Source organism: Bradyrhizobium sp. CCBAU 45384 (assembly GCF_028128665.1).
GTDB classification, from domain to species: domain Bacteria; phylum Pseudomonadota; class Alphaproteobacteria; order Rhizobiales; family Xanthobacteraceae; genus Bradyrhizobium; species Bradyrhizobium manausense.
Genome location: NZ_LBIZ01000082.1, coordinates 1 through 44,570, shown reverse-complemented (window position 1 = coordinate 44,570; position 44,570 = coordinate 1). Strand labels below are relative to the sequence as shown.

Below are 44,570 nucleotides of genomic sequence, written 5' to 3'. Positions count from 1 at the left end.
CTTGAGCTTGCGCCACAATCGATGGCAAGCCCGAGGAGGGCTACCCTAGCGATTCTTTGACGCGGGCTTTACGTATAGACCAGAGAGAGAGTTCCGTATCATTGTCCTTACTGAGGGCGTGCGGCTTTCAAAAGCCCACCAAAAGACTGCGGAAACGGCCAAGCAACTCGCGATGACAACAAGAAATGACGCGAGACTCCTCCAGCTCGGCGAGACCGGATGGATCTGTCCCAGCAGCGACAGCACAAAAACGGCCACCGGAAGATGGGTGGCATAAAGCGAAAAGCTTATTTCCGACGTCGCTTGAGCAAAGCCAAAGTCCGCGACATAAGCCACGTCCCTCACCTCGAGCACTTTCAGAACGCAAACGAACGCGCATCCCAGCATAAGGTCGCTGGCCAGCCACAACTCCTGTCTGCGCAGATAAAGCCAAAAGCAGGTGGAAAGCGCAGACGCCAGGGCAAGCAGCCTTAACGACGGCTTGTCCAAACAAAACAATAGAGCGCCTGAGGTCCAGACAAGGAAGTAAACCAGATAGCTTACGGCGGTGTACTCGGAGATCTGCGTACGAGCCAATGAACAAACGACAATCAAAGCGACGATCGTCGGAATGGCCAAGAATATCCGCTGTCGAATACCAACGACCAGTCCGAACCAGGCGAAATAGTAAAGTCCCTCATTGGAGATGCTCCATAACGACAGATTGGAGCCGTATTGCTTGCACCACAACATCTGGAGAAAGGCCGCGTTGCACACGGCTTCGCGAAGCCTGAGAAACGACCATAGATTTTCGCGATCGGGAAAAAATGAGGCCCGCGCGTCTATGACGGAATGACCATTCAGCCAAGCCAACGAACTTCCATCGAGGATTGCCGTCAACAAGAGAGCCGGAATCAGGACAACAAACATCCTCGATACTCTTGCAATAAGGTACTCGGCCAATACCATCTTGTCTTGCAAGACACGAATGAGAAATGGTCCTCCGACCAGATAGCCGCTTAAGACAAAGAAAATAATCACCGCCTCGTGCCCCCATTTGGCAGCAAATCGAAGGGCTGCGCAGACGACGCCAAATAGCACGCCAGTACTCTCGACTGCAGAGGTGGTGAAGACCAAGGCGAACGCGTGAAACATCAGAACCGCGAGCGCAGCGAGTCCGCGTAGCAGGTTCAGCCACATAGAAAGCCGAGGGGCGATGCGCGTGTCTTGCCGTAACGTCAACATGTGCCCCTCTCGTCGATCTCGACCGGCCCAACCAACTCACGTCGAGATATACCCCTTCTCTCGCTCTCACTTCTCGCTCTCACTCGCGGTCTTGATCTACGAACCCGCGGGCGCGAGGCTTTCATTCACCCCGATCGCTCCTCAATCTAGACGGCGAGAATTTGGATTTCTGTGAAACGCATTTCCATCCGACCCACCTTGGGCTTCGACCAATCGCAAGCAGGCGGTTAATCTGAGCCGCCTAGATATACCTGCTCGCGAGGCGGCTGTAGGTCGAGCGGCCATTTCTTATCCAATCCGAAAGGCGCGCTTCGTCGGAATGCACGAAGTACTTCTTGTAGGAATAGGATTCCCAAAGATGATGGCAGACTGCATTGTCGAAACTATGGTTCTCTTCGAACATGAGTTTCATGCTCTGATCGTCCCAGCTCGGCCAGTGAAAACGATCATGAGGCTGCACGTTAATCGACCAGACACCACTCCGCCACATGACGTAAGGAAGCTGTACTGAAAACTGATCCCAAGTCTTATCTGAAAATCGCTCGTACGAATCCAACCAGTCGACGAGAAACCCATCGTTCGGAGCGGCCAACATTACGGCATTGCAAAGTCCATCGACCTTATGCCCGATCTGCAGACCGATCGAAAACGAGCTGTCCAGCATATCATCGAACGGCCTTACCGTTATCGTGTCGAGATCGAGATAGATACCGCCCATCTCCTTCAATATGCCCATTCTCGTGATATCTGCCTTGTGGGCGAAGTGGTTCAGCTTACGTCCCTTGAATTCGTGCGGGATAACGATCTTGTTCATCGAGAGCAGACCTTCGACGTCCCTGAAGCTGGGCGATTCAGGTTTGTAATGGTGATGAAAAAAGACCTCTTCCGGCTTGATCTTCTCGATGGCAGACCTGACTGCAATTTTATGCATGACGTTGAATGGCTTTCCGCCGAAATCAGGCGACAAGCCAAAGACGAAATGAATGATCTTGGGGACCTTATTCTTCACGATTGCCGGGAAGGATCTATCTGAGGCTAACTCGTCAGCCATACGTTCCCGAATCGGATCGGGAACGTACCGCCGCACCTTGGCTTTAGACTGATTGCCTATAAGGGCCTTCACCCGGTGGCAAAAGTCTCTATTGGCATCCCGACACTCCTCCAACGCCTTGTCATGGATCTCGGATTCAGAAAATGCAGCAGTCCAGCAGTCCGCCTGCGCTATTGGCACTTGGTGCTTGAGCGTGAGCATCTTGCTGCCGCCACCGATTGCGACCACGGGCTTCTTCGCGAGCGTGCCAAGGTATGCCGCATGATATGAATTGGTAACGATGCGACGAGCGGAACAGATCGCTTCAACAAATGCCTGGCTGCTACAATCGTTAAACACGATCCTCGCGTCGTCTGATGATTGCGACACGATGGACGATATCATTTCTTTGTCCGACCGAAGGTCGCGATGAAGCAGGAAAAGCGTTCCGAAACTCGAATTGCCCGGTTCATCGAGTTGCGGGTTCATGCAGCTTGGGCACGGAACCCACGTAAATCCAGCGTTGTAATCGCGAATTCCGACCAAGTTGAACTGCCGCAACTGGCCATACTCCTCAAACCCCGGCTGCCGTTTGTCAACCGCGTAGACATCGTGACTGTTGTGACCGGCGCCCCACAAGATTGTCGGTATCTGACCGCGAGTCCAAGACGAAATGTCCGCGTCAAAAAATGGCTGCCCGATCAACCCCCCGCCTCCTACGACGACGGCTTTGGCGTTTTCCCTCGTTAGCTTTCGCAAGGCACGACGAGGCAGGCTTGCACCGGCATGGACTTCCTGGCGAACTGCCCAGTTGAATTCAGAACCGAAATAGTTGAGCGGACTGGACATCATATCTCCGATGTTGCCATCGCTCAGTCTGCTTACAAAGATTACTGGTCGCCGCACTTGAACCTCTTTTCCTGGTCTTGATCAAACTTCCAAGCAGCGTTCGCCGGTCCTAAACCGGAGCCGCCGGAGTTTTCCTAACTGATCGATCATCCTGCGCTCCGCGCCGGCGGGCGCTCCACACGCGATCCAAAGAAGTGAGTGGCTTATTACGTATATGCTCGCTCCCAGGACAATCTTCCCGGCGAGTATCGCAGTGAGCGCCAGGGGACCGACATACCCGAAATGAGAGTTCGGTAAGAGCATCAATGTAGCGTACATGATTGTCACTGACGTGATGCTGCGCCAACTCGCCGTAATCGGATCCAGCATCCTGCTGTGCGTGATCCTGGCGGCCAGATGCAAGCCATATAAGATGAAAAAGGAGCCCGTTATCACCCTTCCGATGACAATTCCCATCAAGCCTCCCAAATGGAAACCCGCAACCAAGACCGAAACTCGGAAAATAAAGAAAACTGCCGCGCGAACGAAAAGGTCTCGCCCCCTATCCATCGACAAGGCAACTGTTTCGATTCCGGCGAGCATCGTCTGCAGGGCGATCAGGGGAGCAATGCAAACCACGACGTTTACAGAGATCTCCCACTGCGGACCGACAAACAGATAAACGGCATCTCTCGCCACCGCAGACATGCCAAAGCCAATCGGCAGCGCCATGGCTAGAATAACCGACTGCGCTTCTCGGTACGCCTTTCGAAGTCGTTCCACGTCGCTCGACATCAGAGAGAATGCCGGAAACAGAGCGCGACTGAGGGGCGCTACGCAATCTCCAGTCGTCATCACCGTAATCTGTTGACCGATATGATAGGCTCCAAGAGTTTCGCTACCAAAACGTCTTCCGATGAGCAGATAGTCTACCCTGCCGTTCAGGTAATCCAGAGCGCCGATCAATATCATCCAAACCCCGAACGAAACTATTTCCTTGGTCTTGGAAAGGTCCAGCCGAGGCCGCCAGGGGATATTGTAGTATGACAAGAACAGCATGGATGTGCTCGACGCAATCGAGCCAAGGACGATCGCCCAATAGTTACGCAGCATGAACGCCGCTGTTATGCCTGCCGCCGCCCCAATGACGATCGATACGATCTGCCTCCTGCTTTCCCTAGCGAAGTCGAGTCTCTTCGAATAAACGCTCAAGAGCGGGTTATTGAGACAGGCCAGCAGGGATGGAATGGCCATGACGCACAGGACGTCTTTCAGACGCTCGTCGCCTAGCAAATGCGCCACGAGGCCTGAGGAAAGAACCAGCAGAATTCCTGTTATCAACCCGCGTATGAGGCTAATCGTAAACGCTGTATCCAGATGAGCTCTCGTCAAGCTCTGCGACTTGATGATGGCACCAGACACCTGAAAATCCGACAAGATATTGATAAACCCGACTGCTGCTGTAGCGAGTGCAATGATGCCGTAATCGTCCGGCGTGAGCATGCGGGCGAGGATGGCCGTCGAAATCAGTTGCGCAGCTCGCGAAAATGCGGTTGTCGCCCACAGGACTGCGGCGCTATTCACCAGCCGCCCACCGACTTCGTGCCGATTCTCGTCCACCAGAAAGTCTATTTCGCGTTGCATTCAATTGCCCTTTTTGAATGGTGCCACCCGTATCAGCCCGCACCACACAGGCCTTCCAAGGATCAATACGACGCGAGGTGTTTCCGTGAGGCGCGTGCGACGTCAGTGAGGCCGAACGCGCAGCATCGCGAGACGACACGATCGCGCCTTAACCGGCTGACTTACATGCGTGCTGCACGTAACAGGGCTTGCCAATACCTCTTTCGTGCCATTTTCGGCGATTGTTTCTGCCACCAGCCTTGCGACCAAGACATAGTCGCCGGAGCGCTGGATAGCGGGCATTGAAACCTCTATCACGCGAACGCCGTCGGCGTTCGTCGTCAGGGTGCTTACGTCCAGCTTACTGGAGGTCGTGGACACGACCGCTCCTGTTGCCCCATCCGCCACCGAAACCTGGAGCAACCTGTTGGCGGGATAGTTTTCCGGAATATTGAGCGGAATTTCGAAACGCAATTGGTCGGTGGGACTCAAGGACAACGACCCGCTGCCGGATTGCCCTGCGACCGTCGCCGTCTCGGCACCTAGAAACGCGGGCTTCGGCATGTCGTTGAGCGCTGCCGTATATCCAAATTCATTCGGATCCGGCGTCACGTCGCTCGGGCCGCATTTTCGGCTTCCCCGCTCAGAGGACGTGAACTGGCAGACGCGAACGTAGTCGATCTTGAACGTCTGCGGAAAAGCCGCGTCATCGATCCCGTGCCGGCCGGCCCAGGCTGCTCCGCCGATGGCGAAATTGAGATCGATGTGCGCCGGCGGACCCAGTTGGCCGTCCTTCCTGAGCCACTGGTACATGCGCGTGTAGACGAGGCGGCCGTCCCAGAAGAACGAAATGCGGTCAGGAGCCCAAACGAAGCCGGCAATATGCCAGTCCTTGTTCAGATCCTCCTTGCTGACCATGTCCTGAAACCTGAGCACGAAGGAGTTGTCCACATACGTGTAGGACTGCGGCGTCCACTTATCTTTACTCATGGCATTCGAGTGCAGCATGTTCGGCTTGTCTTCCACGCCATTGATGACGTACTCGAAAATGTCGATCTCCGGCGGATGCCAGAACTTTCCATCGATGTCGTAATCGGCTTCGAGCCAGAATGCCGGCCACGATCCCCGCGCATTCGGAAGAAAGACCCGCGCTTCGTAGTAGCCGTAGTAGAATGTCTGATGGCTCCGGATCATCGCGGACTCGAACGTGTCCGCCTCCTCATTCTTTTTTGCGGTCAGGGTCAGCGCGCCTTCGGACACCACGTGGTTGTCGCGGTAGCGCTGCTTTTCATCGTTGAAACGATCCATCGTTTCGTTGTTGTAGATGTATCGGGTGGCCCATTTGGTTCGATCAAGCTTGTCGCCGTTGAACTCATCCGAAAAAACCAGTTCCCAGCCAGCGCACCAGGCCGGCGCTGCTGATCCGAGTGCAACGACTATCGAGGCGACACAAAGGACTTGCCTGCGCACGGCTGCGATCATAACGAGACCCTTTCGGTTCGGTTGTTAGCCCGGCTGGGAGACGCTGTGCCGGCCCAATACGCAAAGACGATGGCAACGGTGACACTGCCTCGTCGCAAGCCGGCACAATCAAGCGCACGGCTCTGCGGCTTTTTCCCGAATAGACAGTCAACTTGCGATCGTTTTGGGGCGGTGACTTGTCGAACAATCAAGAACATTTGACTGTCCCTCTATTAGGTTCCCTCCTTGAGTGCCGTCGAGCGCTTGATTGATCGGCCGGACTGCCGGTTTCGCTTGCGAGGCCCAGTCGAGCCGTTTTCGAATCTGTCCCGTCACCTTCACTTCAAGGACGCGATGGCTGATCGTTGCAACGATAAGCGACGGCGGAAGCGAGACCAGGAGGAAAAACAGTTGCGATCCGCTCCCCAATGCATCGACCATGCCCGTTCGATACATGATCAGCTTGACCCCGGCCATGACGATCGGCGGCCAGAGATAAAAACTGAAGCTGACCGTTCCCAGCCACTGCATCACCTGCCAACGCAACATTCTTCCGAACAGACCGTTTCCTCGGGACATGCCTAGCAGGAAAATAGTCCCGAAGACGCCACCAAGAACAACAAATGGAAAAGCAGAGATCCAGTCATGGAATGACAAATATGCTGGCGTGACAAAGCCAACGTAGTCCGTTGCGCTGGCAAGTTCTAGGCCTCTCCAGACCGTCAGGAACAGCACGAAGAAGATCGCCGGGTACTTCGCCAGGGATTGCAACAAGGTCGACGATAGGTACTTCTCCGCGATGAGCACGCCACCAATCATCAGGAGCGCACGGGGATAGTACACGAGCAAGATCAACGAACTGACAGCTACCGCCAGCGCCAGCGGACGACTGACACCGCCGATCACGAAAACGACGGCACACACTCCATAGAACAGGAATTCGTATCCGAGCGACCACGCGGCGGGATTGATCTGGATGATGTCAATAAATGGAGGCGGCGCCATTAGATTTGCACCAACCAACAGCAGACTTGGACCATTTCCTGAAAGCCAGCCAAAAATCGCAATCGCGATCACGGTCGCCCAGAGCACAGGAAGAATCCTCGCATAGCGATCCAAAATAAAGGTCACGACCGAGGATGCCCGATACAAGCTTGGCAGAATCACGATTCCGCTGATCCCGAAGAAGAACTCGACACCGAATTTTCCGGTCTGCAGCGCTTCTCCCAACAGCCCCCTGGCAAACAGATCGAACGTGGGTAGTCCGGAATGAACGACGTGATAGACAAATACCATGAGGCAAAACAAGCCTCTGGCACCATGAACGTAAGGGTTAAATCTTGCGCTCGCGTCGTGTTCCATGTGGGAAGTCGCTACAGGCTCTTGTATAGAGGGTGAACAGCCTCATGAGAGAGACCAAGGTCGATCGCGATCGTTGTCCTGTGTCCAGACGCACCCACCCACCGAGGCGCCAAGAAACAGTAATCGACGAGTCCCAAGATGGTGAGCCTCGACACATTCCCAGCCAGAGCCTCGTCTAACAAGCGGGCTGCAGCAGCGTCAAGCGACGAGACCAACAGCGTCATTTTCGCGCATATTGCCTTCATTCTGTGCATTTGCATGCAGCGCTTCGGACTGCTTATCGGAACCGGACAGATCTTCTTTTCGCTGTTCGGATTCCTCGCGCTCGTCGCGTGGGGATGGCGGGTTGGTCTGGTGAGCATTCGCGGGCCACAGACTCTCGCATTCGGGCTCGTCGTCGTCTGGTTTCTCTTCAGCGCGGTCGCCGCAGCCGAATCTCCCGATCGCGGTGTCGAGATGAGCCCGGCATCACTTGCGATGGTTCTTGTCACGAATTCGATCTTCCTGTTCGGACCTTCGACGAGATTCTCGAACGAGGCGGTCCTTCCCGTCTTCCTGTTCTATGTTCGCCTGTGTGCCGTTCTGGCAATCGTCCAGATTGCTCTTCAATTCGGCGGAATACGCCTCTTCTCGTTCAAGGATGCAATCCCGTCGCTCGATCCGGTCCTCGTCGAGTCGGCCTACAACCAAAATGCGGTGGAATTTTATGGGTCTTTGAATCGGCGCGCGAACGGGTTTTTCCCGATGGAGCCGGGAGCGCTGTCTCAGTTGCTCGCTATAGGTGTGGTCGTCGATGTGTTCATTTTGCGGCGACTTGCCTATCTTCCGTTGTACGCCATCTCATACGTGCTCACTCGGTCGGGATCGGGCCTCCTGGTACTCGTCGTGTCCCTCGGTGCCTATCCCCTGATTGCTCCGCTCAAATCACTGCGGGTTATCGCCATCGGGGCGGCCGTTGCCGTGCTCATCGGCACAACGTATCTCGTTGCACCGGAACCTTTCGATCCGATCGTCAGCAGGCTTAATGAATTCAGTTCAACCAAGTCGAGCGGCTATGCCCGCTACGTCGCGCAACTACAGACCTGGGACTATCTCTTTCAGACCGACAGAGTGCTTATCGGCTCCGGGCCCGGCGGGTTGGAACGCTCGCCCGCCTACTTTGGCGGCAGCGGAAATCCCGTTCTCAAGCTCGTCGCGGATTACGGAATTATCGGGCTACTGATTTTCCTGTTCTATCTCGTCCTCTCGATATTCAGGAAAGACAACTCGATGCTCGCATTGACAATGCTGGCCTGCTATCAGCTCGGCGGCGGCAACCTCGCGATGGCTCCATTCCTGATCATGATGGCAATGCTGTGCGTATGGTCGCAGCCGCCAGGCGGCGCCGGCCTGAGGTCGATCCGTCCCAAAGCTGCGTCTGACCGAAGTGTCCCAGCCCTGCCCTGATCATCGAATGATCCGGAGTCGGCCGAGCAACGCGCGCAACCATTTCGGCCGCTGGGCGGGCACGTAGCGCAAACTCACCAGGGCACGACGGAAGTACTGCGGACTGATCAGGATGCAGAAGATCCAAGCCAGCAGCGATAGGCGCTGCGATCTTGAGAAACCTTGCGGCGACGCAGCCGCTCCAAGCGCATCGACAGCGATGCTCAATGAACTATCCGCCGCGATTGGATGAAGGTCCGGCCGCAGCTTGTACGACGCTATCCGCAAACAAAGAAATATCAAATTGCTCTTGAGCGCATCGGGCGCAACCGGCAGCTTCTCCGTGCGCGCGATCTCGGAAAAGAACTTGTACCGCCTCCGCGTGAGGTCGATCTCTCTCGCAAAGCGGGTATCGTCGAGTTGAAGGAAAGCCCCGTGATTGAGGCCGTGCACGCGATAGTCCGCCAACGGTTTGGTGATCGTCACGATCTCGCCACACGCAGGAGCGGCCGCCAAAAGATAACTGTCCGGAGCTCGATCAATGAAGTCGGACTCAAAGCCGAAGACACGCTCGACAAACCATTTCGGGTAGGCATTTCCTGACCCGGGCGGCGTCGGATAAGCGCCGGTTGTTGCCATCCATTTGCGGACGTCCTCCGAGGACGGACAGGAGAAGTACTGCGGCAGGACATTTCCGGTCGGCTTCCCCTCGGCATCGATCACGCGCATCTGAAACTGATATTTGCTCGCGGCTTTGGACCAGACGGATACGATCTCCGTCATCACATCAGGATGCAGGGCATCGTCCGAGTCGAGAAATATGATGATATCGCCGGACGACCTGCGAAAGCCGTTCACACAGGACATCATCTGCCCGGCGTTCGCCTGGCTGATGATTGTGACTTCGTCTGCAAACTCGTTGATGACGTCGAGTGAATGGTCCGTCGACCCGTCATCGACGACGATCACTTCGATGTTTGGCCATCGTATGTCCAGCGCGCTGCGGATCGTGGATCCCACGTAAGCTGCGTAATTGTGGTTCGGAATGATGACCGAGAGGCGCGGCAGGGTCGCCAGTTCGACTTCCGGCAACTCAGCATGTCCTGGTATCTTCTTCAACATTCGCCGCTCAGAATACTCGCGTTGTAAGTACGTCGCATGACCGCCGACAGAACATCACCGTCGACGGACGTCAGACACCCAATCCAGGAAGGTGCAGCCTCTAGCACGTGTTTTCAAGCGCAAGGAAGAGGCACGATTGCTCCTGCAATCCGGGAACCATTTTGCCTGTCATTCTGTTGCCGCAACTGCAAATCTATCCTGCCGCCGACAATCGCGGCTTCTTTCGGGAAGCTGGTCCCAACTCATGGATGTGCAGAGCAGTGAAGATACATGATAACCGATCTAGGCGCTCAGACGGTTATGCGGCGATATGTGTAGCTATCGCTTCATCGCTTCTCGCAACGATGGCAAATGCTCAAATTTCCGGCTTCGGTCGCACATCTCCTCCGATGTATGGCGGCTCCGGCATTTCCACTCGGCCTTCGAGTTCGATTCGACCTATGGAAGGTACTTTCGCTCCAAATCACACGACAGCGGACGGAAAGCTTTGCATATCGGTCAATCCGTTGACGCACCCCCAAGCCAACAATCCCAAGATCATCGAGCAGATCGTGCTGGTTCAAAACATTTGCGGTCAGTCGATCAGGGTTCGGGTTTGCTACGCGGGAAGTTCCGACTGCATTGTCGTTCCGCTCGAAGGCTACCAGAAACTGCAGAGACTATTGGGGATTGCGGCCGGATCGACGAACTTTCAATTTGAGTATCGCGAGCTCTATTGAGTCGTCGATTCAGACATAACCCCTGGTTGCACGCCCAAGAAATGTGCGCCTCGCCGCTTGAACCAACGCCACCGCATTCGGGATCGCCAAATGGAACTGAAGTTTCCGCGTTCACACGCGCTGCCTGTAACGATCTTGTTATCGCCGCATCAAAAGCGCACGACTAACCAATTGCTGCCCCGATTTGCTCGCTTCATTGATATCCAGCAGCGAAAGCGCTCGCGGTCGCGAGCGGGCGTGCTGCGTGTCAAGCGATCCTGGACTGTGCAGGCACAACTCTTGCAACGGCGGTCGTGCAGTTTTCCGATGCGCGCGCTCCATCCTCAGCAAGCCTTGAACCGAAGTTCGTCGCAGTTGATTCAGCACATTCACTCACGTTGACCTCGCGCACATGTCCCATCCCACCCAGGCTATTGTATTTGGAGGCGCAGGCTTCATCGGTACACATCTGATGACGCGAATGCTCGCTTCCGGCCGCTACGACCGAATCGTCTCAGTGGATATCGCGAAGCCCAGGGCGCACGTCGAAGGCGTCGAATATGTCCATCATGATGTCCGTGAGCCAATCGAACCGAAACTCGGTGGCGGGGTGCCTGCCGATATCTTCAACCTCGCCGCGATCCATGTCACCCCGGGTCATCCGGACGGCGACTATTATTATACAAACGTGCTGGGTGCGGTGCACGTCTGCCGATTTGCGAGAGACACTGGCAGTCGGAATGTCATCTTTACCAGCTCGATATCGGTCTACGGTCCGGCGGAAACCCCACTTACCGAAGATGCGACGCCAGTCCCCGTCAGTGCTTATGGGCGTTCCAAACTCTCGGCCGAAGCAATCCATCGCCTATGGCAGTCGGAGGACCCGGACAGGCGGCTGACCATCGTGCGCCCCGCAGTTATCTATGGGCGCTACGAGCGAGGCAATTTCACGCGATTGTCGAGGCTTCTCGAAAGGCGGGCCTTCATCTATCCCGGCCGAACCGACACCATCAAGTCGTGCGGCTACGTGAAGGACCTGGTCTCGTCGATGCTCTTCATGGCGTCTCGCAACGACAGTTTGTCGATCTACAATTTCTGCTATGAGCACCGTTACACCATCAGCGAGATTTGCTCCGCCTTCTCCGAAGCTGCCGAATACCCAAAGCCGACGATAACGATTCCGGTATGGCTCATGAATCTCGCCGTGCTTCCATTCGAGATGCTGCAAGCTGTCGGCATCAAGACCGGCATCAATCGTGACCGGATCAAGAAGTTGTGGTTTTCTACGAACGTTCTGCCGAAGCACCTGATCGCAAGCGGGTTCAAATTCGACTACGATCTGGCAAGCTCGCTTGTGGATTGGAATCGGGAATCCTCCATCAAAGATTTTGATTGAGGTCTCGTTGGATTGATGGTGGAACTTCAAAGCCGACCCTCGCCACCATAGGGGACGAAACCAGACTGGTTCGCATTCCGGCGCCTCATTCGGTCGTAACCCTGAGACCGGATTTGCCTTGCCTGCTGCAGCTGCTGGATCCCCATCCTTGTCCGTCACACTCAGGCCGATATTGCATCGCAGAATTCGTGGCCGGTCGGGCGCTGTTCCACCGGGTCGGCACGCGGGATTCGGGCAACCTGCCCAATTCATGGGCGAACAATGATCTTCTCAGGCGGCGTAAATTGCCTCGATCTTGAAAGTCGCTTTTTGGCGGAGTTGACGGAGATGGCATTATGACGATTTTGCGGCGAGCGGCACCGACAATGGCCCGGCAGCGTTGCCGACACTTCTCTGACCAACAACGTGCCGAACTATCCGGCTAGGTGTTCTCGCCGAGGCCTCGATGCCATTGCTCAACTCTCGAGCGCCGCGATCTCGATCACCCGGCGTGTCGAATTCTACCAACGTGCAACTTCTACGTGGTACTTTGCAATTCACGAATTCAGCGCGGCGGCAAGGCCAGCCTGATGCCGCATTCACAGAGATTTAGGTAGGCGGGCCGGATGCTTCAAAAGATCACATCTCGCGAGATTGAAACCACCGCGCCGGAGGCTCCATCGCTGGAGCAGACCATCTCCTCTGCGCTTGCGCTGGTGAGCCGCCAGTATCCAGTAATGATTTTCACGCTGCTCCTGTGCATCTGCCTTGCCGGCTTTTACGTGTTCACGGCACCGAAGCGATATACCGGAACGGCCATCCTGATGATCGACAGCCGCAAGATGCAGGGCCTGCAGACGCAAGCGCCCGCGAGCGGCGCAGACAACCCGATCGACTCGGCGATGGTCGACAGTCAGGTCGAACTTCTCAAGTCCGAAGCGATCGCCTCCAAAGTCATCAAGGACCTGAAACTTGCGGAGTCGGCAGACTTCATGAGCGACGGTGGCGGATTGCTCAGCAGCATCAGTAACGCGATTACCAGAATATTCGCCGAGTCGACCCCGCCCACGGAAGAGCAAATACTGCGCGCAGCACTCGCTCGCTTTGCGAGCGGCCTCAGCATCAAGCGCGTCGGCGTGAGCTATGTTATCGAGATCTCCTTTCAGGCATTATCGCAGGACCTGGCAGCGCGGATCGCCAACGCGGTCGCCGAAGGCTATATCGTGGACTCGTTGGAATCGAAATATCAGGCCTCGAGACGGGCGGCGGTCTGGCTGCAGGACCGATTGAAGGAATTGCGGTCGCAGGCGTCTTCCGCCGAACGCACCGTTGCGGATTTCAAGGCCAAGAACAACATCGTCGACGCCGGCGGGCGACTGCTCACCGAGCAGCAACTCGCTGAAATCAATACTTCGTTGACGACTGCGCGTAGCCAACGTGCGGAGGCACAAGCTAAGCTCGAACGCATCACCGCGATATTGAATGCGGACAGCGAAGATTCCAAGGTCATTCTGAATGAACTGGCAACTGTGAGCGAGACGATGGCCAACCCGGTCATCACCAAGTTGCGCCAGACCTATCTCGAGTACGCGGCCAAGCAGGCCGATTGGTCGAACCGGTATGGATCGACACATCTGGCGGTTGTCAATTTACGCAACCAGATGCGAGAAATTCGACGCTCGATCATTGACGAACTGCGACGCACGGCCGAGGTCTACAAGAGTGACCTTGAAATTGCTAAGGCGCGCGAGGAGTCCAGCCAGAAGAGCTTGAACGATACGATCGCGGTCTCGAATAATACCAGCCAGGCCCAGATCGTCCTGAGAGATCTGGAAAGCAACGCTCAGAGCGCTCGCGCATTGTCGGACAACTTTCTGCAACTGTACATGGTCTCGGTTCAGCAGCAATCGTTTCCCGTTACTGAAGCGAGGGTGATCAGTCAGGCCGCGTCGACTCTTCCCAACAAGACGTCGCCAAGAACGACACTCATTCTGCTTGCGGCGATCGTGGGTGGGTCGATTCTCGCGGCTCTCGTCGCAATTCTACTTGATTTGATGGATCGCGTCTTCCGCACCGTTTCGCAGGTCGAGCAGTTCGTGGATACCCGCTGTCTCGCTTCGATTCCGGTCATCGAGCAGGGTGCCGTCAAAGCGATTTCCGCTGAATCCGGCAAGGCCGCCTGGAGATTCGGTAAACGAGACAAGCCCAAACCGCAGCAGGCACCGCCGAGATACGGAGCATCTGGCACGACGTTGCCACTACATGGGTCCGCGCCCGGGTTCAGCCACCAGCAGTCGCATCGCGACCGTCTGCTTTCAACCAAGGAGAGCGTCGGGCGGCACGTGATCAATGCCCCATTTTCACGCTTCGCAGAGGGATTTCGGTCAATCAAGCTAGCCAGCGATTTTGCAAATTTCGGTGCAGGGTCCAACAAGGTCCTGGGGATTACCTCCGCACTTCCGAACGAGGGAAAGTCAACCGTCAGCGAAGCGCTGGCGCAGACCCTGGCGCAAAGCGGGTGCCGTACGCTGCTGATCGATGGCGACATCCGCAACCCAAGCCTCACCGCAAGGCTTACACCGGCTGCTCAGGATGGCTTGATCCATGTCGTCATCGGCCAAGCCGACTGGAGGAACGTGGTCTGGATAGACCCGCAGACGAATCTACATTTTCTTCCTTGTGCCATCACATCCCGCTTCTCGAATTCGAGCGACGTTCTGGCCTCGCAACAGATGGAAGACCTGTTCCAGCAACTACGGCAGCACTTTGATCGCATCGTTCTCGATCTTAGCCCGCTGGCGCCGGTCGTCGACGTTCGGGCGACCAGGGGGTTGGCCGATTCCTATATCCTTGTCATCGAATGGGCGAAGTCGAAAATCGACATCGTCGAGCGCGTGCTAGACGAAACGCCGGTTGTGCGCGAGCGGATGCTCGGTGCGGTTCTTAACAAGGTGAACGTGTCGGTGATGAGCCGCTACGATACGTACGGCGCAGCCTACTATCGCAATCGATACTACAAGAGGTATGGTTACGTCGATTGACGTCAGATGCTTGATCCGGACCAGTGGGCAGCGCTTGCCCAATTTTTGACAGGGCCCTTGGATACAACATGAATGATTTGGCGCTAGCGCATGTCAGGTCGGCGCTTCTCATGGCGCTCACAGTTCTGCTCGGTACCGGCCTGTTGATGACGACGACTCCCGGTCGAGCCGAGCCGGTGCGTCCGGGCATTCTGAACTGCGGTTCTGGCATCAGCCCCGAGCAGCGTCGACGTTGCGACGAAGAGGCATTCAAGCAGATCGAGTCCGGCAGCCAATCGACACAGCTTGAGGGCGGATGGCGCCTAGTGAAGAGCAAGAATCCAGACGGCGGCGACGATGCCATTTCAGTGATGCATGTCGTCGATAGTGCCAAGTCGGATACACGCCTTGCTGGTCTGAGCCTGCAATGCGGGAAGGGCGGCATCGAAATTGTACTCATTGTACTCGAGCCACTGTCCCGCTCGGCGCGACCGAACGTAGCTCTCATGGCAGGAGAGAAGCGCGCAGAGTTCCAGGCATCCGTAATCCAGGGCGGCGTGGCGCTCCTACTACCCGCCGACGCCTCGAAGCTTGCTGCCAGCGACTGGCAAACCGCAAACGAGCTTGCGGTCGAAATCGGGACTACACCGAGCGCGATCCGCGGCGCGGTGCCGATGGCTGGACTGGCGACGGCTCTCCGTTACTTGTCGCAGTACTGCTATGCTCGATAGTTTAGCTGGTCACGGAAACTGTCATGCCGGGCGAATCCCGTAAATCGACTGCATGTGACGAGTTGACAGGCCGCGTTGTGATGATGCGTCATAGTGGCAACTATCCGGCCATCCATCACCGAGACGACGGTGGCGTCGCGTGCTCGGCTATGCGACGCGTATCAATGTCTCACTCGCGCAATGCTGCGCTCCATTCCCGCTTCCACGTCTCACGGTTCTCCGATTGCTTATCGCTTCCTGGCTTTTGATCACATTGCTGGCCGCGACTCCGATCTTGGCCATCACAAGTGGCTCCTTCGCACAGCATGTGATTTCACTTGCTACTGCCTTGATGATGGCAATGGCAACAAGAGGTCCGGAGGCGCAAATCGCGTCTGCGGCGCAGTTGCTGAAGCAGTTTCTCATTATATTCTTGCTTCCGGTCGTCTGGATGACGTTGCAAATCTTTCCGATGTCTTCGCTTGCGAACCCGATCTGGTCGGCGACTTCGATCGCATTGAATCAGCCATCGCTGCAGGGCAGCATTAGCGTTGATACGGGCGCAACGCTGCAAAGCCTGTTCCTCTATCTGGTCAATGTGTCGCTGCTGGTGTCGACCGTCATCATCACACGGGATCGCCGTATGGCCGAAACGATCCTGTTCGTATTGAGCGCAGTGACGAGCCTCATGTCAGTCGAGTTCCTACTCGGCCGGCTCGATTTATTCGCCGGAATCATTCCCCAGTCCGGCGCAGCCAAGGATCTGTTTCCGGCAGCTGCGGCTCTTGCGATATTGACAAATGGCGCGCTGGTCGCTCGGGCACTCGAACGCCACCTGCACCAGCAGAACATCCACAATCTGGCCTCGCCCCAACTGTGGGTCGGCGTTTTCTGCGGCCTGTTAGGAATTACCGTAGCCTCCGCCGCACTTGCGGCCCTCGAACGACACACATTGGTGGCGGTTACTGGCTGCGGATTGATGGTCCTCGTGTTCATAGCCGCTGTCCGGCGCTTGGGATTTCGCTTTTGGCCCTCGGCTCTGTTGTTCTTGGTCCTTGCAGCGATCGCCAGTGCGATGGTTGTGCCGCACTCACTATCCGGAGGCTTGGGTCTCGTTGGATTCGTCAGCCTCCCCCCGGAAGCAGTTGCGCCGGCAAGGCACCTGCTCTCTGATGCACCGACGTGGGGGAATGGTCTCGGAACCTTTAGGTTGACTTCGAGAGCCTATCAGGAGTTCGGAGCTGCGCTGGCAGACCCTCCCTCTACCGCAGTCTTGATGGCTGTCGAGGCGGGAAGATTGCCGAGCGCCCTCCTGGCAGCGTTCGCCGCCCAGTTCTTCCTCGTTAGCTTTCGCGGCGCCGTCCGGCGAGGACGTGATTCCTTTTTCGCGGCCACCGCGGCCGCCGGCGTCGTCGTTGTACTCTGCGAGAGCTTTCTTGACTCAAGCCTCTCAAACCCCACGATTCAAGCGATTGTGGCGATAATGGTTGGAGTTGGACTTGCACAATCAGTGGGACGGACCAGTGGCGCCAACCACTCGGCGGCATCCGCGCACCGTAATACTAGCTTTATATTGAACTAATGCATCGACAATGAGTTCATCGGGCTCCTTTCGCATTCTTTTGATGGCCTTGGCCGTGACGGTCGGATGCTATACCATTGCGTCGGCCGTGACAGCGCTAGGGCGGACAACATTTCCCGCAGATGCGGCCGAGATTGGGGCGCGGTGGACTGGAGATGCGACCTCAGTGTTGGGAACGCGCTCGCCGTTTGTATCGGAGCTGGAGAGCAATCATTCCTTGATCGGCGCGCTGCAGAAAATTGAGTCCGGTCAGCTAGGGCCCACGATCCTACGATCAATAGCGCATACCGACGCTCTCAGCCGGGTCCGGCGGACGCTGTCGACTTCTCCTTACAATCCCGAACTATGGATGGCGCTGGCGCTGCTTCAGGTCCAGCGCGACCCGCACGATCCGGTCGTGGTCGAGGCCCTGAAGATGGCATATTTCGTCGCACCAAACGACGCGCGATTGATGCCGGTGCGGATCGACATGGTGGCCCACTTCGACCCACTCGCCCTTCCCGATGTCAAGGACCTCGTACGCAATGACATTCGGCTCATCCTGATACGCCGATCTGGGTCGAGATCGGCACTCGTGTCCGCTTATCGGAGGGCATCAAAACTGGGCAAAGCTTTCCTGGAGGATGCCGTTGAATCGATCGACCCGTCCTTCCTGGCGACACTGCGCGGTTGAATTCGGACAGGACACTCCTGATGAAGTGCGGGGAGCGGCACCGGGTGATGCCGGAGTTGACCGCTTCGTTCATAGGTTACAGATCTTCGATCGTTCAGGAAAAGCGCGCGCTGCCGCGCGTTTTTCTTTTCACGATCAATTCTCTTGCGCTATACGGGCCGGTTCCCACCGCCGGCGAACTCACCTAGCGCTCGCGCGATCCATAAGTCCAGCGCCAACCGTAGTGGTGCGGAGTCCACAAACGACGGTCATTGTCGTAGCCGATGTTTGCGGGGATTGACGAGGCGGTCGTGGGGTGATCGAGACAATCTCGGGAACTCGTCGGCTGGAAGGAGCCAGCTGACGCTGCAACAGCGCTGCGCACCCTTTCCTTCCGCGGTTCCGACGGTTAACTTGATCCCATACTGCTGCATTTCGGTGGACTGGATGACGATACTTGCCATATTAAGCATCTGGCTGCTGCTCAACGTTTTATTCGTGCTCATCGTGGTTCCTCCCCGCGGGTCGCGATCGCGGCTCAACAGGTCGGGAACAATCCTTGCGCCGGTCCCGATCGAAAAGAATCAAGACCAGCTAGGTAGCAACGAAACGTTCTCCCTTCGCCATGCTCTCGGATCACTCGCGACCGGAGTCTTTTTCGTCCTGATGCCCCGGCTGATCGCAATTCGGGAGGTCATCGTGCGGCTATGGAACAGGACCCGTAGGTATAAAGCCTAAAACTTGGAGCCTTTGAAGTAGGTCGTCGCGTTCGTCACTCCAAAAGGAGCTCTCGCCTCAATCCGCATCTAGCTCAGCGCATATGAATGAGTCCGCGCCGCGCCCCGCCAAGGCCGCCCGCGCTGACCTAGTACGCCTCCTGGGAAATGACGGTAGCCGCCGTGCGCGCCATGATTTTCAGATCGAGCCAAATGCTCCAATTCCTTACATACCAAACGTCATATTCTACCCGCTTTTCCATCAGATCGATGGTCGGCGTTTCGCCCCGGAAGCCGTTAACCTGAGCCCAGCCCGTGAGGCCCGGCTTCATGTGGTGGCGGTATACGTAGTTGCTGATGAGCTCGTCATAATAATTGTCGTGGGCAAGCGCATGTGGGCGTGGTCCGACCAACGACATGTCGCCGCGCAGCACGTTCCAGAGCTGGGGCAACTCGTCAATGCTGGTCATGCGCAGGAAGCGCCCAATCCTCGTGACGCGCGCGTCCCTCTTGGTTGCCTGAGTAATCGAGTTACCATTCTCGCACACGTACATGCTGCGAAATTTCCAGATGTCAAACGGCTTGCCGTTGAAGCCGCGGCGCGACTGTCGAAAGATCACGCTCCCAGGCGAATCCAGCTTGATCAGAATGGAGACGGTGATCAGCACCGGCGCCAGGGCCACTAGCGAAAACAACGCCAGACCGATGTCGAGGCAGCGCTTTTGGAGACGTTCAAACACGCTGAGCGGTGGTCGCTGAATCTCGATTGCCACCGTGCCGCTGACCGGCAAAAACGGGCGCGATACCAGATCAGCGATCGAATTATCCGGCAAGAGACGGATCGGCTGTGGTACAGCGCGCAAGTGCAGTTCGAGTTGCTGCAACAACGGCAGCTCATTCCAATCAACCGCCAACAGGTACTCCTCGACATCCGCTGCACGGGATTGGAGAATGACATCGCGAATTTGCCTCTCCCAGCTGCCGCCATGGTTGTTAGCGGGAAGCACGAAATGGCGAACCACGTCGAATCCGTTCTTGCGCAGGTCCTTGAAACGGCTCGAGGTGAAATCAAGCGGCTTCAGGCTGAGCAAGGCGACCTTGCGATCGACCAATCGGCCCTTGGCAAAGTTCGTGCCGAGCACCCACTGCCACGCAAAGCGCAGGCTGAGCAACCCAAGGCCGCCAATTCCGGTGAAGACGAGGAACGTGCCGCGGGAGAGATTGTCCGACGATTTCAATAGAAACGCCGCGACCGCAAGGATCGTCAGTGACACCAGCCAGATGATCACCGCTTTGCGCAATTGCCAGACCAGACTAAGCAAACGGTGCGTTGCATACACACCCTGAAAATAGGCGATTGCAACGAAAACTGCGCTGACGATCAGTCCGGCGCCGATGGGCGCTCCGTCTCCAGATGTGGGCGTGGCGACGCTATAAAGTTCCGACGCCAGCGCGTAGCAGAGCAAGATCAGCAAAAGGTCGGCCGCGATGACGAGGAGCTGAAAAGGCTTCTGAAGAGCCGTGCCCCGTGCGGAGGACGTGGCATAGGTGCTGTCAGAACCATAAGTGGCAACAACCATTCGATCCTCTACGTGTGGAGAGTGCCTGGCGGTCATTGTGATGCTGAAGATTTACCGCTTCCAAACGAAGGGTGTTAAGTGATCGCAGCGACATTGTGGCGCTGCATGCAAAACTTTTGCGATGCACGAATGATGTGTCGCGTCGAAATGCGCATCGACAATTCGACGCGCACTGAAGATCTCGTCACGGTGCTGACATATCGGCGACGCGCTGCCGCATTTTGAATCAAGTTCCATATCCTCCGCGTGCTTTAACGGTCACGCGAGCGCGTCTTCGCTCATCTTTGAGGCGCTCATCTGTCGCGAGACCGCGAGGAGTCACTTGCGGGAATACAGATGAATTTCAATCTGCGGATGCATCACGAAATTTGGAATGAGGCATGCATCTTTGCCGCGCTATGGAACCCGTCGCAAGGAGCAAGAAGTTCCGCCCTTCTTTTGGCGTGATCAAGCCGGAGAACGAGGACCTACTCCATCCACCGCACATTGTTCGTATCAGATGGGGAGTTCTCAGGTGCCGGCGACTTGGGGAAATTTCTCGACCACCTGATCGATTTTGCTCCATGATATCTTTCGCCCGACCACGTCGGCCAATCCACAAGCCGCACTTGCCCGACGGGATTCGCATCTATGCGATCTCGGATATTCACGGCTGTGCGCATCTGCTGCAGCCGATGTTGCGGGTGATCGACGCCGACGTGGCTCGCAGCCGCCCGCACTATGCGATCGAGGTTTTCATGGGCGATTACATCGATCGCGGCCCGGACACGCGCGCCACCCTCGACATCCTGGTCGAGCGTAGTCGCCGGGGCAATGCGGTCTTCCTCAAGGGTAATCACGAGGCATTTCTGGTGAGCGTGTTCGAAGACCCTTCACTGTTCGCGGACTGGATTGCGGTCGGGGGGGCCCAGACATTGATGTCTTACGGGCTCGCCCCGCCGGATTTGAAGCGCGAGGAGCCGACGTCGATCCTGCGCGATTTGATTCGCGCAATGCCGACTGAGCATCTGGAATTCCTCGACAATCTGCGGCTTAGCTTTACGTGCGGGGATTTCTTCTTTGTGCATGCGGGCGTTCGACCCGGCGTGGCGCTATCCGAACAGCAAGAGAACGATCTTTTGTGGATTCGTAAGGAGTTCTTGGAGAGCAAAAAGCATTTTGGAAAATATGTCGTGCACGGTCACACGCCGGTGCGCAGCGCCGACGTACGATATAACCGCGCCAACATCGACACCGGCGCCTATGCTACCGGCAATCTCACTCTGATGAGTATCCAGGGAAGCAGGATGCTCGCGGTGTGAGATCGAATGCGAACGAGTCGATGGACTAGTTGAGCAAGTGAGGCGTCAGCCGAGTGCGGGTCTCGGCCATCCAATTGCTCCAGGCCTGCTCGTGTTTGACGTAGAGTTCGAGCCAACGCTCGTTATGCTTGTGCTGACGGATCCCAGGCTCACCGGCGAGCAAGTCAGCGCCCGGGCGGGCTTGCCCACTCTCGAGAGTCTCGAATTCGATTGTCTCGGAAATCGTCAGGCCGACCAGAACACGTTGGCCGGCACCGTCCTTGATGTAGCGCCGCGGAGCATCCTTCTTTGGCTCGCTCATGTCGTCGTCCCCTCTAAAGTGATACGATGCCCATCTACAGCATGACCGGACGAAGGCTAGAAAGCCCGTCGCGTATGTCCGAAAGTCGATGTCCGGGCAGGTCTTGCTGAAGGACGCGAGGCGGAGAGGAACAAGTTTGCCACCTTCCGTCGGACACGCCAGGCGCGCAATGCGTATCCCAAGGCGAGCCCGGAGCAGAAGAACGATGCGGAGACAGAGGCAGAAACCATTGAACGCGTCCTGAGGAATCTGACACTCATCAAGAGTGAGTAGTGTGTCGACATCATGATTCCTGGCGCCGAAAGATTGATCACGTGAGATCTTTGGTGTGCAGCGTCGGACTCGATCTTCACCGCACACCTGTCCGGCCGATCACGACTGCGCACGGACTCCATGCTCCGAAGACGATTGTCCGCGGCATTTGGTGCGACCGGACGCCCTTGCAACCTTTCGGAACCCGTAGCATTATTGCCCGTCTCATTTTAATAGGGATTCCATGCAATGAGCCTCCGTGCCCTTGGTCCATCTGTTGCCCTTTCCGTACTCGGCATCGCCATGACAACAACCATGGCTCCGGCCGCCGAACTGGCGCTTGCCCCATCGCACCATCGCGCGGCCTACGTCCAGACCGGCTATGTGTTTTGGGACGACGTCTATCCCCCCGCGGTCTATGGCCCGCAGCTTCGTCCCGTCGAAGAGGTCCAGGCCATGAAGGCACAGGCCCAGCCGATTCCTCGGCGTGGTTGGTGGCCATTTTGGTTTCGGTAAGCACCGGAGTGATTAGCTAAGCCAAGTCACGCTCGAACAACGACCGCCGCTACATCGGGGCAACCGAGCAGCGGCGGTTTGCGTTGCAAGCTCGAGCTTTTTCGCTGATGGGACTGCCGCGGAGCGCTTTTCAACTGCGTAAGTTGGGCGATACGTACGCATCCGGGGAAGGCCCCGGCTAGACTAGACGCGCATCGCCGCGCGCCTCGGCTGGTAAAAATACGAAAACAACCGCATGCATAGTAGAGTAATTAATTAGCTCGACCCAAGCCACTTGGCTGTTGGCGAGCCCGGCTGTTGCCGATACCACTCAGCCCGCCCCGCCGCGCGGACAATCTGGAACCGATCATGCCGTTTGAAAGCTACAAGAACAGCCGCATCCTCGTAACCGGAGGCGCCGGCTTCATCGGATCGCACATCTGCGAGCGACTGCTCGATGCCGGCGCCGAGGTAGTGTCTGCGGACAATTATTTCACCGGCAGCCGGCGCAACATTGCTCATTTGATCGCAAATCCGCTATTCGAGGCGGTCAGGCACGACGTCACCTTCCCGCTCTACATCGAGGTCGACGCGATCTTCAACCTAGCCTGCCCGGCCTCGCCGATCCACTACCAGCGCGACCCCGTGCAGACTACCAAGACCTCGGTGCACGGCGCCATCAACATGCTCGGCCTCGCCAAGCGGCTGAAGGCGCGTATCTTCCAAGCCTCGACCAGCGAGGTCTACGGCGATCCGCTGATCCATCCCCAGGCGGAAGATTACTGGGGCAACGTCAATCCGATCGGCATCCGTTCCTGCTACGACGAGGGCAAGCGCTGTGCGGAGACGTTGTTCTTTGACTATTGGCGCCAGCACGGCCTGCAGATCAAGGTCGCGCGCATCTTCAACACCTATGGTCCGCGTATGCAGCCCAATGACGGTCGCGTGGTATCGTCCTTCATCGTTCAGGCGCTGAAGGGCGAGCCGATCAGCGTGTTCGGCGACGGCGGGCAGACCCGCTCGTTCTGCTATGTCGACGATCTCGTCGAGGCGATCATGCGGCTAATGGTGACGGGCGAAGACGTCACCGGCCCGATCAACCTCGGCAACAATTCCGAGTTCACCATCCGCGAACTCGCCGAGAAGGTCATCGAGCTCACGGGATCGCGCTCAAGGCTGGAGTTCAACCCATTGCCTGAGGACGATCCGCGCCAGCGCCAGCCCGACCTCACCAAGGCCAAGGTCGCCCTGAACTGGGAGCCGAAGGTGGCGCTCGAGGACGGCCTGAAGGAGACCATCGCCTATTTCAAGCACTCGCTCGAGATGGTCTGAGCCCGCTCGCGCCTTCCATCTTCTCGTCCGCTGCTGGCATGCCGGACGTGAGCGTGCAGTCGGGCCGCTGTCTACTAATCTGAAATGCCTCTGCAATCGAACCCACGGCGCGCAGTAACTCGAGCGAGATCCAAGCCACCACTAATCGACAATTTGACTCTCGCCGGCGCCGCGCTTCGAGTATCCGTTTGGCGTAGGCCGCACCGTCTTCTCCGACGCCATAGACCCAGATGACGCCATCCTCGATCTCCACCTCGTTGGCGATGTCCCACAGCCAATCTTCATCTTCGCCGAGGTCTTTGGCGACCTTGGCGAGGGTGGTGACGTGATGGACCTTGTTGATGTGCGTGGTCATGCTGCTTGAGCGGAGAATGTTGATGCCGGCGTTACTGTCCTAATGGACAGTGATGGGCGCACCATCGGCAGTAATGAGGGACTCCGTTGATAGTGCTGATACGCGAGCAAGCAGCCCCTCGTGGCCTCGCTTGACGCGAAGCGCGAGGATGACGAGCGAAGGCACGAGGCCTTATCCGCTCCTGCGTCGGCCTTCGCCTGGACGGTCGATCAGGAAGTCCTCCAGCCTATTTCCAGCCGTAAGCTGTGCTTTGAGCCACAGAGGTGTCTTGCCACGGCCTGACCAACTTTGCACCAGATTATCTGGATTGTGATACTTGGCGAAAACTGGCGGATATGAGCGGCGTTTTCGCACACCCCTCATCCTCTCGGCAGTGTCGAGTTCACAAAGGCGCAATTCTAATGCGGCTTTCTTGGTGACTATCTTTTCAGCCAGCACATCCGTGATTTCTTGATACAAAATCCACAGATCATCTGTGCACATGGATCTAAAGTCGTCACTTGTCATGACACCCCCAAAGCAAGTCACCGTGTTTGCGCCGCAAGCGGCAATCTAATCTACCGCGGGTGACCGGCAAGAGTTGGGCGATATAATCCACATTATTATCATTATCGGACCTGGTTTTTTTTGCCGCCGAATGCAGGCTGGTCCATCTGCCGCGTGGTTCAATCGTCAGCAATGGTCAGCCCGACCGTCCTTGAACAGATCATCGAGCAGCGCAATTCAAATGGATGCAGGTCTTCGTTTTAAATATGATCTTGCCAGCACTCTCGTTTTGAATACAACCACCATATTGCTGCGGAGCTTCTGCGATGCCACTGCATTTCCGTGGCTCTGTCACGCACATGGACATATGGAGTGCAACCACTCACGGCCTTTCTTTTGTAGTCAGCGTCGAGAGCATCGATGGTCCCAGTTTTTATGATCGCCCTGGCTATATGGCGCGTTGGAGGCCGCTTTACGAAAGCACCGGCGCCATCGAGCTCGATGCATCGCCATTCACGGCGTTTGCGGAGGCCGAGAAGGCCTTGGTCTGCTCAGAAGTATAGAACGAGATGAGCAGAACTCGATGGCAGCACCTATGATCTCCAACCTCTCAGGTTCGCGATAGCCGTCAAGCCTCGACTGGCCGGACTGCTTTGGCGGCGCTCACAACCGGACTTGAGCGGGACCTGGCACGGGCACCCGGCCAGTTTAGGGTCCCCCTCCCCCCGCCGGAGCATCTCCAGCGGAAATTCCCGGGCCTGCGCGGTTGATGCTGCTACTCCGCTTCTACGAAGCGGTGACAGATGCGGGCGAACTCCGGCAAGTTCGCACCGAAGGATTCTCGAGCCGGGGAGACCACACCAACTGATGATTGGCCCAAAGCCCTTCGCATCATTCTCCGGGCTGCGCCAACGTTGCACCGCGGGCGGGGCTACCGCCACATAGTGGGAGCGTCACTCAGCGCTTTCCGGCCGACCTGCATCAGGCCATCGGCCGACGTTTCGCCTTTCGTCGCGGCCTCAAGAATTTTGGATGCCACATGCGCACGGGCACCGGTTTCGTGAGGCGAAACGCCATCACAGATTTCGTTCAGAACTGCACGTAGCAGGGCCGTGGTAGCGGCATCAAACATTGTGCCCCCCGGAGAATGAAAGATACAAGGATCGGATCGAGAGACGTATTCAAAGAAATTATTCGTCAGTTTAGCAAAACAATCCAAGGGTTCAATCGGATATATTTCAAGCCAGGGAATTTTGTGTATTTTTTTAAAGTAGCTAGACTAGACTGCCCTTTTTCATCCTCGGGATTTTTAGGGAAAGCTTAAGTTCTCGCGCCTTCGAGATGACGGCAGCTGGACTGCGTTCAAGCCTCAACGCAAGTTCTCGGGTGGGCAATTCTCGCGCTAGCGTCCTCAATAAGGCCAGATCTTGATAGCTCCACGGTCTCACGACGTGTCGTCGCATCGCTGTCTCCAACTCGGTTAATAAAAAAATCTACTGGCAAAAATTCGTTCGAGTACCGGATACAATGAAAATAGCGCGGTTTAGGCGATGTCGAAACAGGCGAACCGCCCGGAGCTGACAGGCTTCTGGAATTATTACGAACTGAGCGCGTTCGGTTTTAATTAATAAACCTGGCCGCATGCCAACGGCAAGGCTCACGATCGGAGTTTGGCTCGCGGGGCTGCACGCTTTCTTTGGTCGTTCGTGGACAATTTGCGAGCCTGTATCGCGAGATTTTGGGCCACGAGCCAGGAGCCGCCTAGTGCAGACGACGCCAGCGACGCCGCTTGATAGCCTCCTCTCCGACCCGGACGGTGATTTTGTCCGATACGACCGGAGGATCGAATGGGTAGTGCTTGGCGTCGCCCAGAACGAGCTGGAGAGTGTGCCTTCCAGGCGGAAGTTCGAGATACGTTTCGGTCTGTCCGGCGCCGAAGTGCAAGTGAGATTTGTCTTGCGGGATTGGCTCCTTGGGATCGACCGGCTCGTCAACGTCCACCAAGAGATGGTGATGACCGCTGTTCGCGTAGTCGTCGCCCGCGTGCGTCACGCCCATGTTTCGCAGCCCGAACCGGGCCCAAAAGCCGCTTTTGATTTTCTGGCCATCCACGGGTGAGATAAAGTACAGCTTCGCGTCATTCGGAGGCGATTTACCTTGCCCATGCGCCATTTCTGTCAGCAAGAGGGGCGCTACAAGGACAACCATACCCACAATCCTCATCCGGTACCTCCTTGCCAGTTCTCAGGAACCTAGGGCCACGCGCAGGCCGTGCGTAGGATATCTGACACCAGCGTCATAGCTGTCTCGGTTCGAGGGACGCACGTGTCTGGCATCGTTTTTCCAAGAGCCGGACCGAATGACGCGCGAAGCGCAGTCCCCTGTAATCCAGGGTGAGCCATCTGTCGGCGCGCCCTGATGGTTTTTATGCCAGCAGTCATCGGTCCATTGATCGACCGTCCCTCCCGTATCGTACAGACCGAACCGATTTTGCGGATAGTTTCCCACCTTGACCGGAGCCGCGGACGAGGACGGTTCGCAGTCCTTGCATCCCGCCATCCCTGGCATCATCCGATCGCCCCACCAATACTTGGACTGAGTGCCTGCGCGCGCCGCATATTCCCACTCCGCTTCACTCGGCAGCCGATATGGCTTGCCGGTCACCTTAGCCAGCCACGTCACATATTGTCGTGCATCCGTCCAACTCAGGTCGCCCGCTGGCGCCTCGTCGTCTCCGGCTGCGGTAACGGTGCACCCCTTGGCGGCGGCGCATTCATTCCATTCTCGAACGGTCACCGGGTATTTGCCAATTGAGAAGGGTCGCACCGTCACCTGATGGATCGGCCGTTCCGTCGGATCATCATTGCTGCCCATTGCAAACGCTCCACCGGGAATCGGGACCATCTCGGGCTCGCGCGGAGTAGGCTCATGAGACGCCTGCGGAACGGGTGTGCTCGACTTCGCCACGATGGTTGGCGCGTTGACGCCTGACGATGCCGGCGCCTCAGGGCTCTGCTGAGACTGAGTCAGACTGGGAGTTGTCGGCGTGAGTGGAGCGACGGGGGTCGAAGACGGCACCGAAACTTGCCGCCCCGCTCCACCCTTCGGCTGCTGGACCAGGTACCACAGCACACTGCTCGCCAAGACCAGACTTGTGACGCCCAGCAGCAAGATCAGGATCGTCTCGCGACGATTCCGCCGACCTGCAACCGCCTGTGCAGCGGGGAGCACCCGATAGATCGTCACAGGATCGGTGATGTTCTTGACGCGCCGGTCTCCCAACGCTTCATAGCCGCAGACCAGCTTGTGTTTGATCTGCTCGTAGATTGCGCCGGAGATGAATACCTGCCCTGGTTCAGCAAGACCTTCGATGCGCGTGGCGATGTTGACGCCGTCGCCGTAAATGTCGTCCGGCTCGACGATGACGTCACCCAGGTTGACGCCAATCCGATACTCGATTCTTGAATGCTTCGGCAAAACGTTGCGGCCAAGCAGGTTCTGCTGAATCACGATTGCGCAACGCACCGCTTCAACCGGACTGTCAAAAATCGCGATAAAGCCGTCTCCGGTCGTCTTAACGAGCCTCCCCTCGTGTTCGCTTATGCTCGGCTCAACCAAATCGCGCTGAATGCGTTTGACACGCTTGTGGGTGCCCTCCTCGTCCAACTGCATGAGATGGCTATAGGAGGCGATATCACCGACGATGATCGCTGCGAGGCGGCGCGGCGCGCTACTGTCCCACCTCCCTCCCGCTCTCCCGACCTGAAATTGCGTATCTCGGCCATCATTAAGCTCCAGGGCTGCGGACAATTCTTGGGTGGCCATGCAGCTTTCGATTGGCGTGATCAAAATAATATTAAATAGACTGCATTTAAATGGGAGGTCAATGTCTATCATCGGACCCATTACCTGAATTCAATGTAGTGATCTCCTGGTGTATCCTCTGACCGTTGCAGGCTCTCGTGCTGCGAAAAGCGATCAATTGCTTAGATGGTTCCGCGGGGTCGAGCGGGCCTCTCGCCGATTGCCTCGTGCAACGAACTTTGGTCACCGGCCCTGCTCTTTTTCACGAACAGTAAGGACGATCGGTTGGCCTGCGGGAAAGCAGCCGCCGCTGTGAACGGCGTCACAACGGAATTGAAACGAGAGCGCTAAGGTGCGTCGTCGCACTTGCGCGAATATCCTGTAGGTGCGCGCTCCAACGATGGAGGCGATCATGCTCGTCGTATTCGACCTGCTCTATCGCGAATATTGGCGCGCGCGCCTTGCTGAAATGCAAAAACTGCTTTTGTTGGCCGGCGAAAGCGCCAAGCCTTCAAAAGAAGGTCATGGCGCGGCTGATCAGAGTCACGACGAGAAAGACTCCCTGCAACAACGCGGCTGGCACGCCGCCGATTGAGGCGGCCGACCGCGGCGCACCCCTGTTGCCGCAGCATACGTCGCCGACAACAAGATCCGCATTTTTTTCGGCCAATTCGCAGTCCAATCCTGACGAATTCCACCTTCCGGTTCGCACTGCGTGACTAAATTTGGTCAAATTGGCACTGGTCTTTATCTCCGGGGCAGGACCCATTAACCCCGGAGTCTTGCATGTTTAAGCAAATAGTTGTTGCGTCCCTGCTTGTTTCAATTGAGTCCATCTCCTCGCAAGCTCGCCCGTTCCGCACGAGCCGGCCGCCAGAATGTAATGTGACAATGCCGTGCGATTTCTCCTATTCACTGCCAGGTGCGGCGCGATTGTCTCGATCTTCCTATGGACTGCATGTTCTTGAGCGAAGGCCGTTTGCAAGATTGGCTATGTCTGCGGGCAGAGTAGACGTCCCAGTCGCTCGAATCGTTGGAGGTCGCCCTGCGGGCTGTCCTCAATCCTTCTGCGGCTGCGGTGCGGCTATGCGTGTCTTTGGCCGCATCGTGCCAGAACTGAATCTCGCAGCCAATTGGCTGCGCTTCCCACGGACGTCGCCAGCGCCCGGTATGGTGGCAGCGCGACACGGACACGTTTTCGTCTTGGAACAGCACATCGGTGGCGATATTTGGCTGGCGTATGATGCAAACTCGGGAGGCCACGCGACGAGGATTCACGCGCGTTCGCTGCGAGGCTACACAGTGGTCAATCCGCACGCAGCATGACGTACGCCGCTCCCGGATTTCGCCCGCCCTCACGCGCGACGAGCCTGCATGGCATTAACCGCCCGCAGAGCTTGAAGATGCGCGCGCGACTAAATCGGAGCGGCTGACAGCCATCGCGATCGGGATCCAAGGGGGGATCGCGTGACTACTGTCCGCGACCAGGTGTAGGCGCGCGAGACAAGGAGCACTGCCGAGCGCTGTTCGTTAGGCGGGTCGAACAAGTCATGCATCCAGCCTAAAATTCGACAATCCACTCGGTTTGAATATCGAATAGAGGGAGCTAACGAATCATTTCGTCAAAATCAGCAGATCAGACGAGCGCCGAAGCATGAAGCTGCCGCGGCGCTGCGTTCCGAATACTCAACCGATGGTGGCGCACGCCGTTTCGCATTGCCCTGATCGCGCAAGAAGTACACCATCGGCCAAATGCTCCCAATACTCGGCCTCAGCGAGCAGCTTCCAACTTCGATCGGGATGATGAGCCGCAGTTTGTCGGCACAACTGTGCCATCGCGCGCAAGCGGCGTACGGTGTCGATCCACTCCTCCCTTGGTATTATTTTCTCGAAGTCTAATTCCATTTTTACGTCCAAGCCATTATGATTACATTTAATAACTATTTTATATAGGCAAAGGGTACTTTATTCTGATTTTCAGCGAGCATAGCAGTCGGCTGGAGAACGGCGCTTTAAGGGTCGCCAACGCGACCGCTCGAAGCAAATCTTCCCTCGGGATGGTCCGCCCACCGGAGAGAGTGACCCGGCGGGCATTCAGGACCTGGCATATTTTGGCGTCTCGCTGGTTGGGTCTGATCGGGGCAGCGGGCCAACACCCTCGCTAGCTTTCCTGAGCAGAGATTGCGGGGTGGTTCGGCTCGGGGCGTAGAAGAAACTCTGCATTGACGCGACAGTCGGCCTTGCGGATCATCGATGCGGCGAGGCCGAGGCCTGCGATCAGTCGGTCCCGGGCCGCTGTTGGCGGCGGGCGACCTTCGGCGCAAGGAGGCGAGTTCGACTCGCATATGATGGCGCATCACCCCACACAGAGAGTGTTTACGAAAGCGATTCCGCCTCAATGTCTCGCCGCTCTCTCCAAGAATTCCAGCAGCGCCGGAGTCACTTCGTCGATCTCGACAAAGCGGCGACGCAGCTCATCTGCGATGTCCGTGGTGACATCACGGGACCATCCTTCCGCCGTGTTGAACGCCACGATGCGGCTGGGATGCTCGTACTGACCATCGATCAAACGCCGCACCAGTGTCGCGCGGGAGGTGTCCTCTTCGGCCGTCTCGCACCAAGCTCTCCCAAGTCGGCTCCCGAAATCCTCAAGCACAAGATAGACGTCCTGATCTGCCGCCACGAGAGGCACTATGGATGGGGAGCGGGTCATGCCAGAACCTCTAAAGGACTTCGATAACTGCATCATTTCGACTGTTGCGCTATTTACTCATGCGGTCGTTTTATAATCAAGTTTAAACCGGCATTAATTGTGGACATGATTTTAATTTGAGGTAGGATTGGTGGTCGCTGGCGCCGGATGGACGCGCCAAGGACCTGCGAGAAACGGCCCCGGCATCCTCCTGCCCCCCTGCTTACGCCCCCAAGGGTGCCGGGCCGTTTCCTTGCCGCCCGGTGCTTCGATGCGGGAGCGGCTAACGGCGCGATTGAGCGCGGCTGAGCACAATCGGTTCGGTGAGGATTATTTCTGGCGAGAAGGGCGATCTCGAGGTCCTTTGCGCCGACACAGTCGATCAGGACAGAGCTTGCGAAGGACTGCTTCGAACATCTGGAGTTCGAGGGCATCGGCGGATCTGGGATGGCTTTGTCGCAGCAACCGTTGGCTCAGCAGGCGCCGGTCTTGCCAACTGTCGGCTCTCGAGCGCTCTCGTTTCCCCCGTTGCCGCGTTGTGGCGTTTGCCGAGTGGATCAAGGCGCCGCTGCTTTTACGAGGATTTGCCAGGACCACCGGTCCGGCCAGCACTGTTTGTGATTTCAGAAGCATCTTGGGAGTCGCGCTATGCCCAGAACATTGGAAGCCCTGCTGTGGTGCTCAGCTCTCGCGACTTGGTTGATGCTTCTCTTCGTCGTCATGGAGAAGCGAATGAAATCGCTTACAAGGACCGTTAGTCGCATGGTCGCTGAAGTATTCAGGATCAAGACCAACTAGTTCGCCTTACGCTGGGCCCTTGCAGAAAAGACCAACAACGCTTCCATGCGCAACATCATCCGCTTGCTGGCGAGCGGACTGGTAACGCAGCTTCAAGGCACCCGCTCAGCACTGAGGATGGGAAGGGCTTGGAAAGGAAGCCGACGGCGCCTGTCGCAGCGCGCGTGGGAACAGCAGCGCTGCAAAAGCTTGAACCGCAGCTCTTTTCAGAACCAGAGCTACCAGTTTCGCTCGGAACCGCGGACGCGCCTGGTTCCGTCCGATCCGATTGTGCACGCCCCAGAACGCGACCCGCAAGAGGGGTTCACTCCAATTCACATCATCAATAGGATCGTATCCAGCATGACGCATCAAGCTCCGGCCGCGACGCATGGGACTCTTCGCAGGAGAGAACGCGGCCGGACAATAGCCATTCCGTAGGTTTAGTCCCGCAGCATTGCGTGTATTTGCGTGAAATGAGTGGACACCTGCATGGGGCCAAGAGAGGCGGGCCGTGTCATTCCAGCGGCTGCTCATACGATAGACGCGCCTCGCTACCACGGCGCATCGGTTCGCGGGATGCCCGACTCGAGCTTGCTTTTAATTAAATATTGCTTTAATTCTATATGGATATAATAATTAAATTTGGAATGGGTTTTTACGGCTGCAGGTTCGAAAGGCCTTGAACGCGCCAGCCGCGCCTCTTCTGGATCGGGCATTGTGGCCCAGCCCCATCCAGCCGGAGCCATTTTCACGGCTTGGATACGAGGCTGCACATTGGAGTGGAAAGCCATTGAACGACAGATCGATGAATTGTCCATACTGCACACACTTCCGATGGAGCTTCATTGGCATGAGGCGACCCATTTCACGGGCTTATCCCACGCAATCCAGGAACTGCCCTGCTGTCCCGATGGTCCTCAGATGTTTCGCTCAAGTCCTTTAGCAATAACGCTTCTGCTGCCAGCGCTGGTCGTCCCTGCTTCTTACGTGGTTGCCGACGACCAGCCAATTCCGCCGGCGGAGCCGAAATCACAACAAGAGTGCACCACCTATCAGCGGCAGCAGATCGACTACGCCCATGCAGCAGCGCAGAAGAGCCGGGAGTGCTCCGAAAAATATCGAACAGCTAAGAGCGACGACATCGTGCTTTACCAGTCCTCGTGCGGAGGCAACATATTGAGCGCCTTCAAATCTTGTAGGGCACTGTCCGATGAGGCTTGGTGTGCTCTTGCAGGCGTGAGCGACAAGGTAAGCGCATGTCTTGCAAAGGCCGGTGCGGCAGAACAGAAGCGCCTGACAGAGGTGCTCGCTCAGAGTGAGAAACAGAAAAAGGTTGAGACCGAAAAGGTCCCAAGAAGAAATGATGCGGCGCGAGACAGCGGCTCTGGCACCTCCGATTCCGCACCACAAGAACAGGAGCATGTCGGGACACTGGAACGGCATTTGACAACGGGCAGCGGCAACGCCGAGAGGCAGACGGCATCATCCGCAAAGGGGATAGACGACGCCAGCGGAGCCAAGCAGGTCATGGACGACACCACTGCGGAGCTTCGCAAAGTCGTGCAACACGAACAAGAGCGCGCAAGCCGCCTGGAGGCAGCCTTGGCAGCGGCCCGGCGTGAGGTGGAAGCTCAAACGGCACTGGCAACCAAAGCGATCGATGAAGCAAACCGGATGAAGCAGACAGCGGAGCAGAGCTCTGCGGAGCTCAAGCTGACGTTGGAGAAAGAGCACGAGCGGGCCGAGGCCTTCGTGAACGATCTGTCGATGGCGCACGCCACAATCTACGCGTATGAGGCTCAGGCCCGCAGGGCCGCTGATCGGGCGGCTGCCCCCCAGGAGGCGTCAGAGACCGGCGCCGCGGAGTTGCGGAGGTCCTTGCAACAAGAGCAAGAACGCGGAGAGCGGCTGGCGCATGATCTCGAGGCGGCCCGGCAGGAAATTGAGTTGCAGGCCGCCCAGGCGAGCGCCGAAGCTACTCGGCTGAAGCAGGTTGCCGCGGACACGTCGGCGGTCTCCTTGAGATTGCTTCAGCGGGAGCGCGAAAAGACCGCACAGCTGGAACGGGAGCTTGCATCGCAGCGGAATGCCGCGTCCGGGGATACGACGAAGCGTCGGGGCGTGCAGGACAAGCGGCCCGAGGCTGACGCGATCAGGCCTGTTGCGACGTCCCAGACAACCCTAGGCGCCACGCGAACGAACGCCCGGCCTGATTCGGGCAATGCTGCAGAGGTGGCAAGACTGGTAGCCCGGGCAAGTGTCTTGCTTGGTCAGGGTGATATCGCCTCGGCGCGCGCGGTGCTCGAGCGTGCCGCCGAGATCGGGGATGCGCGCGCAAGCTTCGCACTTGCGGAGACCTATGACCCGATCATCCTTCGCAAATGGGGCGCGTATGGGACGGTCGGCGATACGGCGAAAGCGCGCGATCTCTACGCAAGAGCACGGGCCGGCGGCATCAAGGAAGCAGAAGAGCGACTCGACTCATCGCGCCGCTGACCCGCGATTGAGGAGAGGCGGCGCAGACAGAAATTTGATCCATCGGAGGGCCTGGCAAATGAACTCTTCTTTCGGTCGATGGACGCTGTTTGCTTTCGCTGCCTCGATTTCGCTATTGCTGACCTTACGGCCGGCTTGGGTTGAGGCGCGTACCAAAACTTTCAAGGCTCAGGGCGTTAGCGTGCATCAAGCGCCTAAGCCGCAAGATACGATGAACGCCTGGACGATCGGTCTTGCTGGGGGCCTCATCGAAGGCGCCCCCATCCGACTCGCCGCCGAGATGGCCCGCGTCGTCGATGACGGAGACAATCTCCACGTCCTGCCGATCGTGACGCGGGGGCCGACCGAGAACGTCAATTCATTGCTCTACCTTCGCGGTGTTGACGCTGCGATCATCAATTCCGACGTACTCGAAGAGTACAGGAGCCAGGTGCCCGACATCCAGCGCAGGCTAGCCTACGTTCTCAACCTATTTCCATCCGAGCTACACATCTTCGTGCGACCGGAGGTTTCCAAGCTGAGCGATCTGGTCGGCAAGAAGGTGAATTTCAATACCCAGGGCACCGCCGCGGCCTATTCGGGACCGCTGATCTTCAGTCGTCTCGGCCTCGACGTTGAGCAGACATTCATTCCACATCAGGTTGCACTGGAGCAAATGCGCAAGGGCGATATCGCCGCAGTTGTATTCATCACATCGAAGCCGGTCGACGCGTTCGTGCGCGGTCACTGGGATCCAGGATTCAAGTTCCTTCCCGTCATCTATGATGGCAAGCTGGAGGATTATTATGTTCCTGCCTTTCTCGACGCGAGCGATTATCCCAGCCTGATCAAGCCAGGCGAGCGCGTGCCGACGATCGCAGTGCCGACGGCGCTGGTCGCCTTCAATTGGGCTCCGAAGTCGAACCGCTTCGGGCGCGTCGCGCGCTTTGTCGATCGACTGTTCTCGCGGATTGAGAGCTTGCAGGTGGCGGGTTTCGATCCGAAGTGGAAATCGATCAATCTTGCGGCGACGGTTCCTGGGCTTTCACGTTTCCCCGCCGCACAAGCATGGCTGGACGCCCATCCACCCGCGACACAGGCATCGCAATGAAACGGGCCGTCGCATTCGACTCAGCCGTTCTCGTGTTTGTGAGCGGCGTAGCCTTAGCGCAGGGGGAGGACCATCCGACAGCACAGCTTCGCGCCTGCTCCGGGATGGCAGGCGCGCAGCGGCTGAAATGCCTTGACGAACTCTCCCAGGCCATCACGTCTGCTATTCCTCTGGGGCGCAACGAGGATGGCTGGGTTGTCGGCCAAACGAGATCACCGGTCGATTTCTCACCGATCGCCACCGCGACGATATCATCGCGCCAAGATGTAGGCAGTGCGACGCGGCTCTCGATCCGATGCCGCGCTGGACGCACGGAACTCGTGGTCGCAGGATCTGATGTTTCGGGTCGCGGTGAGGACTACGCCATTTCCTATCGGGTTAATGGCGGCCAGGTCATACAGCTCCCTGCGGCTACTCCAGCATTTGGAGGCGGTGTCGCGTTCAAGACTGATGCAGCGGCCTTGATACAATCGCTTCCCAGCCAGGGTCAGCTTGACGTGCAACTTTCCCGGTCGACACAAGCATTTCTAGACGCCTCTTTCCTTTTGACCGGACTGGACAGGGTGCGCGCCAAGATCGCCGCTACATGCAAATGGCCGCAAGCGATCGCGAAGCCCAACAACTAGTGCGCGATAGAAGACTGTCTTTTCAGATAGGAGATTGGAACATGAGCAAGTTTCGATACATGCTAAGAATAGCCATCGTCTGCATCGCAGCACTCCTGCTTGGCGCGTCGTTCTCTGCAGGGCAAGAGTACGCCCGTCCGTGGCCGGCGCCAAAGCCGACAGTTGCGGAAGGGACGCGCACCACAAGCACGCGTGCGACGTCGCCCGCGAGGGCGCGGACGCGCCATCAGGCGGCGTCTCCCCGGACGGATCGCCACGCCATGGCGGATAGCAAGCAGCACCATCTGGTCCTCCAGGTGAATACAAATGATCCCGCAGCAATGAACCTCACGCTCAACAATGCAATGAACGTCACGCAATATTACAAAGACACCGGCGACAAGGTGAAAATCGAAGTGATCGCGTTCGGTCCCGGGCTGCACATGTTCCGCGAAGACACCTCGCCAGTGAAAGCGCGGATCGAAACGATGGCGCTCAGCACGCCGGAGGTCTCATTCAAGGCCTGCGGCAACACCCAAGAGAACATGCGGAAGGCTGAGAACAAGGACATCCCGATTATCCCCCAGGCTGAAGTGGTCAAGTCCGGCGTCGTGCGGGTGATGGAGTTGGAAGAGCAGGGCTGGACCTATGTTAAGCCATAGGCGGGAGCATTCATCGTAGCGCTGCTTCTCGGTAAAGCGAGCCGGAAGAACATCGCTCAGTCTGTGACGTGCCGCCTCGCGCGCGATGCGATACGCCCCGAACGCGCATGCCGCATCGAAACCTGCTTGTGCTTTGAGTAGGGCGGTGACTGAAAAACAATTCTCGGTCTGTCCACAGTGCCTCTCGGCGGTACTTGAGGAAGACAAAGCCGCAGCGCACGACGAAGATCGGCACCTGTACCCTTAAGCCACCCCGCTGATCTCCCCAAGGGACGGCACTCGCCCGCGTCAATCGATGCACCCTATTCGGCCAAGAGACCACAATTTACAGCTTCTTAGCTCGGCGGATCGTGCAGCCGGCATTTAAATACCGCCTCGGTCGTAAATCGCTAAGACTTGTCGCGATCGACTGATTATTCTTAATATAGAGAGCTTGGGCGGTGTTAAATTTTCGGGGCCAAATATGACTTTCTCGCCAGAGGATCGTAGTTACATTCGGCTGCTGCAACTTGGACCTTTTAACAAGCGCGTCCGCGGCGGCTGGCGGTTCGGGACCAAGCGGATCAGCGACGCGGTAGTTGATCGGCTCGTCGCAAGGGGCGTCGCAAGCCGCGAAGGTGATCGGGTAGAGCTGACCGGCTCTGAAGCCGCTGAGTGAGTTGCGAGGGCACGTTAGGATCCGCACGCAACGCTAGTGCACCCGGTCCGCGGTATCTTTTCTCCGATGCCTGTCGCTCGGCTTCGGAACGCTCGACCGCGCGAATCGGACTGCAATTTTCTCGTCGCCCTCCCATTTCAAATCATGTATTGTTTGATTTGATTTTCGAATTATCGATCGGGGCGGAGAGAATACTCATGGCCCAGCGAGCAACATTTCGCGCCGATTTCCGTGACTTTATTGCGCTATATTTGTTGGCTGTAGACCACAACGAAAACCATTACGCCGCATCTCGACTGCACAAGCTTTTTGTGCCCACTCGAAGCACTTGCGAAGACCTCCTCGATCCCGCATCAGATCCCGCCGGGGTGTATGATCCAATAAGTGGCGGCCGCGCGTTTGGCCCAAGCGGTCAGGCGGTCGATCGCGCGGCGAAGTATGACCACGCAAGCGCCTTTCTTCATGCAGTGCTCAAAGGGGTTGGACCAAAAACAGCACCGTAGACTACCGTTTCGTGGGCGGGCCCATCCGACGGAGCTAAGCACGCCTGTAGGCGAGCCTGAGCGCACGACACCAAAGCGCCGCCGAACGGCCATGGAATCGTGGTTCTCGTCAATATGCCGGGCAGCACAGGACCCGTTTATCATTCCGCAACGTCAAGTGTATCGAAATCAAAGCAAAACCGCAGCGGCGAGATATTAGCGTTGCGGATGCACGTTGCTCGACTGTATAGCCGCGACCGGAGCCCTCTCACATTCGGCGATGTCCGCCATCGCAGCGCACGCGGACATCTCCATCGAATGAAGAACCGTTCAACGACACGGACAGCTCGATCGGACGTGCCATGCATCGTCACTCACTGATCCCGCCTCAGCGATGAACTGCCTGCGTCAGCGCTCTCCGATCGAAGCTGTTTGAGCCGCGTCTCCAACGCGAGCTTTTTGGCAATCAGCCTCTCCGCAAGAATGGCATTGACCATGCTGTGGAGCTCCCACAGTTCGTCCATCGACATTCTCTCGAACTGGTCCTGATACATGATTCCCCGAATCACGACGTCGATAGGGTGGGCGGATACGATGAAAAGTGCAACCAATCGGCGGTAGCAAGACTATTGCTCCCTTGAGACCGCTGGGGAGCCTCATGACTTCCCTCTTGTTGCTGTGATCGACGTCTGGCTCAAAGCAAACCAGCGCCTCACTGCCCGTGTTCTTACCGGAGGGTCGTTTTTCTATCTGTGAGAAGAATCACGCACGACTTCGCAGTCTGCCTTGGCTGCGATATCACCCGCGGAATTTGCGAGGCCGGCGACCGCAAGCTTGTCGGAGCGCATTGCAACCCGATGACATCACTAGATCGTGTGGAAGACGCTTCAACGACATTGCTGGCTGGGTAGACGAATGGGCACTTTCGCAGGGATGACGGCTAGGCGCCATTCCTGATGTCGAGTTCTCCGATCGAACCGGCGTCGTGGCCACCGCCGCACGTCCGGCCGTACGGTTGCCAGCACTCATTTGGTTGGCGTTCGCAAAGGATTTCCGAACCGATTTATCAATGGTTCATGGGTGGTCGGCTCTTGGAGGGCTGACCATGGCGGCGTGGAGAGACAAGCTCGAATGCTGGCTAAAGCCATATCCCGGATCAGCAGGTCATAAGACCTGGCGGGGGATGTGTCGAATTAAGTTGCGGGATTGACCGGCCCTGGTGGCTAAGGGCGTTCAGCCGATGGCGGAACACCTTGCAGCGGGCACTGTACGGAGATTAAGTTGTACCCGCACACTCCCGGGCGCAGCCGGGAGTGTGCGGGCATGCAAGACCTAGCCGATCGAGCTGACGTTCGCCTGAGCGAGCAGCTGTGTGAGGTTTGCGTTGCCGCCATTGCCGAAGACGCTGAAGCCGCCGACGGCAACACCAACCTGCGTAGCAATCTGCGGCTGTACGACGATATTGCCGGACAAGTTGCTCACGTCGAATAGCCCTCCGCCAGATACGGTTTCGAGTTCCATATCGACCAGTTCACGCACTTCATTCATGTATCCCTCCTCAGGGTTGCGGGGTGAACAACATCCAGCTCAAAGCAAGCCAGTGCCTCACTATGCGTGTTGATACTGAAGGATGGTTTTTCTATCTGTGACAAAAATCACGCGCCCCCCTGGCAGTCAGCTTTGGCTACGATATGGCCCGTCGGATCCACGCTGTTTGCTCCCACGGCGCTTCCGATTGTCAAGCGACGTCCGGATTTAACCCCGTAGCGACATGAAGAAGTGACCCCCTTGTTGTTTTGGCGGATGTGGAGCAAGCCGCTCGCGGAGCGCGCCCCCATAGCGCCGTAGCGAGCGAGCGGCTTGCTTCACGGCTTTTTCTCCGATTTAGGTTCTGGCGCGGCGGCCTTCTGCAAAAGCCCGCTACGACGCTTTTCCTTCAAGCGGTAGCTGTCGCCGCGGATTGTGATCACGTGACTGTGGTATAACAGGCGATCAAGGATCGCGGTGGCGACCACAGGGTCGCCGAAGACTGCGCCCCACTCGCCGACGCTGCGGTTGCTGGTGAGCAGGATCGCGCCTCTCTCGTAACGGCGGCTGACGAGCTTGTGAGTGGCGGAGTAATTCTCCCCACTTATGGCATTCGAAAATTCCCCAGTTTTCGTGACGGCCGACCGTCCAGGGCATGCCCTGGACGGTCGGCCGGCGCGTCGAATCGCCGACGTTGCTCCTGCAGGCGGAAGGGAGGGCGCGGTGCTCAAACTTGGGGAACTTGTCATGATCCTAGATTTGCATCGCCAAGGTCTGTCGGTCAGCGCTATCGCCCGGCAACTTGGTGTCGACCGAAAGACAGTCAGGGCCTACATCGCCAAAGGATTGGAGCCGCCGGTCTACAAAAAGCGAGCGGCGCGGCCCGGAATTGTCGACCACTTCGAAGCTTATTTGCGTGAGCGGCTGGCTGCCTATCCTGCGCTCACGGCCGTACGGCTGTGGCGTGAGCTCAAGGAACGCGGCTTCGTCGGCGGCTACAGCACCGTACGCGATCGCGTGCGCGAGCTGCGGCCTGCCCAGCCGGCAACCTTTGAAGTGCGTTTTGAAACTCCAGCAGGTGAGCAGGCGCAAGTCGACTTCGCCAGGTTCGAGGTTGAGTTTATTGACGAGCCAGCGGTCAAGCGCATCGTCTGGCTGTTCTCGATGGTGCTCGGCTACTCACGACTGACCTGGGCGCGGTTCGTTGTCCATCAGGACCTGCAAACAGTGCTTCGCTGCCATATCGCCGCTCTGGAAGCGATCGGCGGCGCTCCGCGCGAGATCCTCTACGACCGCATGAAGACCGCTGTCCTTGGCGAGGACGCCGAGGGGCTCGTGGTCTACAACCGCGCGCTGGTCGATCTCGCTCGCCATTATGGCTTCCAGCCGCGCGCCTGCCGGCCTTATCGGCCCAAGACAAAAGGTAAAGTCGAGCGGCCGTTCCGCTATATCCGCGAGGACTTCTTCCTCGGCGGGGTCTTCCGCAATCTGGACGACCTCAACGGCCAGCTCCGCCATTGGCTGGATACCGTCGCCAATCCGCGGGTGCATGCCACGACCCATCGGGTCGTCAATGAGGCCTTCGCCGAGGAAAAGGCGGCACTGCAAGCCTTGCCGAGCGCGCCCTATCGGGCGGTGTTGCATCTGGAGCGACGGGCCTCCCACGAAGGCATGGTGAGCGTCGGCGGCAATCTGTATAGCGTGCCTGATACGACGCGGCGGCGGGTCTTCGACGTCCATGTCCTCGCTGACGAAATCCGCATCTTCGAGGGCAGCGTGCTGGTGGCAAGTCATGCCCCGCTCGAAGGTCGGGGCCAGAAGCGGCTCGATCCGGCACATCGCAAGCTCGCCAGCTTCGGCCGACGCCGTCCAGCCAGTGCAGAACCCGTCACCCTCACGCGCGCCGGCGACCACGCCGTTCGTCGCTCGCTTGACTTCTACGCGGCCGTCGGCCGTCGCCTGGCATCCCAGGAGATCGTATGATGAGTGCTTCCTCCGTCATCGAGCGCGTCAAGACCAACCTGGTCAGCCTGAAGATGCCGCGCGCCCTGGAAATCCTCGACGTCACCCTGCGCGGCCTCGAACGCGGCGAAACTAGCGCCCTCGACGCCATCGACGCCTTGCTCACCGAAGAACTCACGATGCGGGAAAACCGTCGCATCAAAATGGCGGTTCAAATGGCCAAGTTGTCGGCTATCAAGACGCTCGCCGGCTTTGACTTCGCCTTCCAACCGTCACTCGACAAAAACCGCGTCCTGGCGCTCGCCGGATTGCAGTTCATTAATCGGGCCGAGGCCGTCCATCTCATCGGGCCACCAGGAACCGGCAAGACCCATTTGAGCCTCGCTCTCGGCGTGGAGGCCGTCAAGGCAGGGCGCAGCGTCTACTTCAGCTCCCTCGCCGATATCGTCGCCTCGCTTGCCAAGGCCGAACGTGACGGCGCTCTGCGCGAGCGGATCCGCTACTACTGCCGGTTCGCGCTGCTCATCGTCGATGAAATCGGCTACCTCCCGGTCACTCCCGGTGGCGGCAACTTGTTCTTCCAGCTCGTCAACGCCCGATATGAAAAAGGCGCCATGATCCTAACCTCGAACCGCGGCTTCGCCGAGTGGGGAGAGATCTTCGGCGATTCCGTCGTCGCTACCGCGCTGCTCGATCGCCTGCTTCACCACGCCGTCGTCATCCAAATCGAGGGCTCGAGCTATCGCCTACGCGAACATGCTGATCTCGTCCCCGAGACAATCCGACACAAAACGCAGGCAACCGCGAACCACATTCCCCCGACCCTGAAACGCCGGGGCCGGCCACCAAAAGACGGAGGTGCTGATCACGTCGACGGCTGATCGCCATCCCGCCAACTGGGGAATTTTGCGGTGCCACTTGTGAGGAGATTCCGTGCGCCGTTGACAGAGCTGGAAGAAGAGATGTGCGGCATTGGGCTCAAAGGGCAGATAGCCGAGTTCGTCGATGATCAGGAGCTTTGGCTTGGCAAATTGCGCGAGCCTCTCGTCAAGCCTGCCTTCGCTGTGTCCTTTGGCAAGTTGCGCAACGACCGTCGTGGCTGCGACGAACTGCACGGAATGCCCAGCCAGGATCGCTTCACGCCCCAGCGCGACCGCCAGGTGCGTCTTGCCAACGCCAGGCGGCCCAAGCAGCAGCACGTTCTCGCCATTGGCAATCCAGCGCGCGCCAGCAAGCTCACGTACCTGCTTGGGGTCTAGCGACGGCTGGGCCGAGAAGTCGAAGCCGGAGAGATCGCGAACGAACGGGAAGCGAGCGAGTTTGAGGGTCATCTCGATGCGCCGCTCGTCCTTGCGGGCGATCTCGCGCTCGCACAGTAGCACCAGGGTCTCGCGCAGGCTCAGCTCTTGTCGGCCGGCCTCGTCCAATAGCCCATCCAACTGGTCGCGGACGGCGGTCAGCTTGAGGCGAGTCAGCATATCGCTCAGGCGATCGGGGACAGCGGCGCGCATCAGAAGCTCCCCCCGACGATTGCCTCATACTCGCCGAGCGGCCGCAGCAGCGCCGGCGAGTGCGGCACAACGAACGATCCTGCGAGCGCGCCAGCCCGGTTCGATCCAGTCAGGCCCGCAAAATGCTCGGGGTCGAAGACGCGGCGGCGACGGCCGGCACAAATCGGATGGACGGCCACCTCATGGATCCCATGGTGGATGCGCACTAGCCCGTCGGCGATCATCACTCGCACCATCTCGCCGATTAGCCGCCAGGGCACCGAGTAGGCGTTGCCATCGATCTCGACGGCACAGTCGGCCTGCACACGGCGGATCACTTCACGTGCAGCCTGGAAGGGCGGCCTCCCAACGATGGGCTTGAGTGCCTGCGCTTCCGCCCGCCTGAACCGCTCGATCGGAGGCTCGCCGGTCGTGCCATGCTGGCGCAGGTCGGCGACCTCCCGCGTCCAAGCCTCAAGATGTGCCTCAAGGGCGTCCCAGCTCGGGAAGGCGCGGCCCGCGATCGCGTTTCGTTTTACGTAACCAACGCCGTTCTCGGTCTTGCCCTTGGTCCGGGCTCGGTATGGGGCGCAGGCACAGGGCCGGAAGCCCCAGTGCTTGGCAAATGCGCTCAGTTTGTCGTTGAAGACCACTGTGCGCGTGATGGCGTCATGCTCTACGACCAAGGCACGGGCATTGTCGAACAGCACTTCTTCGGGCACGCCGCCGAACCTCATGAACGCGCTTTCCAGGCCGTCGAACCAGCTCTCTTGCCGTTCGTTGCGGAAGGCTCTGACATGATGCCGGCGCGAGTAGCCCAACGTGGCGACGAACAGGTAGACGCGAACCTTGTTGCCGCCGATCTCAACCAGCCGTTCGCCAAAATCGATTTGCAGTTGCTTGCCAGGCGCCGTCTCGAACCGCACCGTCGCGCGCGCTTCCGCCGCAAGCTCCTGGCGATAGCGCTGTACCGCCCGCTCAACTGTGCGCAGGCAGACAACGATGCCTTTCTCAGCTGCCAACTCCTGGCGGATCACGTCAGCATTGCCGCGGTGCTGCCGCAGACGCTCCTTGAGCCAGCTCTCCTGGCCCTCAAGCGCCTTTTTGCGCCGCGGTTGCCGATAGGGTGTCCAGCCGCCGGCCGCGATGTACTCCTTCACCGTGTTGCGGCTGACCCCGAGCTCCCGGGCAATCCGTTTGCTACCCCACCCCAGCTCGTTGAGCCGGAGTATCGCCGAAACCTCGTCCGGCTCCAGCATGGCCTCCCTCCGCGGATCTTTGAACCGCAGAGGACCTGAACTGAGTCGCTGCATAAAACCCCCGTTTTGATCGTGTTGCGAGGGGGTCAATTCCTCGTGTCGTCAGGGGGGCAATTTCCCATGTCGCCCGACA

Annotated in this window: 35 protein-coding genes and 3 pseudogenes; 19 read left to right on the top strand and 19 right to left on the bottom strand. The window is 57.9% G+C overall.

Annotation, left to right across the window (positions count from 1 at the left end; all coding sequences use genetic code 11):
* Positions 1 to 45: 45 nt before the first annotated feature.
* The 5 genes from XH80_RS05115 to XH80_RS05095 form a co-directional block, all read right to left on the bottom strand.
* Positions 46 to 1,224 carry an acyltransferase family protein gene (locus XH80_RS05115; protein ID WP_271597615.1) on the bottom strand — a complete coding sequence of 393 codons (1,179 nt, stop codon included), beginning with the start codon at positions 1,222 to 1,224 and terminating at the stop codon, positions 46 to 48.
* Between the two features lie 241 nt (positions 1,225 to 1,465).
* The gene (locus XH80_RS05110; protein WP_271597614.1) at positions 1,466 to 3,103 is read right to left on the bottom strand and encodes a glycosyltransferase; all 1,638 of its coding nucleotides are present in this window, start codon (positions 3,101 to 3,103) and stop codon (positions 1,466 to 1,468) included.
* 81 nt (positions 3,104 to 3,184) lie between these two features.
* Positions 3,185 to 4,726: a lipopolysaccharide biosynthesis protein gene (locus XH80_RS05105; RefSeq protein WP_271597613.1), complete on the bottom strand. Its 1,542-nt coding sequence runs from the start codon at positions 4,724 to 4,726 to the stop codon at positions 3,185 to 3,187.
* A 102-nt stretch (positions 4,727 to 4,828) separates the two neighbouring features.
* Positions 4,829 to 6,187, bottom strand: coding sequence for a glycoside hydrolase family 16 protein (locus tag XH80_RS05100; RefSeq protein ID WP_271597612.1), 1,359 nt, complete (start codon positions 6,185 to 6,187; stop codon positions 4,829 to 4,831).
* Between the two features lie 147 nt (positions 6,188 to 6,334).
* Entirely contained in the window at positions 6,335 to 7,528 is a 1,194-nt protein-coding gene (locus tag XH80_RS05095; RefSeq protein WP_271597611.1) for an acyltransferase family protein, read from the bottom strand.
* A gap of 138 nt (positions 7,529 to 7,666) precedes the next feature.
* Here XH80_RS05095 and XH80_RS05090 point away from each other — a divergent pair, with 138 nt between their 5' ends.
* Positions 7,667 to 8,974 (top strand): hypothetical protein, encoded by a 1,308-nt coding sequence (locus XH80_RS05090; protein ID WP_271597610.1) that lies wholly within the window; start codon positions 7,667 to 7,669, stop codon positions 8,972 to 8,974.
* Here XH80_RS05090 and XH80_RS05085 read toward each other — a convergent pair whose 3' ends face one another.
* Positions 8,975 to 10,075 carry a glycosyltransferase family 2 protein gene (locus tag XH80_RS05085; RefSeq protein WP_271597609.1) on the bottom strand — a complete coding sequence of 367 codons (1,101 nt, stop codon included), beginning with the start codon at positions 10,073 to 10,075 and terminating at the stop codon, positions 8,975 to 8,977.
* Between the two features lie 440 nt (positions 10,076 to 10,515).
* Between XH80_RS05085 and XH80_RS05080 the strand changes: the two genes are divergently transcribed.
* The 6 genes from XH80_RS05080 to XH80_RS05055 all read left to right on the top strand — a co-directional run bounded on the left by XH80_RS05080 (position 10,516) and on the right by XH80_RS05055 (position 18,133).
* Positions 10,516 to 10,794, top strand: a complete 279-nt coding sequence (locus XH80_RS05080; protein ID WP_271597608.1) for a hypothetical protein — start codon at positions 10,516 to 10,518, stop codon at positions 10,792 to 10,794.
* Between the two features lie 391 nt (positions 10,795 to 11,185).
* Positions 11,186 to 12,169 carry an NAD-dependent epimerase/dehydratase family protein gene (locus tag XH80_RS05075; RefSeq protein WP_271597607.1) on the top strand — a complete coding sequence of 328 codons (984 nt, stop codon included), beginning with the start codon at positions 11,186 to 11,188 and terminating at the stop codon, positions 12,167 to 12,169.
* Positions 12,170 to 12,774: 605 nt separating this feature from the next.
* Positions 12,775 to 15,189, top strand: a complete 2,415-nt coding sequence (locus tag XH80_RS05070; RefSeq protein WP_271597606.1) for a polysaccharide biosynthesis tyrosine autokinase — start codon at positions 12,775 to 12,777, stop codon at positions 15,187 to 15,189.
* Between the two features lie 68 nt (positions 15,190 to 15,257).
* Complete coding sequence (locus XH80_RS05065; protein ID WP_271597605.1) at positions 15,258 to 15,899, top strand: hypothetical protein; 642 nt, start codon at positions 15,258 to 15,260, stop codon at positions 15,897 to 15,899.
* Positions 15,900 to 16,038: 139 nt separating this feature from the next.
* On the top strand, positions 16,039 to 17,460 hold the full coding sequence (locus XH80_RS05060; RefSeq protein WP_271597604.1) for a hypothetical protein: 1,422 nt from the start codon (positions 16,039 to 16,041) through the stop codon (positions 17,458 to 17,460).
* A 349-nt stretch (positions 17,461 to 17,809) separates the two neighbouring features.
* The gene (locus tag XH80_RS05055) at positions 17,810 to 18,133 is read left to right on the top strand and encodes a hypothetical protein (protein WP_271597603.1); all 324 of its coding nucleotides are present in this window, start codon (positions 17,810 to 17,812) and stop codon (positions 18,131 to 18,133) included.
* A gap of 844 nt (positions 18,134 to 18,977) precedes the next feature.
* Here the strand turns inward: XH80_RS05055 and XH80_RS05050 are convergent.
* Entirely contained in the window at positions 18,978 to 20,408 is a 1,431-nt protein-coding gene (locus XH80_RS05050; protein WP_271597602.1) for an undecaprenyl-phosphate glucose phosphotransferase, read from the bottom strand.
* Positions 20,409 to 20,971: 563 nt separating this feature from the next.
* Here XH80_RS05050 and XH80_RS05045 point away from each other — a divergent pair.
* Positions 20,972 to 21,709 (top strand): metallophosphoesterase, encoded by a 738-nt coding sequence (locus tag XH80_RS05045; protein WP_271597601.1) that lies wholly within the window; start codon positions 20,972 to 20,974, stop codon positions 21,707 to 21,709.
* 25 nt (positions 21,710 to 21,734) lie between these two features.
* Here XH80_RS05045 and XH80_RS05040 read toward each other — a convergent pair whose 3' ends face one another.
* On the bottom strand, positions 21,735 to 22,010 hold the full coding sequence (locus XH80_RS05040) for a hypothetical protein (RefSeq protein ID WP_271597600.1): 276 nt from the start codon (positions 22,008 to 22,010) through the stop codon (positions 21,735 to 21,737).
* A gap of 501 nt (positions 22,011 to 22,511) precedes the next feature.
* On the opposite strand from XH80_RS05040, the gene XH80_RS05035 reads away from it, so the two are divergent.
* Complete coding sequence (locus XH80_RS05035) at positions 22,512 to 22,778, top strand: hypothetical protein (protein ID WP_271597599.1); 267 nt, start codon at positions 22,512 to 22,514, stop codon at positions 22,776 to 22,778.
* A gap of 348 nt (positions 22,779 to 23,126) precedes the next feature.
* Positions 23,127 to 24,089 carry a UDP-glucuronic acid decarboxylase family protein gene (locus tag XH80_RS05030; protein WP_271597598.1) on the top strand — a complete coding sequence of 321 codons (963 nt, stop codon included), beginning with the start codon at positions 23,127 to 23,129 and terminating at the stop codon, positions 24,087 to 24,089.
* Here the strand turns inward: XH80_RS05030 and XH80_RS05025 are convergent.
* The gene (locus XH80_RS05025; protein WP_271597597.1) at positions 24,064 to 24,444 is read right to left on the bottom strand and encodes a hypothetical protein; all 381 of its coding nucleotides are present in this window, start codon (positions 24,442 to 24,444) and stop codon (positions 24,064 to 24,066) included. The two genes, XH80_RS05030 and XH80_RS05025, sit on opposite strands and share 26 nt — an antisense overlap.
* Positions 24,445 to 24,615: 171 nt before the next feature.
* Positions 24,616 to 24,951: an H-NS histone family protein gene (locus tag XH80_RS05020; protein WP_271597596.1), complete on the bottom strand. Its 336-nt coding sequence runs from the start codon at positions 24,949 to 24,951 to the stop codon at positions 24,616 to 24,618.
* 305 nt (positions 24,952 to 25,256) lie between these two features.
* Between XH80_RS05020 and XH80_RS05015 the strand changes: the two genes are divergently transcribed.
* Complete coding sequence (locus XH80_RS05015; protein WP_271597595.1) at positions 25,257 to 25,493, top strand: hypothetical protein; 237 nt, start codon at positions 25,257 to 25,259, stop codon at positions 25,491 to 25,493.
* 368 nt (positions 25,494 to 25,861) lie between these two features.
* Here the strand turns inward: XH80_RS05015 and XH80_RS05010 are convergent, their stop codons facing one another.
* From XH80_RS05010 to XH80_RS05000, 3 genes and pseudogenes are all read right to left on the bottom strand, one after another.
* Positions 25,862 to 26,062 carry a hypothetical protein gene (locus XH80_RS05010; RefSeq protein ID WP_220006295.1) on the bottom strand — a complete coding sequence of 67 codons (201 nt, stop codon included), beginning with the start codon at positions 26,060 to 26,062 and terminating at the stop codon, positions 25,862 to 25,864.
* A 629-nt stretch (positions 26,063 to 26,691) separates the two neighbouring features.
* Positions 26,692 to 27,153 carry a DUF4399 domain-containing protein gene (locus tag XH80_RS05005; RefSeq protein ID WP_271597594.1) on the bottom strand — a complete coding sequence of 154 codons (462 nt, stop codon included), beginning with the start codon at positions 27,151 to 27,153 and terminating at the stop codon, positions 26,692 to 26,694.
* Positions 27,154 to 27,174: 21 nt separating this feature from the next.
* Positions 27,175 to 28,715 (bottom strand): annotated as a pseudogene (locus XH80_RS05000) (SUMF1/EgtB/PvdO family nonheme iron enzyme).
* A gap of 431 nt (positions 28,716 to 29,146) precedes the next feature.
* Between XH80_RS05000 and XH80_RS04995 the strand changes: the two are divergent.
* Positions 29,147 to 29,329 carry a hypothetical protein gene (locus tag XH80_RS04995; RefSeq protein WP_271597593.1) on the top strand — a complete coding sequence of 61 codons (183 nt, stop codon included), beginning with the start codon at positions 29,147 to 29,149 and terminating at the stop codon, positions 29,327 to 29,329.
* Positions 29,330 to 31,129: 1,800 nt separating this feature from the next.
* Here the strand turns inward: XH80_RS04995 and XH80_RS04985 are convergent.
* Positions 31,130 to 31,447, bottom strand: coding sequence for a hypothetical protein (locus XH80_RS04985; protein WP_057747554.1), 318 nt, complete (start codon positions 31,445 to 31,447; stop codon positions 31,130 to 31,132).
* Between the two features lie 1,533 nt (positions 31,448 to 32,980).
* Here XH80_RS04985 and XH80_RS04980 point away from each other — a divergent pair.
* From XH80_RS04980 to XH80_RS04960, 5 genes are all read left to right on the top strand, one after another.
* Positions 32,981 to 34,702: a hypothetical protein gene (locus tag XH80_RS04980; RefSeq protein ID WP_271597591.1), complete on the top strand. Its 1,722-nt coding sequence runs from the start codon at positions 32,981 to 32,983 to the stop codon at positions 34,700 to 34,702.
* A 58-nt stretch (positions 34,703 to 34,760) separates the two neighbouring features.
* Positions 34,761 to 35,792 carry a TAXI family TRAP transporter solute-binding subunit gene (locus XH80_RS04975; RefSeq protein WP_271597590.1) on the top strand — a complete coding sequence of 344 codons (1,032 nt, stop codon included), beginning with the start codon at positions 34,761 to 34,763 and terminating at the stop codon, positions 35,790 to 35,792.
* Positions 35,789 to 36,418, top strand: coding sequence for a hypothetical protein (locus XH80_RS04970; protein WP_245316886.1), 630 nt, complete (start codon positions 35,789 to 35,791; stop codon positions 36,416 to 36,418). Before XH80_RS04975 ends, XH80_RS04970 begins: the two co-directional genes overlap by 4 nt.
* 41 nt (positions 36,419 to 36,459) lie before the next feature.
* Positions 36,460 to 37,059 (top strand): DsrE family protein, encoded by a 600-nt coding sequence (locus tag XH80_RS04965; protein ID WP_271597589.1) that lies wholly within the window; start codon positions 36,460 to 36,462, stop codon positions 37,057 to 37,059.
* 855 nt (positions 37,060 to 37,914) lie between these two features.
* Positions 37,915 to 38,220, top strand: a complete 306-nt coding sequence (locus tag XH80_RS04960) for a hypothetical protein (protein WP_271597588.1) — start codon at positions 37,915 to 37,917, stop codon at positions 38,218 to 38,220.
* A 353-nt stretch (positions 38,221 to 38,573) separates the two neighbouring features.
* Here the strand turns inward: XH80_RS04960 and XH80_RS04955 are convergent, their stop codons facing one another.
* From XH80_RS04955 to XH80_RS04945, 3 genes and pseudogenes are all read right to left on the bottom strand, one after another.
* Positions 38,574 to 38,723, bottom strand: a complete 150-nt coding sequence (locus XH80_RS04955; protein ID WP_228749897.1) for a hypothetical protein — start codon at positions 38,721 to 38,723, stop codon at positions 38,574 to 38,576.
* 808 nt (positions 38,724 to 39,531) lie between these two features.
* Complete coding sequence (locus XH80_RS04950) at positions 39,532 to 39,747, bottom strand: hypothetical protein (protein ID WP_271597587.1); 216 nt, start codon at positions 39,745 to 39,747, stop codon at positions 39,532 to 39,534.
* Between the two features lie 317 nt (positions 39,748 to 40,064).
* Positions 40,065 to 40,304, bottom strand: a pseudogene (locus tag XH80_RS04945) (ATP-binding protein); the annotation flags it as partial.
* A 145-nt stretch (positions 40,305 to 40,449) separates the two neighbouring features.
* On the opposite strand from XH80_RS04945, the gene istA (XH80_RS04940) reads away from it, so the two are divergent.
* Together istA (XH80_RS04940) and istB are read left to right on the top strand one after the other, a co-directional pair.
* Complete coding sequence (istA, locus tag XH80_RS04940) at positions 40,450 to 41,709, top strand: IS21 family transposase (RefSeq protein ID WP_271597586.1); 1,260 nt, start codon at positions 40,450 to 40,452, stop codon at positions 41,707 to 41,709.
* On the top strand, positions 41,709 to 42,569 hold the full coding sequence (istB, locus tag XH80_RS04935) for an IS21-like element helper ATPase IstB (protein ID WP_333968642.1): 861 nt from the start codon (positions 41,709 to 41,711) through the stop codon (positions 42,567 to 42,569). Before istA (XH80_RS04940) ends, istB begins: the two co-directional genes overlap by 1 nt.
* Before the next feature lie 48 nt (positions 42,570 to 42,617).
* On the opposite strand, the pseudogene XH80_RS04930 reads toward istB, so the two are convergent.
* A pseudogene (locus XH80_RS04930) lies at positions 42,618 to 43,199 on the bottom strand (ATP-binding protein); the annotation flags it as partial.
* Complete coding sequence (gene istA, locus XH80_RS04925; RefSeq protein ID WP_271597584.1) at positions 43,199 to 44,491, bottom strand: IS21 family transposase; 1,293 nt, start codon at positions 44,489 to 44,491, stop codon at positions 43,199 to 43,201. The gene istA (XH80_RS04925) and the pseudogene XH80_RS04930, both read right to left, overlap by 1 nt.
* Positions 44,492 to 44,570: the final 79 nt, after the last annotated feature.

Bases quoted from the DNA above. Each gene is read 5' to 3' on its own strand.
- XH80_RS05115 (WP_271597615.1), bottom strand. From the start codon at position 1,224: ATGTTGACGTTACGGCAAGACACGCGCATCGCCCCTCGGCTTTCTATG.
- XH80_RS05110 (WP_271597614.1), bottom strand. From the start codon at position 3,103: ATGTCCAGTCCGCTCAACTATTTCGGTTCTGAATTCAACTGGGCAGTT.
- XH80_RS05105 (WP_271597613.1), bottom strand. From the start codon at position 4,726: ATGCAACGCGAAATAGACTTTCTGGTGGACGAGAATCGGCACGAAGTC.
- XH80_RS05100 (WP_271597612.1), bottom strand. From the start codon at position 6,187: ATGATCGCAGCCGTGCGCAGGCAAGTCCTTTGTGTCGCCTCGATAGTC.
- XH80_RS05095 (WP_271597611.1), bottom strand. From the start codon at position 7,528: ATGGAACACGACGCGAGCGCAAGATTTAACCCTTACGTTCATGGTGCC.
- XH80_RS05090 (WP_271597610.1), top strand. From the start codon at position 7,667: ATGGTGAGCCTCGACACATTCCCAGCCAGAGCCTCGTCTAACAAGCGG.
- XH80_RS05085 (WP_271597609.1), bottom strand. From the start codon at position 10,075: ATGTTGAAGAAGATACCAGGACATGCTGAGTTGCCGGAAGTCGAACTG.
- XH80_RS05080 (WP_271597608.1), top strand. From the start codon at position 10,516: ATGGAAGGTACTTTCGCTCCAAATCACACGACAGCGGACGGAAAGCTT.
- XH80_RS05075 (WP_271597607.1), top strand. From the start codon at position 11,186: ATGTCCCATCCCACCCAGGCTATTGTATTTGGAGGCGCAGGCTTCATC.
- XH80_RS05070 (WP_271597606.1), top strand. From the start codon at position 12,775: ATGCTTCAAAAGATCACATCTCGCGAGATTGAAACCACCGCGCCGGAG.
- XH80_RS05065 (WP_271597605.1), top strand. From the start codon at position 15,258: ATGAATGATTTGGCGCTAGCGCATGTCAGGTCGGCGCTTCTCATGGCG.
- XH80_RS05055 (WP_271597603.1), top strand. From the start codon at position 17,810: ATGGCGCTGGCGCTGCTTCAGGTCCAGCGCGACCCGCACGATCCGGTC.
- XH80_RS05050 (WP_271597602.1), bottom strand. From the start codon at position 20,408: ATGGTTGTTGCCACTTATGGTTCTGACAGCACCTATGCCACGTCCTCC.
- XH80_RS05045 (WP_271597601.1), top strand. From the start codon at position 20,972: ATGATATCTTTCGCCCGACCACGTCGGCCAATCCACAAGCCGCACTTG.
- XH80_RS05040 (WP_271597600.1), bottom strand. From the start codon at position 22,010: ATGAGCGAGCCAAAGAAGGATGCTCCGCGGCGCTACATCAAGGACGGT.
- XH80_RS05035 (WP_271597599.1), top strand. From the start codon at position 22,512: ATGAGCCTCCGTGCCCTTGGTCCATCTGTTGCCCTTTCCGTACTCGGC.
- XH80_RS05030 (WP_271597598.1), top strand. From the start codon at position 23,127: ATGCCGTTTGAAAGCTACAAGAACAGCCGCATCCTCGTAACCGGAGGC.
- XH80_RS05025 (WP_271597597.1), bottom strand. From the start codon at position 24,444: ATGACCACGCACATCAACAAGGTCCATCACGTCACCACCCTCGCCAAG.
- XH80_RS05020 (WP_271597596.1), bottom strand. From the start codon at position 24,951: ATGACAAGTGACGACTTTAGATCCATGTGCACAGATGATCTGTGGATT.
- XH80_RS05015 (WP_271597595.1), top strand. From the start codon at position 25,257: ATGCCACTGCATTTCCGTGGCTCTGTCACGCACATGGACATATGGAGT.
- XH80_RS05010 (WP_220006295.1), bottom strand. From the start codon at position 26,062: ATGTTTGATGCCGCTACCACGGCCCTGCTACGTGCAGTTCTGAACGAA.
- XH80_RS05005 (WP_271597594.1), bottom strand. From the start codon at position 27,153: ATGAGGATTGTGGGTATGGTTGTCCTTGTAGCGCCCCTCTTGCTGACA.
- XH80_RS04995 (WP_271597593.1), top strand. From the start codon at position 29,147: ATGCTCGTCGTATTCGACCTGCTCTATCGCGAATATTGGCGCGCGCGC.
- XH80_RS04985 (WP_057747554.1), bottom strand. From the start codon at position 31,447: ATGACCCGCTCCCCATCCATAGTGCCTCTCGTGGCGGCAGATCAGGAC.
- XH80_RS04975 (WP_271597590.1), top strand. From the start codon at position 34,761: ATGAACTCTTCTTTCGGTCGATGGACGCTGTTTGCTTTCGCTGCCTCG.
- XH80_RS04970 (WP_245316886.1), top strand. From the start codon at position 35,789: ATGAAACGGGCCGTCGCATTCGACTCAGCCGTTCTCGTGTTTGTGAGC.
- XH80_RS04965 (WP_271597589.1), top strand. From the start codon at position 36,460: ATGAGCAAGTTTCGATACATGCTAAGAATAGCCATCGTCTGCATCGCA.
- XH80_RS04960 (WP_271597588.1), top strand. From the start codon at position 37,915: ATGGCCCAGCGAGCAACATTTCGCGCCGATTTCCGTGACTTTATTGCG.
- XH80_RS04955 (WP_228749897.1), bottom strand. From the start codon at position 38,723: ATGGACGAACTGTGGGAGCTCCACAGCATGGTCAATGCCATTCTTGCG.
- XH80_RS04950 (WP_271597587.1), bottom strand. From the start codon at position 39,747: ATGAATGAAGTGCGTGAACTGGTCGATATGGAACTCGAAACCGTATCT.
- istB (WP_333968642.1), top strand. From the start codon at position 41,709: ATGAGTGCTTCCTCCGTCATCGAGCGCGTCAAGACCAACCTGGTCAGC.
- istA (WP_271597584.1), bottom strand. From the start codon at position 44,491: ATGCAGCGACTCAGTTCAGGTCCTCTGCGGTTCAAAGATCCGCGGAGG.